Here is a 55,220-nt window from a genome sequence, read left to right on the forward strand (position 1 = left end):
GACGGACCGCAAAGGAGCCTTGCAGGCGCTGCAGCGCTGCCGACCTGCGCTGGGCAGGGTGCGAAGCCTGCTGTGCGACAGCGGCTACGTGGGCAAGCCGTTCGCCCTGGGCGTGCAAGAGATCCTGGGCGAGCACGTCACCGTTCAGATCGCCAAGCGAAGCGAGTTGCACGCGTTCAAGGTGATGCCTCAGCGCTGGGTGGTGGAGCGCAGCTTTGCCTGGTTGGACAAGAACAGGCGTTTATGGAAGAACTGCGAGAGGTCGCTCAACACCAGCTTGCAGTTCGTCCACTTGGCATTCTTGGCTTTGCTGTGTCGAAGATCGTAAACAGGTTCTTAGATCGTGAACACGTTCCTAGAACCCCAGCGCGTGCGGCAGCCAGGTGGAAATGGCCGGCACGAAGGTCAGCAGGATCAGCACCACCAGATGCGCGACGAGGAACGGCGGCAGCTCGCGCGTGAGCGCCGCCAGCGGCACCTTGGTGGCCACCGAGGTGACGAACAGCAGCCCGCCCACGGGCGGCGTGATCATGCCCAGCGTGAGGTTGACGATCACCACCATGGCGAAGTGGATCGGGTCGATGCCCAGCGCGGCCGAGATGGGCGCGAGGATGGGCACCAGGATCATCACGCCCGGCAGCGGCTCCATGAAGATGCCGAAGAGCAGCAGCAGGATGTTGACCGCGATGAGGAAGGTGATGGGCGAGAGGTTCCAGCCCACGATGGTTTCGGCCAGCTGCTGCGGCACGCCTTCCACCGTGAGCACCCAGGCGAAGGCGGCAGAGGCCGCCACCACCAGCAGCACCGAGGCGGTGAGCAGCGCCGAGCGCGCGGCGATGTGGGGCAGCGCCTTCCACTCCAGCGTGCGGTAGATCCACTTGCCGCAGACCAGGGCGTAGAACACGGCCACCACCGAGGCCTCGGTCGGCGTGAAGATGCCGAAGCGGATGCCCACCAGGATCAGCACCACCAGCATCAGGGCCGGAATGGCGCGGATGCTGTTGGCGAGCATCTCCCGGCCGCTCGGGCGCGGCTCGCGCGAGCGGTAGTCGCGCTGCACGCACACGCGCCAGTTGACGATAGCCATGGCCACGGCGATGAGGATGCCCGGCGCGAAGCCGGCGATGAAGAGCGCGCCGACCGAGACCTGCTCGTCCTGCAGCGCGTAGATGATCATGATGATCGAGGGCGGAATGATGGGCCCGACGATGGCCGTGCTGGCCGTGAGCGCGGCGGCGTAGGCGCGCGAATAGCCCGCCTTGTCCATCATCTTGACCATCATCGAGCCCGGGCCCGCCGCATCAGCCAGGGCCGAGCCCGAGATGCCCGAGAACAGCGTGAGCGACAGGATGTTGGCGTGCCCCAGGCCCCCGCGCAGGTGGCCCACGAACTGGGCGGCGAAGCGCAGCAGCACCACGGTGAGCGCGCCGCCCGACATGATCTCGGCCGCGAGGATGAAGAAGGGCACGGCCATCAGCGGAAAGCTGTCGATGCCCGTGAACATCTCCTTGAAGACGATCAGCTGCGGATAGCGCCCGCCCACGAAGACCGCGATGGCGGCCGACATGGCCAGCGCGAACGCGACGGGAAAGCCCAGCGCCATCAGCACGACGGCGGCGATGAAAAGGGTGATGGCCATGGCGTCAGTTCCTTGTGCGTGTTCTGCGGCGGGCCATCAGAGGGAGGCCGCCGATTCGGCGTCCATCTCGTCGGATTCGACGTAGCGGCCATCGCGGATGTAGCCGCGCGCCATGAAGAGCAGGTGCACGAAGAGCAGCACGAAGCCCGCCGGCATGGCCGCGTAGATCCAGGCGAAGGGGATGTCGGTGGCCGGAGTGGTCTGGAAGCGCGTGGCCCAGACGTACTGCACCGAGAACCAGGCCATCACCAGGAAGAAGGCGCCCAGCGCCAGCACGATGAAGCCGCGCAGCACGCGCGCGCCGCGCTCGCCCAGCAGCTGGTGCAGGTTGTCGATGGCCACATGGCCGCCGAAGCGCAGCACCAGTCCGGCGCCCAGGAAGGTGCACCAGATCATCAGGTGGCGCGCCACCTCTTCGGCCCAGACGATGGAGTCGCCCGTGGTGTAGCGCAGCACCACGTTGGCGAAGACGATGCAGGCCATGGCCAGCAGCAGGAGGATGAGCAGCCAGCGGTTGCCGGCGACCAGGGCGCGCTCGAAGCGTGAAAGCATGGTGGTGACGAGGGGTCTGGAAAAGACAAAGCCCGGACACGCCGGGCACAGGGGAACGGATCTGCGGCGCAGGCCGGCGGCCGACGCCGCCGCGGGCCCATCACTTCACGCTGGCGATCTGGTCCAGCGTCTTCTGGCCGAACTTGGTGGCGTACTGCTTGTAGGCCGGCTCCAGCGCCTTCTGGAAGGCGCCCTTGTCCACCGACTCCACGACCTGCATGCCGGCCGCCTTGACCTCGGCCAGGCCCTTCTGCTCCACGTCGTCCACGAACTTGCGCGAGGCCAGCGCGCCGGCCTTGGCGCCCTGCGTGAAGGCGGCCTTCTGCGCATCGGAGAGGCCCGCCCAGAAGTTGGGCGACACGATCAGGGCCATGGGCGCATAGACGTGGCCGGTGAGCGTGAGGTACTTCTGCACCTGCGGCAGCTTGGCCGAGACGATCACCGACATGGGGTTCTCCTGACCGTCGATCGTGCCCTGCTGCAGCGCGCCGATCACCTCGGGCCAGGCCATGGGCGTGGGCGAGGCGCCCAGCGTGCGGAAGGCGGTGATGTGGACCGGGTTCTCGGTCACGCGGATCTTCAGGCCCTTCAGGTCGGCGGGCGTCTTCACCGGGTGCTTGTTGTTGGTCAGGTGGCGAAAGCCCTGCTCGCCCCAGGCCAGCGCGATCAGGCCGCGCTTCTGGAACTTGCCCAGCAGTTCCTGGCCGAAGGGGCCGTCGAGCACCGCGCGGGCATGGGCCGTGTCGCGAAAGAGGAAGGGGATGTCCACCACGCCCACGTCGGGCACGAAGTTGCTGAGGGCGCCGGTGGAGACGATCACGGCTTCGACCGTGCCCAGCTGCAGGCCCTCGATCAGCTCGCGCTCGCCGCCCAGGGCGCTGGAGGGGAAGTGCTTGAACTTCACCGCGCCGTTGGTGGCCTTCTCGACCGAATCCGACCAGGCCTGGGCCGCCGCGCCGTAGTGCGAATTGACGGCCAGCGCATAGCCGAGCTTGACCTCCTTGGCCTGCTGGGCGAAGGCGGAAACGGCGGGCAGGCCGGCCAGCGCGGCAGCGGAAACGGTGGCCAGGGCCAGGCGGCGGGAAACGGCAGTGCGCATGGAATCGATCCGATCGGAGAAAAGACGAAAAAAACGCCCCGTCACGGGGCGCGATGGCAGGAAAGGGATAGCCAAAAATTATCCCCCTAGCCCCGCGCTCTCCATGTACGGGAAACCACGCAGGCCGGGGCCGGGCTGCGGAATGCGGCAGAAGGCAGCGGAAGGCGGCGGATCGCCGCCTGGGAGTGCGGCAGGCCGCAGCGAGGAACGCGGGGCCGTGGGCCGTGGTCTGGCCCGGCCCCGATGCTGTCAGTCGAGCAGGCGGGACGACTTGGGAACGTGCGCCATCAGGAACTCCATCTGGTCCGCCAGGATGCGGCGGTTGCGCAGGATGAAGTCTTCCCACAGGCTGGGCACGTAGGGCGCATAGAGCAGGGGCATGTGGGCCTGCTCGGGCGTGCGCGGGCCCTTGCGGTGGTTGCAGGGGCGGCAGGCGGTGACCACGTTCATCCAGTGGTCCACGCCGTTGCGGGCGAAGGGCACGATGTGCTCGCGGGTCAGGTCTTCCTCGTGGAAGTGGCCGCCGCAGTAGGCGCAGACGTTGCGGTCGCGCGCGAAGAGCTTGCTGTTGGTGAGCGTGGGCTTGAGGTCGTACGGATTGATGGCCGGCACGCCCCGGGTGCCGATGATGCTGTTGACGGCGATCACCGACTGCTCGCCCGTGACGGCGTTGTGGCCGCCGCGGAACAGCGCGACCTGCGCGCCGGATTCCCAGCGCACCTCGCCGGCGGCGTAGTGGATCACCGCCTGCTCCAGCGAGATCCACGACTGGGGCAGCCCCTGGGCCGACAACTTCAAGACCTTCACAACACGCCTCCTGCTGAAATTCACAAGAATCGGAACGCTGATGTCTCGCGGTGGCCTGCCAAGCCACCCGGGGAGGCCGCAGAACGAAGCGCCGCAGCGTCATTCATCCAGCACATCCCTGGCGCACAATATACTCCTTTCATGACAAATTGGCGTCCAGCGCTTGTTGCGCCTGCGCTTAACGCTATCAAAAACAGAGCAAACGGATGAAGATCTTCCGCGGCTTCCAACACCCCGGCATCGCGCCGGCCTGCGCGCTCACCATCGGCAACTTCGATGGCGTGCATCGCGGCCATCAGGCCATGCTGGCGCTGCTCAACAGCGAGGCCGCGCACCGGGGCGTTCCCAGCTGCGTGCTCACCTTCGAGCCCCACCCGCGCGACTACTTCGCCGCCGCCCTGCAGCGGCCCGAGCTGGCCCCGGCCCGCATCGGCACGCTGCGCGACAAGCTGGCCGAGCTCGCCGCCTGCGGCGTGCAGCAGACGGTGGTGCTGCCCTTCAACGAAAGCCTGGCCCGCCAGCCCGCGCAGGGCTTCATCGACGAGGTGCTGGTGGGCGGCCTGGGCGCGCGCTACGTGCTGGTGGGCGACGACTTCCGCTTCGGCGCCCAGCGCGCGGGCGACTACGCCCTGCTGGACAAGGCCGGCCGCGAGCGCGGCTTCGACGTGGCGCGCATGAACAGCTACGAGGTGCACGGTCTGCGCGTATCCAGCTCGGCCGTGCGCGATGCGCTCGCGCGCGGCGACATGGAAGCCGCCGCCGCCTTGCTGGGCCGGCCCTACGCCATCAGCGGCCACGTGGTGCACGGCCGCAAGCTCGGGCGCGACCTGGGCGCCAGCCGCGCGGGCGCGGGCGACGGGTTCCGCACGCTGAACCTGCGCTTTTCGCACTGGAAACCCGCCGCCAGCGGCATCTTCGCGGTGCGCGTGCACGGCCTGGGCGACGCGCCCCTGCCCGGCGTGGCGAACCTGGGCGTGCGCCCCTCGCTCGACGCCAACGACGTCAACGGCGGCCGCGTGCTGCTGGAGACGCACTGCCTGCAGTGGCCCGCCCACCTGGGCCCGGAAGGGGCCTACGGTAAAATCGTCCGCGTGGAACTCCTGCTCAAACTGCACGACGAGCTGAAATACGACAGCTTCGACGCCCTGACCGCCGGCATCGCCAAGGACTGCGACGACGCGCGGGCGTTCTTCGCCGGCAGCACCCACGCCGAAACCCACCGCCAGACCACGCGCGACCGAATTTGACGATCGCCCACCGCCGCGGCCCGCGCTGCGGCGGCGCTGCCGAACGGCACACTGCCCCGCCCCTCTTCCCCCGCCTTCCGGGCAGCCGCCACGGAAAGCTCCCCAGGTCTTGCCATGTCCGAACAGAACCCCACCGCCTCCACCCCCGCCAACGGCACGGATTACCGCGCCACGCTGAACCTGCCCGACACCCCCTTCCCCATGCGCGGCGACCTGCCCAAGCGCGAGCCGGGCTGGGTGAAGGAATGGGATGAAAAAGGCATCTACAAGCGCCTGCGCGACGCCCGCCGGGGGGCTCCGAAGTTCATCCTGCACGACGGCCCGCCCTACGCCAACGGCCAGATCCACATCGGCCACGCGGTGAACAAGATCCTCAAGGACATGATCACCAAGGCGCGCCAGCTGGAAGGCTTCGACGCGCTCTACGCCCCGGGCTGGGACTGCCACGGCCTGCCGATCGAGAACGCCATCGAGAAGCTGCACGGCCGCAACCTGCCGCGCGACGAGATGCAGGCCAAGGGCCGCGCCTTCGCCACCGAGCAGATCGCCCAGCAGCTGGTGGACTTCCAGCGCCTGGGCGTGCTGGGCGAATGGGACCACCCCTACAAGACCATGAACTTCGCGAGCGAGGCCGGCGAGCTGCGCGCGCTCAAGAAGGTGATGGAACGCGGCTTCGTCTATCGCGGCCTGAAACCCGTCTATTGGTGCTTCGACTGCGGCTCCTCGCTGGCCGAGTTCGAGATCGAATACCAGGACAAGAAGAGCACCACGCTGGACGTGGCCTTCAAGGCGCACGACAACGCGAAGCTGGCCGCCGCCTTCGGCCTGCCCGCGCTGGAGAAAGACGCCTTCGTCGTCATCTGGACCACCACCGCCTGGACCATCCCCGCCAACCAGGCGCTGAACCTGAATCCCGAGATCAGCTACGCGCTGGTGGACACGGGCGAGCGCATCCTGCTCGTGGCCGAGCCGCTGGTGGCCGCCTGCCTGGAACGCTACGGCCTCGCCGGCAGCGTGATCGCCACCGCCCCGGGCAAGCAGCTCGCCGGGATGGAGTTCGAGCACCCGCTCTACGACGTGGCCAGCGATGACGGCAGCTACGGCTACCGGCGCCTCTCGCCCGTCTATCTGGCCGACTACGCCACGGCCGACGACGGCACCGGCATCGTGCATTCCTCGCCCGCCTACGGCCTGGACGACTTCAACTCCTGCGTGGCCCACGGCATGGCGCTGGACGAGATCCTCAACCCCGTGCAGGGCAACGGCACCTACGCGGCCGACTTCCCCCTCCTCGGCGGCCTGCACATCTGGAAGGCCGTGCCGGTCGTCATCGAGGCGCTGAAGAACGCCGGCCGCCTGATGGCCACCAAGGACATCACGCACAGCTACCCGCACTGCTGGCGCCACAAGACGCCGGTGATCTACCGCGCCGCCGCCCAGTGGTTCATCCGCATGGACGAAGGCGAAGGCGTGTTCACCGACCCGGCCCAGAAGCCCGCGCAGACCCTGCGCCAGATCGCGCTGGCCGCCATCGAGGAAACGAAGTTCTACCCCGAGAACGGCAAGTCCCGCCTGCGCGACATGATCGCCGGCCGGCCCGACTGGTGCATCTCGCGCCAGCGCAGCTGGGGCGTGCCCATCCCGTTCTTTTTGCACAAGGATTCGGGCGAGCTGCACCCGCGCACCATGGAGATCATGGACCAGGCCGCCGCCATCGTCGAAGCCGGCGGCATCGAGGCCTGGAGCCGCGTGACGGCCGAGGAGATCCTGGGCGCCGAAGATGCGGCCCACTACACCAAGAGCACCGACATCCTCGAAGTGTGGTTCGACTCCGGCTCCACCTTCTGGCACGTGCTGCGCGGCACGCACGCCGGCATGCACCACGACAGCGGCCCCGAGGCCGACCTGTACCTGGAAGGCCACGACCAGCACCGCGGCTGGTTCCATTCCTCGCTGCTGCTGGCCAGCGCCATCTTCGGCCGCGCGCCCTACCGCGGCCTGCTCACGCACGGCTTCACGGTGGACGGCCAGGGCAAGAAGATGAGCAAGTCGCTGGGCAACACCGTCTCGCCCCAGCAGGTGAGCGGCAAGCTGGGCGCCGAGATCATCCGCCTGTGGGTGGCCTCCACCGACTATTCGGGCGACCTGGGCATCGACGACAAGATCCTGGCCCGCGTGGTGGACGCCTACCGCCGCATCCGCAACACGCTGCGCTTCCTGCTGGCCAACGTGAGCGACTTCGACCCGGCGCAGGACGCCGTTCCGTTCGACCAGATGCTGGAGATCGACCGCTACGCGCTGACGCGCGCGGCCGAGTTCCAGGCCGACCTGCTGGCGCACTACCAGGTCTATGAGTTCCACCCCGTGGTCGCCAAGCTGCAGCTCTACTGCTCGGAAGACCTGGGCGGCTTCTACCTCGACGTGCTCAAGGACCGCCTCTACACCACGGCCCCCAAGAGCCTGGCGCGCCGCAGCGCCCAGACCGCGCTGCACCAGATCACGCACGCCATGCTGCGCTGGATGGCGCCCTTCCTCTCCTTCACGGCCGAAGAGGCCTGGAAGACCTTCGGCAGCTCCGAATCGATCTTCCTGGAGACCTACCGCCCCATCGCCGGCGCCGACGAAGGCCTGGCCGCCAAGTGGACGCGCATCCGCGCCATCCGCGACGTGGTGAACAAGGAGATCGAGGCGCTGCGCGCCACCGGCCAGGTGGGCTCGTCGCTGCAGACCAACCTGACGCTCACCGCCGCGCCGGAAGACCATGCGCTGCTGGCCAGCCTGGGCGACGACCTGAAGTTCGTGTTCATCACCTCCGCTATCGAACTGGTAGCAGGCGACGCGCTCTCCATCGGCGTCAAGGCCTCCTCCGACGCCAAGTGCGAGCGCTGCTGGCACTACCGCGCCGACGTGGGCCAGGACCCGGCCCACCCCACCATCTGCGGCCGTTGCGTGAGCAACCTCTACGGCAGCGGCGAACACCGGGAGCACGCATAAATGGCCCGCGCACCTTCCGCTTCCGCCGTCTCCGCCAAGGGCGGCTCGGTCTGGCCCTGGCTCGCCTGGGCCGTGCTGCTGCTGGTGGCCGACCAGTTCACCAAGACGCTGATCCTGGGCTACTACCGGCTGGGCGACGCCACCTACGTCACCAGCTTCTTCAACATCGTGCGGGCGCACAACACCGGCGCGGCGTTCTCGTTCCTGGCGGATGCGGGCGGCTGGCAGCGCTGGGCGTTCACCGGCATCGGCGTGGCGGCGGCGCTCTTCATCGTCTGGCAGCTGCGCGCCCATCCGGGGCAGAAGCTGTTCTGCTTCGCGCTCTCCAGCATCCTGGGCGGCGCCATCGGCAACGTGGTGGACCGCATGATGCATGGCTACGTGGTGGACTTCCTCGATGTGCACGCGCGCGGCTGGCACTTCCCGGCTTTCAACCTGGCCGATGCGGCCATCACGGTGGGGGCGATCTGCCTCATCGCCGATGAGCTGCTGCGGGTCAAGCGGTCGCGCTGACGCCGCCGCAAGGCCCCCAACCCCTGCTCCCCAGGCCCGCCGATCGCGGGCCTTTTTTTCGTCCGCGCCCCGGGCGGGGCCGCCCGCCATGTCATGAGGGCGTCACAGCGCTGCGCTTCAATGTAAACGTTTACATCACCCCGCAGACGAGGCATAGCCCCATGAGCATCCAGGAAGTGGCACGGCAGGCCGGCGTTTCGGTCGCCACCGTTTCACGCGTCTTCAACCTGCCCGACAAGGTCACGCCCGCCACCCGCGACCAGGTGCGCGAGGTGGCGCGCCAGCTCGGCTACTTGCCCAATGCCAGCGCCCGCACGCTGCGCACCCAGCGCAGCCGCGTGATCGGCGTGGTGCTGCCCACCCTGCTCAACCCGGTGTTCGCCGAAGCCTTCAGCGGCATCGCGCGCGCCGCGGCCCAGGCCGGCTACGCCATCCTGCCCTGCACCACCGACTACCGCGTGGCGCAGGAAGACCAGGCCGTGCAGCAGCTGCTGGCCGCCAATGTCGAAGGCATGGTGCTGGTGGTTTCCAGCCCCGAGACCTCCACCGCGCTGCAGCGGCTGGCCGAAGCCGGCCTGCCCTACGTGCTGGCCTACAACCGCCATGCGGCCCACCCCTGCGTGTCGGTGGACAGCGAGCAGGCCGTGGCCGATCTGGTGGCGCGCCTGGCAGGCCTGGGCCACCGGCGCATCGCCATGGTGAGCGGGCAGCTGGCCGCCTCCGACCGGGCGCAGCAGCGCTGCCGGGGCTTCCAGCGCGGCATGGCCGCCGCCGGTCTGGGCCTGGGCACGGTGCTGGAAGTGCCCTTCGTCGAGACCGCCGTCAGCGAGATCGCCGCTCGGCTGCAGGCGCCCGGGCGGCCCACGGCACTGGTCTGCTCCAACGACCTGCTGGCCATCCGCAGCCTGCGCGCGGCGCACCTGGCGGGCCTGGCCGTGCCTGCGCAGATCAGCATCACCGGCTTCGACGGCATCGCGCTGGGGCAGGACCTCACGCCCACGCTCAGCACCATCGCCCAGCCCAATGCCGACATCGGCCAGCGCAGCGTGGAGCTGCTGGTGCAGGCGCTGCAGCCCGGCGCCGAGCCGCTGCGGCCCGCAGCCAGCCTGACGCTGCCGCACCACTTCCGCGAAGGCGAATCCTGCGCCGCCGCGATGGCGGGCAGCTAGCGCCTTGCGCCGCCCTCTTTTTCCGCTTTGTCCCCCTCTCCCGTTCCTTCCCTTTCAGGAGTCTTTCCATGCAACACCGTTTGATGCGTATCGCCCGCCACACGGCCCTGGCCCTGGGCCTGGCCGCCAGCGCTGCCGCCGCCCTGGCACAGACCGCCATCTGCTACAACTGCCCGCCCGAATGGGCCGACTGGGGCACGCAGCTCAAGGCCATCAAGGCCAAGACGGGCGTCACGGTGCCGCCCGACAACAAGAACTCCGGCCAGTCGCTGGCGCAGCTCTCTGCCGAGCGGGCCAGCCCCGTGGCCGACGTGACCTACCTGGGCGTCACCTTCGCCATCCAGGCGCAGAAGGACGGCCTGCTGGGCACCTACCAGCCCGCCCACTGGCAGGACATTCCCGACGGCATGAAGGACCCGGCCGGCCACTGGTTCACCATCCACTCGGGCACGCTGGGCTTCATGGTCAACGTCGATGCGCTCAAGGGCAAGCCGGTCCCGAAGTCGTGGGCCGACCTGCTCAAGCCCGAATACAAGGGCCTGATCGGCTACCTGGACCCGGCCTCGGCCTTCGTGGGCTATGTGGGCGCGGTGGCGGCCAACCAGGCGCGCGGCGGCACGCTGGATAACTTCGGCCCCGGCATCGACTACTTCAAGGCGCTGCAGAAGAACGACCCCATCGTGCCCAAGCAGACCGCCTACGCCCGCGTGCTCTCGGGCGAGATCGCCATCCTGCTGGACTACGACTTCAACGCCTACCGCGCCAAGTACAAGGACGGCGCCAACGTGCAGTTCGTGATCCCCGCCGAAGGCACGGTGGCCGTGCCCTACGTGATGGGCCTGGTCGCCAAGGCGCCCCATGCCGCCGACGCCAAGAAGGTGCTGGACTTCGTGCTCTCCGACGAAGGCCAGGCCATCTGGGCCAAGGCCTATCTGCGCCCGGTGCGCGCCGCCGCCATGCCCGCCGACGTGCAGGCCCGCTTCCTGCCCGCCAGCGAATACGCCCGCGCCAGGACGGTGGACTACGGCCGCATGGCCGCCGTGCAGAAGGCGTTCTCCGACCGCTACCTGCAGGAAGTGAAATGAGCGCAGGCCACGGCGGTTTCGCCCCCTCGCGCGCCCTGCTGGCTGCGTGCGCTGCGCCGGCCGTGGCGTTCTTCGCGGCCTTCTGGCTGCTGCCCACGGCCCTGCTGCTGGCGCTGCCGGCGCGCCAGGGCTGGGCGACGTATTTCGCGGTGCTGACCAACGGCCGCTACCTGCAGAGCCTGCTGCAGACGCTGGGCCTGTCGCTCGCCGTCACGCTGGCCACGCTGGTGCTGGGCGCGCTGGTGGGCATCACGCTGGCGCGCCAGCGCTTTCCCGGCCGGCAGCTGCTGCTGTCGCTGCTGACGCTGCCGCTCTCGTTCCCCGGCGTGATCGTGGGCTTCTTCATGATCCTGCTGGGCGGGCGCCAGGGCACGCTGGCGGGGCTCACCGATGCGCTGGGCCTGGGCCGCATCACCTTCGCCTACGGCCTGCTGGGCCTGTTCCTGGCCTACCTCTACTTCTCGCTGCCGCGCGCCATCGCCACCTACACGGCGGCGGCCGGCGCCATGGAGGCGCAGCTCGAAGAGGCCGCCCGCTCGCTCGGCGCCTCGCGCTGGCGCGTGGCGCGCGACGTGTGGATGCCTGCGCTCGCGCCCACCACGCTGGCCTGCGGCGCCATCGTGTTCGCCACCGCCATGGGCGCCTTCGGCACGGCCTTCACGCTGTCGGCCAAGTTCGAGGTGCTGCCCATCACCATCTACGACGAATTCACCAACTACGCCAACTTCGCGCTGGCGGCCAGCCTGTCGATCGCGCTGGGGCTCATCACCTGGCTGGTGCTCTGGCTCTCGCGCCGCTGGGCCGGCACGTCCGCCTTCTGAGAGAGAGCCACGATGAGAAACGCAAGACAGGCGCCCTGGGCGCTGGTGGCCCTCACCGCGCTGGTGGCCCTCTTCATGGCCGCGCCCATCGCCCTTTCGGTGATGGCCGGGCTGGTCAACAACTACAGCGTGGGCCTGCAAAGCGGCTTCACGCTGCGCTGGCTGGGCGAGGTGTGGGAGAACTACGGCAGCACCGTGACCTGGTCGCTCACCCTCGCGCTGCTGTGCGTGGCGGGCAACCTGCTGCTGGGCGTGCCCTGCGCCTATGCGCTGGCGCGCAGCCGCTCGCGCTGGGCGCGGCTCTTCGAGGAGCTGCTGACCCTGCCCGTGGCGGTGCCGGGCCTGGCCAGCGCGCTGGCGCTGATCCTGGCCTACGGGCAGCTGTCGAGCTTCCGCCAGAGCTTCGCCTTCATCCTGGTCGGGCACATGATCTTCACCCTGCCCTTCATGGTGCGCACCGTGGGCTCGGCCTTCCAGAAGGACGAGCTGCGCTCGCTCGAAGAGGCCGCGCGCTCGCTGGGCGCGGGCTTTGCGCAGCGCTTCCTGGGCGTGCTGGTGCCGGCGGTGCTGCCGGCCATCGTGGCGGGCAGCCTGATGGTGTTCACGCTCTCGGTGGGCGAATTCAACCTCACATGGATGCTGCACACCCCGCTCACCCGCACCCTGCCCGTGGGGCTGGCCGACAGCTACGCCTCCATGCGCATCGAGGTCGGCTCGGCCTACACCCTCGTCTTCCTGCTCGTCATCCTGCCCGTGCTCTGGGGCCTGCAGGCCGTCGGCAACTTCATCGAAAAACACCATGGCACTTGAACTCGAACGCACGCGCGTGGACATCGTCCAGTGCGCCAAGACCTATGCCGGCGGCGCGCGCGGCCTGCATCCCACCGACCTGGCCGTGGAGCCCGGCGAGGTGCTGGCCCTGCTGGGCCCCTCGGGCTGCGGCAAGACCACGCTGCTGCGCCTGATCGCCGGGCTGGAGGCGCCCGACGCCGGCAGCCGCATCGCCTTCGGCGGCACCGACGTGACGCAGCTGCCCATCGAGCGGCGCGGCGTGGGCATGGTGTTCCAGCACTACGCGCTGTTTCCGCAGATGACGGTGGAGGGCAACATCGGCTATGGCCTGAAGATCCGCGGCGTGCCCGAGGCCGAGCGCCGCCGCACGGTGGGCGAACTGATCGACTTGGTGCGCCTCACCGGCCTGGAGAAGCGCCGCCCGGCGGAGCTTTCCGGCGGCCAGCGCCAGCGCGTGGCCCTGGCCCGCGCCGTGGCCGTGCGCCCGCGCGTGCTGCTGCTGGACGAGCCCCTCACGGCGCTGGACGCCAAGCTCAAGGAGTCGCTGCGCGATGAACTCGCCGAGCTGCTGCGCCGCCTGCACATCACCGCCATCCACGTCACGCACGACCAGCAGGAGGCCCTCGCCATCGCCGACCGCCTGGCCGTGATGCAGGCCGGCCGCATCGTGCAGGTGGGCGACGGCGAGACGCTCTACCGCACGCCCGCCCACCCCTTCGTGGCCTCGTTCCTGGGCCGGGTGAACCGGCTCGCGCGGCCCACCGCGGGGCGGCACAGCTGCATCGACCTGGGCGGGCTGGAACTGCCCGTGCCGCCCGGCCCGGCCTGCAGCGCCTGGCTGGTGCGCCCGGAAGACGTGGAGGTCGAACCCACCGTGCTCGGCCAGCCCGGCTGGGGCCATGCCGACGTGACGCACCGCAGCTTTCTGGGCGACCGCGTGCAGCTCACGCTGGAAGTGCCCGGCCAGGCCCCGCTGCGCGCCGACGTGGCCCGCGACCATGCCGCCCGGGCCGGCGACACGGTCGCCATCCGCATCGCCCCGCACCGCCTCATGCCCCTGAACGACGAAGCCCACGCCGCTGCCTGACCCATGACCGCACCCGCACCCCACACCCTCCTGCTGCAGCTTTCCGACCTGCACATCCGCGAACCCGGCCGCCTGGCCTATGGCCGCATCGACACCGCGCCCTATCTGCGCGAGGCCGTGGCCAGCATCGGCCGCCTGCCGCAGCGGCCCGATGCCGTGGTCATCACCGGCGACCTGACCGACTTCGGCCGCGCCGCCGAATACGACCACCTGCGCGCGCTGCTGGCACCGCTCGCGCCCCTGCCCATCTACCTGCTGCCCGGCAACCACGACGAGCGCCAGCAGCTGCGCGCGAGCTTTCCCGAGCACGCCTGGCTGGGCACCGAAGGCTTCGTGCAGTACAGCGTGCCGGTGGGCGCGATGCAGCTCATCGCGCTCGACACCGTGGTGCCCGGCGCGAGCGAAGGCAGCCTCTGCGCCGAACGGCTGGAGTGGCTGGCCGCGCAGCTCGATGCGCACCGCGACCGCCCGGTGGTCATCGCCATGCACCACCCGCCCTTTCGCACGCTGATCGGCCACATGGACGAGATCGGCCTGCTGCAGGGCGCGGACGAGCTCGAAGCCCTGGTGGCCCGCCACCCCAACGTGGAGCGCGTGATCTGCGGCCACCTGCACCGCAGCATCCAGGTGCGCTTCGGCGGCAGCCTGGCGCTCACCGTGCCCTCGCCCGCCCACCAGGTCTGCCTGGACCTGGCGCCCGACGCGCCCTCGGCCTGGACGCTGGAGCCGCCCGGCTACGCCGTGCATGCGCTGCCGGCCGGCGGGCGGCTGGTCTCGCACCTGGCGGCCAGCGGGCGCTACGAAGGGCCGTATCCGTTCCACGACGGCGGGCAGCTGATCGACTGAAGTGGCGGCGGCGCCGTGGATACGCTCATCTTTTAATAGCATAAGGCGCTTAATTCACCTGGGCTGCAGGCACTTTCAGCCCCAGAAAAGCCCGGCGCCCCGCCACACCGGCCACGCGCACGGCCGGGCTTCATCGGCGCAGGACTACGCCGCCGCGCCCGCATCGGGCGCATCATTCCGCCCCCGGCCCGTGCCTGGCCGCCATCGCCGCACCGGGCGCCAGCCCGCCCCGCAGGCGGGGGGTGCGCTATCGAATCAGGAGTATGCTGCACCCATGGCGCGGCCCCCCTTTTTCAGGGCATGGCCGTGCGTCGCATTCTCCGGTGGAGGGTTGGTAGCTTGGCGGGTCCGTTCTTTCGTCCATGAAGCATCTGTTGAATCTGCTGGCAGCCGTGGCGCTGCTCGTCTGGGGTACGCACCTGGTGCGTACCGGCGTGCTGCGCGTGTTCGGCGCCAACCTGCGCAGCATGCTGGCGCGCAGCATGGGCAACCGCTTCTCGGCCGCGCTCTCGGGCATGGGCGTGACGGCGCTGGTGCAGTCCAGCACCGCCACCTCGCTGATGACCTCGTCTTTCGTGGGCCAGGGCCTCATCACCCTGCCGGCCGCGCTGGCCGTGATGCGCGGGGCCGACGTGGGCACCGCGCTCATGTCGGTGCTGTTCTCGTTCGACCTGTCGTGGCTGTCGCCGCTCTTCATCTTCGTGGGCGTGGTGCTGTTCATCACGCGCCAGGCCAGCACCGCCGGCCGCGTGGGCCGCGTGCTCATCGGCCTGGGCCTGATGCTGCTGGCGCTGGAGATGGTGGTGCAGGCCAGCGGCCCCATGCTGGCCTCGCCCATCATCCGCGCCATGCTGGGCTCGCTCAACAGCGACATCGTGCTCGAAGTCTTCATGGGCGCGCTGCTGGCGGTGCTGGCCTATTCCAGCCTCGCCATCGTGCTGCTGATCGCGGCCATGGCCGCCTCCAGCGTGGTGCCGCTGGACGTGGCGCTGGGCCTGGTGCTGGGCGCCAACCTGGGCAGCGGCCTGCTGGCGGTGCTGACCACGGCCAAGTCGGCGGTCGAGGTGCGCCAGGTCACCGTGGGCAACCTGGCCTTCAAGCTCATGGGCGTGCTGCTGGTGGCGCCCTTCACCGGGCTCTGGATACGCCACGTCCACCCGCTGCTGCCCGGCATGGCGCAGGGCGTGGTGCTGTTCCACCTGGCCTTCAACGTGGTCATCAGCCTGGGCTTCATCGCCTTCACGCAATGGGTGGCGCACTGGGTCACGCGGCTGCTGCCCAAGCCGGCCGGCGCGCAGAGCCTGCGCCCGCAGCACCTGGACCCGTCCGCGCTCAGCACCCCGTCGCTGGCCATCGCCTGCGCCACGCGCGAGGCGCTCTACCAGGCCGACGTGGTCGAGACCATGCTGGCCGGCGTGATGGACGTGATCCGCCGCAACGACCTGCAGCAGGCCGAGCGCCTGCGCAAGATGGACGACGAGGTGGACGAGCTGTATTCGTCCATCAAGTACTACCTGACCAAGATCTCCCGCGAGGCGCTGGGCGAGGAAGAAAGCCGGCGCTGGACCGACATCATCAGCTTCACCATCAACATGGAGCAGGTGGGCGACGTGATCGAGCGCGTGCTGATCGACATCGAGGACAAGAAGATCAAGAAGGGCCGCCAGTTCTCCGAAGCCGGCATGGCCGAGATCACCGAGCTGCACCAGCGCCTGGTGGGCAACCTGCGCCTTGGCATGAGCGTGTTCCTCAACGGCAACGTGCGCGACGCGCAGAAGCTGCTGGAAGAGAAAGCCCGCTTCCGCGACCTGGAGCGCGCCTACGCCGCCACCCATCTGGTGCGCCTGGCGGACAAGACCGTCCACAGCATGGAGACCAGTTCGCTGCACATCGACCTCATCAGCGAACTGAAGCGCATCAACTCGCACATCTGCTCCATCGCCTATCCCATCCTGGATTCGGCGGGTGCCCTGGCGCCGAGCCGGCTGCGCACGGCCGGCGCACCGCAGGATGCCGGGCCCGCGGGCTGAAAACCGCGCCTCCCGCCTACCCCGGCGGGTGCCGGGATGGGTGCAAGGTAAGGCTTCTTTCCAAGCCGTCCCCCTTGCCCCAGGAGCCGCCATGTCCAGCACCCCGCCCACCTCACCCGCCCACGACGAACCGGAAATCACCCAGGAGCGCGACGTGCCGCTCGATGGCACCGACGCCGACGGCGAGAAGCTGATGAAGGAGGTCCGCAATGACCGCCTCGAGGTGCCGCCCGGCGAGGAAGAGGCGCACGAGCAGCGCAACGAAGTGCCGCCGCAGAAGTAGGCGGCAGGCCGCAGCCCCGGGCCGCATCGGCCTGGCCGCATAACACAGGGTGCCGCCCCCGGTGCGGGGCCCCGCCGCAGAGCCCGCAGGCCGCCGGAGGTCGATGCCCCGGCGCCCTGCGCCCGCGCCCCCCATCCGCTAACGTGGCGCCCCAATCCACAACAAGATTTCCACATTCCCCCCATGAGCCACTCCGTCCTCGCCTACGGCGCACAGTCCGCCACCACGCCGCTCGCCCCGCGCACCATCGAGCGGCGCACGCCCGGCGACCGCGACGTCGCCATCGACATCCTCTTTTGCGGCGTCTGCCATTCCGACCTGCACACCGTGCGCGGCGAGTGGGCCGGCACCCAGTTCCCCAGCGTGCCCGGCCACGAGATCGTGGGCCGCGTCACGGCCGTCGGCCCGAAGGTGGCGAAGTTCAGCGTCGGCGACATCGTCGGCGTGGGCTGCATGGTGGACAGCTGCCAGCACTGCGCCCCCTGCGAGCAGGGCCTGGAGCAGTACTGCGACAACGGCTTCACCGGCACCTACAACGGCCCCGAGCAGGGCACGGGCGCCAACACCTTCGGCGGCTATTCGGCGCACATCGTGGTGCGCGAGAGCTTCGTGCTGCGCATCACCCACCCCGAGGCGCAGCTGGCCGAAGTGGCGCCGCTGCTGTGCGCGGGCATCACCACCTATTCGCCGCTGCGCCAGTGGAACGCCGGCCCGGGCAAGAAGGTCGGCATCGTGGGCCTGGGCGGCCTGGGCCACATGGGCGTGAAGATCGCCGCCGCGATGGGCGCGCACGTGGTGCTGTTCACCACCTCGGACTCCAAGCGCGAGGACGCCAAGCGGCTCGGCGCGCATGAAGTCGTGGTCTCGAAGAACGCAGACGAGATGGCCGCGCATGCCAACAGCTTCGACCTGATCGTGAACACCGTCGCCGCGCCGCACGGCTTGGACGCCTTCCTCGCGCTGCTCAAGCTCGACGGCACCATGTCGCTGGTGGGCGCACCGGCCAGCCCCCATCCCTCGCCCAACGTGTTCAGCCTGATCATGAAGCGCCGGCGCCTGGCGGGCTCGCTGATCGGCGGCATCCGCGAAACCCAGGAGATGCTGGACTTCTGCGCCCAGCACGGCATCGTGGCCGATATCGAATCCATCCGCATGGACGAGATCGAGACCGCCTACGAACGCATGCTCACGAGCGACGTGCGCTACCGCTTCGTGATCGACATGGAGACGTTGCGCGAAGCAGCCTGAGGAACGCCCGGGGCCTGCGCGCAACAGGCCGCTGGCGGCTGGCAGTCTCCGGGCTTTCCGCTGCCGAGGCGGCCTGACGACTGCGCAGAACCACGGCCATCACGGCGCCCTAGCCGAAATCCTCCTGCAGCAGCTGCCGCGCACGCTGCACGAACTCGGATTCGCCCGCGCGTGGAGGCAGCAGCACGAAGCGGACCTGAGGCAGCGCAGGCAGCTTGCAGCCCGAAGGCAGCGCCTGCACCCCTTCGCACGAAGCCGACGCATTCAAGCAGGCCACCCCCAGGCCAGCGGCCAGCGCCGACTGCAGGCCCGCCACACCGGAAGCCTCCAGGGCCACGACGAAAGGCACACCGCGCCGCCGAAGCAGGGCCACGGTGAACTGATGCAGCGAACACGTGTCGGGCAGCGCCAGCAGGCGCAGTGGCTCGTTCGCTCCGTGCCATGGGCGATCCCCTGCGTGCGCCGCCCCCATCCACTGCAGCGGCTCGCGCCGCAGCACCAGGCCCCCGGAGCCGGCAGCTCCCGCCGCGCCGGGCAGGCGCATGGTGAGGCCCACGTCGAAATCGCCCCGCGCATAACCGGCCTCGATGCTGCCGCTCTTTTGCACCGAAACCTGCAGCCGCACGCCGGGGTGGCGCATCTGCAGACGCGCCAGCAGCGCGGCCAGTTCGGCAGGGCGGAAGTAATCCGTCACGCCCAGCCGCAGACTGCCCCGCAGGGCAGCGTCCCGCAGGTCCAGCCAGGCCGCCTCGCTCATCGCCAGCAGCTGCCGCGCATGGGCCAGCAGCCGCTGGCCCGCCGGAGTGGGCACCACGCCGGACCTGGAACGCACGAGCAGCGGCTGCCCCGCATGCTCTTCGAGCTTGCGCAGTTGCTCGCTCACGGCGGACTGCGAGAGGAACACGCGGGGCGCCCCGGCCGTGAGGCTTCCGGCATCGGCCACAGCGACGAAGGATCTGAGCTGATCGAGGGAGAAAAGATGCATGGTGCGGGGATCATCCAACGGCTTTATCGATGGCTTCCATCGGATCATCCCGCTTTTCCGATGGATGGCACAAGCCCAGAATCCGTCTCAGCCCCCACCGGGCTCGTTTCTTATCACTGACAGGAGTTGCCATGCCCCATATCGTCATCCACCTCAGCGGCGAACCGGATGCCGCGCTCGCACGGCGCGCCGCAGCTGCGGTCGCCGAAGTCACTCAGCGCGTGCTGAGCAAGCAGCTGCCGGTCATCGCAACCTCGGTGCAGTTCATTCCCGCAGCGCACTGGTTCGTGGGCGGCACCTCGCTGGCTGAGCTGGGTCAGAGCGCCTTCCATCTGGACATCAGCATCACCGACGAAACCAACACCAAGTCCGAAAAGGCGCTCTACCTGCGCGACATCCACGCGGCATTCGCCGCGCTGCTGCCGCGCCTGCACGAAGTGAGCTACGTCCACCTCATCGACGCGCGGGCCGCCGCCTACGGCTATGGCGGCCGCACGCAGGAATGGCGGCACCAGCAGGCAGGCGTGTAGCCGGCAGGCGGACCGGTCAGCCGCGGGGCGCGGCCGATGCGGCGGCAGGCACTTGCGCCGGTGCCTGGGCCTCGGGCCGGCGCGCATAGCGCTGGGCCAGCACCGCGCAGAGCATCAGCTGCATCTGGTGGAACAGCATCAGCGGCAGCACCATGGCGCCCACTGCCTGGGGTGCGAACAGCACGTTGGCCATGGGCACGCCGCTCGCCAGGCTCTTCTTGGAGCCGCAGAAGACGATGGTGATCTCGTCTTCCTTCGAGAAGCCCAGCCGGCGCGCCAGCAGGGTGGACGAGGTGATGGCCAGCGCCAGGATCACGCCGCACACGAGGAAGAGGCCCAGCAGCGCCGTCAGCGGAATCTGCTGCCACAGGCCTTCGATCACGGCCGCGCTGAAGGCGGTATAGACCACCAGCAGGATGGAGCCCTGGTCCACCAGCTTGAGCACCGAGGCGCGGCGCTTGACGAAGCCGCCGATCCAGGGGCGCAGCAGGTGGCCCGCGACGAAGGGCGCCAGCAGCTGCAGCATGATGCGGCCGATGCCGGCGAGCGCATCGGGGTGCTGGCCGCCGCCCGCGCCCACCACCATCTGCGGCATCAGCAGGTTGACCAGGATGGGCGTGATGAAGATGCCCAGCAGCGTGGAGGCCGATGCGCTGCAGATGGCCGCCGGCATGTTGCCCCGCGCCATGGCGGTGAAGGCGATGGCCGACTGCACCGTGGCCGGCAGCACGCAGAGGTAGATCACGCCGGCATAGAGCTCGGGCGTGACCAGCGGCTCCAGCACCGGCCGCAGCGCCCAGCCCAGCAGCGGGAACAGCACGAAGGTGCAGGCGATCACCAGCAGGTGCAGCCGCCAGTGCGACAGGCCCGCCACGATGGCCTCGCGCGAGAGCTTGGCGCCGTGCAGGAAGAAGAGCAGCGCGATGGCGGCGATGGTCAGGTTCTCGAACACGTGCGCGGCCATGCCGGAGGCCGGCAGCACGCTGGCCAGCGCAACGGTGGAAAGCAGCGCCAGCACGTAGTTGTCGGGCAGGAAGCGGGGGCGGGCCATGGCGGATCTCACATCGGAAAGAATGGGAATGCGCCGATTGGAACCCATCGCCATCTAGAAGTGAAATGGATTCTTGTGATGGTTCTATGATCGCAGCGCATGAATGTCACCCTGCGCCAGCTGCATGTCTTCCAGGCCGTGGCCGCCACCCGCAACTTCAGCCGCGCGGGCGATGCGGTGGGGCTGACGCAGCCTGCCGTGAGCCGCTCCATCACCGAGCTGGAAGCCCAGCTGGGCCTGAAGCTGCTGCACCGCACCACGCGCGAGGTCGAGCTGACCGAGGCCGGCCGCAGCCTGGCCGCCCGCCTGCCGCGCCTGCTCGACGAGCTCGAAGGCATGCTGCTGGACGTGCGCGGCATGGGCAGCGCGCGCCGCAGCCGCGTGCGCGTGGCCAGCAGCCCCACGCTGTCGGCCCACCTCATGCCCGAATGCATCGCCCGCTGCCGCGAAGCGCTGCCGGGCGTGGAGCTGCTGCTGCTCGACCGCATCCAGAACGACGTGCTGGCCAGCGTGCTCTCGGGCGAGGTGGATTTCGGCGTGGTCATCGACCCCAGCGACCGGGATGCCCTGCACTGCGAGCCCATCCTGACCGACCCGTTCTGCCTGGCCTGCCCGCCCGGCCACCGGCTGGCGGCCAAGGCCCGCGTGCGCTGGGCAGACCTCGCCGGCGAATCGCTGGTGCTGCTGGACCATGCCTCCGGCAGCCGCCGCCTGATCGACCAGGCCCTGGCTGCGCAGGCCGTGCCGCACGCCGTGGCGCAGGAGGTGGGCCATGCCACCACCATCTTCCGCATGCTCGATGCGGGACTGGGCATCTCCGTGATCCCCACCCTGGCCGTGCCGCCCGAAGGCCTACCGCGCCTGGCCGTGCGCCCGCTCGTGCCGCGCGTGGACCGCGAGATCGTGCTGGCCCGGCGCCGGCACCGCGAATTGGCGCCCATGGCCCAGGCCGTGTGGGAGCTGGTGGGCCAGGTGGCGCGGCAGCGCAAGGGCCTATCGGCCGGCTGAGCACCTCGCCCCGGCGATACTTCCGGCTCCCTGCCCACCCCAACACTCGCCATGCCTGAAACCCGCGCGCTCTACCCCGCCATCGAACCCTACGAGACCGGCCTGCTCGACGTGGGCGACGGCCACCGCGTGTACTACGAGCGAGTGGGGACGCCCGGAGCCAAGCCGGCCGTGTTCCTGCACGGCGGCCCAGGCGGCGGCATCTCGCCAGAGCACCGGCGCCTGTTCGACCCGGCCCGCTACGACCTGCTGCTGTTCGACCAGCGCGGCTGCGGCCGCTCGACACCGCACGCGGGGCTGGAGGCCAACACCACCTGGCATCTGGTCGATGACATCGAGGCCCTGCGCCAGCTGCGCCCCGGCACCGAGCGCTGGCTGGTGTTCGGGGGCTCCTGGGGCTCGACCCTGGCACTGGCCTACGCACAGAAGCACCCGCAACGCGTGAGCGAACTGGTGCTGCGCGGGGTCTATACCGTGACCCAGGCCGAGCTGGACTGGTACTACCAGTACGGGGTGTCGGAGATGTTTCCCGAAAAGTGGGCGCGCTTCCAGGCACCTGTGCCGCAGGCCGAGCGCGGCCACATGATGGCGGCCTACCACCGGCTGCTGACGGGCCCGGACCTGGCGCGCCGACAAGAAGCGGCCCTGGCCTGGAGCCTGTGGGAGGGCGAGACCATCACGCTGCTGCCCAGCGCCGCCAATCACGACCAGCATGCCGACGCCCACTTCGCCCTGGCCTTCGCCCGGCTGGAGAACCACTATTTCATGCATGGCGCCTGGCTGAAAGACGGCCAGCTGCTGCGCGAGGCCCATCGCCTGTCCGGCATTCCGGGCGTCATCGTGCATGGCCGCTACGACATGCCCTGCCCGGCGCGTTATGCGCACGCCCTGCACCAGGCCTGGCCAGGTTCGGAGTTCCACCTGGTCGAGGGCGCCGGCCATGCCTGGACCGAACCCGGCATCCTGGGCCGCCTGCTGGACGCGACGGACCGCTTCGCTGCACTCTAGCGTGCTGCGGCCCCGCAGATAACGGCCCATGGAATGGCGTCTTGCCCCGGGACGCGATCCATCCATTTCATTTGTGGGAGCTGCCTGCGGGCGAGCGCACTGGCAGCGGCAGGCCTGCAGACCTGAGAACGTGCTCGCGGTCCCGCAGGGGATCGCGTAGCAGCGCCATGGGAATGAGGGAGTCCTCGGGTGCGCCGCATGGGCCGGGCTCGATGCGCATGCACGGCCTTAGCCTTTCACCGCCCCGATTCGCGCCATCCAGCGACGGGCCGCGAGCGCCCGCCGGAACCGTCTCCTTCGCCCTTTCATGCCGGTACGCCCGCCCCATCGGCCAGATACCGCTGCAGGCCCGCCACCAGCGCATCGAAGGTGGCGCGGCAGCGCGGGCTGTGGCGCAGGTCTTCGTGCATCACCACCCAGGTCTCCAGGCCCCAGGCGAAATCTCCGGGCAGCACGCGCACCAGGGCCGGCGCGCGCAGCGCCAGCCCGGTCTGGCAGATGCCCAGCCCCAGGCCCGCGCGGATGCAGGCGAGCTGCGCCAGGTCGCTGTCGCTGCGCAGGCTGAAGCGCTCGCGCTGCCACGCGGGAAAGCGCTGGCGCGCCGAGCGGATGAAGGGCGTCTCCGCATCGAAGCCGATCAGCCGGTGCCCCTCGAGATCGGCCAGCGACTGCGGCGTGCCCTGGCGCCGCAGGTAGTCGGGGTGGGCATGGAGGCCCAGATCGACGGCCCCCACGCGGCGCGCCACCAGCGCCTCCTGGCGAGGCTCGGCCATGCGGATGGCGATGTCGGCCTCGCGCTGCAGCAGGTCGTGCATGCGGTCGCTCAGCGCCAGTTCCACGGTCAGCTCCGGGTGTTCGGCCTGCAGGCGCGCCAGCACGGGCGGCAGCACCTCGGTGCCGATGACGTGGCTGGCGCTCACGCGCACCGTGCCGCGCACGCCGCCGCCCTGCGCATGGGCGGCGCGCACCAGGGCCGCCGCCGCATGGCCCATGGCCTCGGCGTGGGACTGCAGCGCGAGCGCCGCCTCGGTGGGCAGCAGGCCCTGCTGCGAGCGGGTGAAGAGCACCAGGCCCAGCGCCTCTTCCAGCGCCGCGATGTGGCGGCCGATGGTGGGCTGGGTCAGGCCCAGGGCGCGGGCCGCCGCGGAGAGCGAGCCCTCGCGCAGCACGGCGAGACAGGAGCGGTACAGCTCCCAGCCGATGTCGTGGGTACGGGGCGAATCCATACGCCAATGTATAGCCACCCCACTTTTTTAGGCAATTTCCTTTTGACAGCTGCAGACCCAGACTGGCGCCATTCCTTCATCGATTCATTCCTTCCAGGAGCACGGACATGGCAGACGACACGGCAGACGGCACGACGGTTCTGGTTTTGGGGGCCACGGGCGGCATCGGCGGCGAGGTGGCGCGCCAGCTGCGCGAGCGGGGCTGGCAGGTGCGCGCGCTGCGCCGCAGCCTGCCGCCAGAAGCACCGGCCGGCGCCGCCCGCTGGCAGAGCGAGGGCATCACCTGGCTGCGCGGCGATGCGATGCAGCGCGGCGACGTGCTGGCCGCCGCGCGCGGCTGCGCGGTGATCGTGCATGCGGTGAACCCGCCCGGCTACCGCCGCTGGAACGAGCTGGTGCTGCCCATGGTGGACAACACCATCGCCGCCGCGCAGGCCGAAGGCGCCACCGTGGTGCTGCCGGGCACGGTCTACAACTACGGGCCCGGCGCCTTCGGCGCGCTGCACGAAGATGCGCCGCAGCAGCCCCTGACGCGCAAGGGCGCGCTCCGCGTGGAGCTGGAACGCCGACTGCGCCAGGCCACGGTGGAACACCCGCTGCAGCGCAGTTGCCGCGTGATCGTCGTGCGCGCGGGCGACTTCTTCGGGCCCCGGGCCGGCAACAACTGGTTCGCGCAGGGTCTGGTGCGGCCCGGCAGGCCGGTGGCGGTGGTGCGCAACCCCGCTGCGCCCGGCACGGGCCACCAGTGGGCCTACCTGCCCGACGTGGCGCGCACCATGGCGCTGCTGCTGGAGCGGCGCGCCGGCCTGCCGCCCTTCGCCGCCTTCCACATGGCCGGCCACTGGGATGCCGACGGCACGCAGATGGCCGCCGCCATCCAGCGCGTGGCGGCGCAGCACGCGGGCGGCGCGGCGCCCCCGGTCCGGCCGTTTCCGTGGTGGCTGGTGGCGCTGGCCTCGCCCTTCGTCGCCACGCTGCGGGAGATGCGCGAGATGCGCTACCTCTGGCGCCAGCCGGTGCGCCTGCTGGGCGGGCGGCTGCGCGCCGTGCTGGGCGAGGAGCCGCACACGCCGCTGGACGAGGCCGTGCGCGCCACGCTGCAGGGGCTGGGCTGCCTGCCGTCTGCTCATGGCCTCCCGCAGAAGCCAGGCCTCAAGGCATGACCCGGGCGCGCTATCCTTGCCGGCACCGCTGTGCAGGCCGCATGCGCCTGCTGACCTGCGGGACTGCACGATGAGGATGAAGACCGGAGATCCGCCATGGGAAACCTGCTCAGTTGGTCCACCGACAGCCTGCACGAACCCCTGCGGCTGCCCGGCTGGCGCGATGCCCTGCATGACGCCGTGCTGGAGATGGACGCGGTGCCGCTGCAGCGCGAGGGCTTCCACGCGCGCATCGAGCGCTGCGCCCTGCGGCGCATCCTGCCGCACCAGGCCCGGGGCGCGCCGCAGACCGTGGTGCGATCGGAGCGCGACATCGCCCAGGGGCGGCACAACGCCTACTACCTGATCTCCCAGCCCCGGCAGCCGTGGCGCGCGACCCAGGCCGGCATCGCCAGCCGGCTGCAGCCGGGCGACTCCATCCTCATCGATTCCCGGCAGCCCTATGTCTTCGACTTCGGCGCGGGGCTCGACGACCTGTCGATCGAGCTGCCCATCGATTGGGTGGAGCACTGGGTGCCGGATGCGTCCCGGCTGATCGGCCGCGCCTTGCCGTGCAGCGCCGGATACGGCCTGGCGCTGCGCGGCATCAAGGAAATGCTGGTGCCCCGCGCGCTGGCCGAGCGCGCAAGCCATGCGCAGGACGAGCTGATCGAGGCGCAGATCGGCGGCCTGCTCTCCCTCCTGGCCGATGGCCCGGGCGATGGTGCGCCCCTGGAACGCACGCCCTCCCTGCAGCCCGTGCACGAGCGCGCCATGGCGTCGCTGCGCGCCCGCTTCATGCAGCCCGGGCTGACCGCGGCCGAAGTGGCCGCCGATGCCGGCGTTTCGCTGCGCACCCTGCATCGCGCGATGGCGGCCGGCGGCCCGGGCTATCTGGCCACGCTGATGGCGCTGCGCGTGGAAGCCGCCGCCGGCCTGCTGGCGCAGCAGCGCTGGCGGGGCCTCTCGGTGGCCGAGATCGGCCGACGCTGCGGCTTTTCGGATGCCGCGCACTTCACCCGCCAGTTCTCCCGGCACCGGCACATGACGCCCTCGGCCTTTCGCGCCCAGGCGCTGCGCTGAAAGCCCCTGCGCCCTGGCGCGCAGAGACCAGCCGGCGGGCCCGATACGGCCAGCCGGCAGGCATCTGCGTTCCTAGACTGTCCTCGCGCCTGATGGCGGGCGGCCCCACGCCCCCGCCGCACACGCAGGCGCTTTCGCCAGCAGACAGTCCACAGGCTCAAGCCCATTCAAGGAGACATACATGAACATGCAAAGCACACTCGACGCGATCCTGGCCGACGGCGTCGCGCGCGGCGCCGCCCCCGGCGTGACGGCCCTGGTCGCCGACGGCGACGGCCTTCTGTACGAAGGCAGCGCAGGCGAGCGCCTGATGGGCAGCGGCGTCGCCATGACGACCGACACCGTGATCTGGATCGCCTCCATGACCAAGGCCCTGACCTCGGTGGCGGCCGTCCAGTGCGTGGAGCGCGGCCTGCTGGACCTGGACGCGCCCGCGGCCCAGGTGCTGCCGGAGATCGGCCGCCTGGGCGTGCTGACCGGCTTCGACGCGGACGGCCGCCCGCTCACCCGGGCGCCAAGGCGGCCCATCACGCTGCGGCACCTGCTCTCGCACAGCTCGGGCTGCAGCTACGAGATCTGGAACCCGGAGATGCAGCAGGTGCAGGCGGCCCTGGGCATTCCCGGCATCATCGGCTGCCAGCTCAAGGCGCTGGAGCTGCCCCTGGCATCGGACCCGGGCGAGCGCTGGGAATACGGCGTGGGCATCGACTGGGCCGGCCGCATGGTCGAGGCCGTGAGCGGGCTCTCGCTGGAGGCCTACATGCGCCTGCACCTGTGGCAGCCCCTGGGCATGCACCACACGGGCTTTCACATCACGCCGGAAATGCGCCAGCGCCTGGCGGGCGTGCACCTGCGCGGCGAGGACGGCGCCTTCGCGCCCTTCCCCTTCGAGATCACGCAGGAGCCCGAATTCCACATGGGCGGCGGCGCGCTCTACAGCACCATCGGCGACTACGCGCGCTTCATGCGCATGGTGCTCAACCTGGGGCAGCTCGACGGCGAGCGCGTGCTCAAGCCCGAGACGGTCGCCACCCATCTGATGCTCAACCAGCTGGGCAACGCCCGCGTGCGCCCGCTGCGCGCCGCCATTCCGCTCACGGCGGACGCGGAGTTCTTCCCCGGCCTGCGCAAGAGCTGGAGCCTGGCCTTCCAGATCAACGAGGAAGTGGCGCCCACGGGCCGGGCGGCGGGCAGCCTCTCCTGGGCGGGTCTGGCCAACAGCTTCTTCTGGATCGACCCGCACACCCACATCGCCGGCCTGCTGGCGACGCAGACCTTTCCGTTCGCCGATGCGCGGGTGATGGGCCTGCTGCACGACTACGAGAAAGCCGTGTACGCAGCGCTGGCGGGCTAGCCGCACGGGCCCCAGTTGCGCCCGCTGCCCGGGCTACCAGCCGAAGAACGCCGCCAGCACCAGCGCCGCCTCGGGCGTGAAGGCGCCGGCGGCGAGCCGCGCCTGCAGCTCGGCCAGGGCCAGCGCCTCGAAGCGTTCGACCTCGCCGTCCTGGTTGGCGGGCACGAGGCCGTGCGGCACGGTGGCGCGGAACCAGTCGATGCGCTCGACCATGTAGCCGGTGCCGGCCGCCTCGGCGCCCGCGCCGCCATCGCCGCCGGCCTCGCAGGGGCGGGCGAAGTCCACATGGCCGCCGTGCTCGACGGCCTGCAGCTCGGCGATGGCGAGGCCCGCCTCTTCCCAGGTCTCGCGGGCCAGGGCCTCGTCGAGCGTGTCGGCGGCGGAGACCATGCCACCCATGAGCGTGTCCCACTGGCCCGGGTGCGTGGCCTTGCCGAAGGAGCGCTGCTGCACCCACATCGCGCCCTCGGGCGTGCAGGCCACCAGGTGGACGGCGCGCGTGGCGATGCCCAGCGGCCGCACCGCGCCGCGTTCCACCGTGCCGACGCGCCGGCCGGCCGCATCGGCCACGGCGAGCTGCTCGTCGCGCCAGGGGCCACAGCGGCCGGCGGCGCGCAGGACACGGGCCAGGGCATTGAGCGCGGCGGTGGCATCGCAGGGGCCGGCATCGGCCCGGCGCAACTGCCAGGCGGCCGCTCCGTTTTGCTCATCTTTCGATAGCGAAAGACCCTCGCCAATCAAGGGCTGCAGGCCGATTCCATCGAAAAGATCGGCAGCCACCGAGCCCACCACCTGCCCCGCCACGGCGAAGGGCAGCCGCGGCCGCACGGGCGGGCGCTGGGCGGCGGCGCGGGCGGGCGCGACCCAGGCCGGGCGCGGCAGGGAGGCCAGCGCGCTCACGGCAGCGTGAGGATGGTGCAGCCGGTGGTCTTGCGCGCCTCCAGGTCGCGGTGCGCCTGCTGCACGTCGGCCAGCCGGTAGCGCTGGTCGATATGGATCTTGACCGCGCCGCTTTCCACCACCTCGAAGAGGTCGTCCGCCATGGCCTGGGTGGCCTCGCGGCTGGAGATGTGGGTGAACAGCGTCTGGCGCGTGACGTAGAGCGAGCCCTTGGCGCCCAGGCTGCCGGGCGCGAACGGCGGCACCGGGCCGGAGGCGTTGCCGAAGCTGGCCATGAGGCCGAAGGGGCGCAGGCAGTCGAGCGACTTCTCCCAGGTGTCCTTGCCCACCGAGTCATAGACCACCTTCACGCCTTTGCCGCCGGTGATCTCCTTGACCCGCGCGGCGAAGTCTTCCGTGGCGTAGTTGATGGCGTGCGCCGCGCCGTTGTCCAGCGCCAGCCGGCATTTGGCGTCCGAGCCGGCCGTGCCGATGAGCTGCAGGCCCAGCGCCTTCGCCCACTGGCAGGCGATCAGGCCCACGCCGCCGGCAGCGGCATGGAACAGCACGAAGTCGCCCGGCACCAGGCCTTCGACGGGCAGCGTCTTCTTGAGCAGGTATTGCGCGGTGAGGCCCTTGAGCATCATGGCCGCGCCGGTCTCGAAGTCGATGCCGTCCGGCAGGCGGCAGACGTTCTGCGCGGGCATCACGCGCACCTCGCAGTAGCTGCCGGGCGGGTTGGCGGCATAGGCGGCGCGGTCGCCCACGCGCAGGTGGGTGACGCCCTCGCCCACGGCCTCGACCACGCCGGCGCCTTCCATGCCGATGCCGGCGGGCATCTGCAGCGGGTAGAGGCCGGTGCGGTGATAGACGTCGATGAAGTTCAGCCCCACGGCGTGGTGGCGGATGCGGATCTGGCCCGGGCCGGGCTGGCCGACTTCGACGTCGGCCACATGCAGCTCTTCGGGGCCGCCATGCTGGCGGATCTGGACGGCGAGGCTCATGGGGAAGGTTCTCCGGAAGGAAGCGAGGGAAGAGGAAGGACGGGGGATGGCGCGCGCCGCATCCTGCCATGTTTCCCGGCGCCCTGCAGGGCGGGCGGCCCGGTCCAGCGGCTACAGTTGCGGCCCATGACGCAACGACTTTCGCCCTCCACGGTGGGCATGCTGACCGCCGCGCCGCTCCTGTGGGCCGGCAATGCGGTCGTGGGCCGGCTGGTGCACACCATGGTGCCGCCGCTCACCCTGAATTTCATCCGCTGGGTGCTGGCCTTCGCCATCCTGCTGCCCCTGGCCTGGCGCGTGCTGCGGCCGGACAGCCCGCTCTGGCCGCACTGGCGGCGCTACGCGCTGCTGGGCCTTCTGGGCATCGGCTGCTACAACGCGCTGCAATACCTGGCGCTGCAGACCTCCACGCCGCTGAACGTGACGCTGGTCGGCTCGGGCCTGCCGGTGTGGATGCTGGTGATCGGCGCCCTCTTCTTCGGCGCGCCGGTGACGCGCCGGCATGTGATGGGCGCGCTGCTGTCCATCGCCGGGGTGCTGGTGGTGCTGAGCCGGGGCGAATGGGGGCAGCTGCTGGCGCTGCGCCTGGTGCCGGGCGATCTCTTCATGGTGCTGGCCACCGTGTGCTGGGGCTTCTACAGCTGGCTGCTGGCACGCACCAGCGAACCCGCCTCGGTGCGCACGGACTGGGCCGCCTTCCTGCTCGCGCAGATGGTGTTCGGTCTGGCCTGGTCGGGCGCCTTCACGGGGGCCGAATGGGCGCTGGCGCCGCGGCACATCGCCTGGGGCTGGCCGCTGGCGGCCGCGCTGGCCTTCATCGCCGTGGGCCCGGCCGTGCTGGCCTACCGCTGGTGGGGCGTGGGCGTGCAGCGCGCGGGCCCGGCGGTGGCGAGCTTCTTCATCAACCTGACGCCGCTCTTCGCGGCAGTGCTCTCGGCCGCCTTCCTGGGCGAAGTGCCGCACCTCTATCACGCGGCGGCCTTCCTGCTCATCGTTGCGGGCATCGTGGCGTCTTCGCGGCGCTGACCGCGCCGGCGTACCAGCCTCCGGATAGCCCCAGGCGCTTACCGGGCCTGCATCGCTTGCTACTTAATCGATAGCGCCGGGCGCCGCCTTGGCCGCCGCTTCCGCCTGCGCCTGCTCCCGCGACCGCTCCAGGGCCAGCGCACGCAGCTGGGCGGCGGGCATGGGGCGGCCCAGCAGGTAGCCCTGGTACAGGTGGCAGCCGAAGCTGGCGAGGAAGTCGCGCTGCGCCTCGGTCTCCACGCCTTCGGCGATCACTTCGAGCTCCAGGTTGCGCGCCATGCCGATGATGGTCTGCACGATCACGCTGTCGGTGTGGCGCAGGCCCAGGTTGCGCACGAACGACTGGTCGATCTTGAGCTGGTGCAGCGGCAGCTGCGTGAGGTAGGCCAGCGACGAGTAGCCGGTGCCGAAATCGTCCACCGAGAAGCGCACGCCCTTGGTGCGCAGCAGGTGCATCTTGGCGACGGATTCCTCCACGTTGTCCAGCACCAGCGACTCGGTCAGCTCCAGCTCCAGCAGGTGGGGCCGGATGCCGGTCTTCTGGATGACCTGGATCAGCTGGGGCACGAAGTCGGCCTGGTGGAACTGCCGCGCGCTCACGTTCACGGCCAGGTGCAGGTGGCGCAGCAGCGGGTCGTGCTCCCACAGAGCGAGCTGTTCGCAGGCGGTGCGCAGCACCCACTGGCCCAGCGGCACGATGAATTCGCTGTCTTCGGCCACGCCGATGAACTGGCCCGGCATCACCAGGCCGCGCTGCGGGTGCTGCCAGCGGATCAGCGCCTCGACGCCCACCAGCCGCCCCGAGAGCGTGCACTGCGGCTGGTAGTGCAGCACGAACTGCCCGAAGGTCAGCGCCTCGCGCATGTCGGCCTCCAGCTTGGCGCGCGCGCTGATGGCTTCCTGCATGGCCGGATCGAAGAAGCACAGCCCGTTGCCGCGCTGCGCCTTGACCTGGTACATGGCGATGTCGGCCTGCTTGAGCAGCTCGGCCGCCGACTGCGACTTGTGGCCGAACAGGGTCGCGCCGATGCTGCAGGTGTGCTGGTGCGCATAGGCGCCCAGCTGGTAGGGCTGGTTCAGGTGGTGCAGGATCTTCTCGCCGATGCGGCGGGTGGTGGCCGCGGCCTCCTCGCTGTCGCTGGAGAGGTCGCGCAGCATGACCACGAACTCGTCCCCGCCCAGCCGGGCCACGGTGTCGGTGGCGCGCACCGCGCCCGACAGCCGCCGCGCCACCTGCTGCAGCAGCTGGTCGCCCACCTCGTGGCCCAGCGTGTCGTTGAGGGTCTTGAACTCGTCCAGGTCGAGGAACAGCAACGCGCCGCGCTCGCCCGAGCGTTCGGCGGCCGACTCGGCCTGGTTCAGCCGGTCCAGCAGCAGCCGGCGGTTGGGCAGGCCGGTCAGCGGGTCGTAGAAGGCCAGGCTCTCGATCTCGGCCGAGGCGCGGCGCATGTCGGTCACGTCGTTGTACGAGATGACCATGCCGCCGTCGGGCGTGGCGCGCTCGGTGATCTGGATGCAGTGGCCGTTGGGCAGCTCCTGCTCGTGCGTGCCGCGCGGAAAGCGCTGCTGCAGCATGCGCTGCCCCACCCACTCGCGGCGGGCGGCGGTGTCGTCGGTGGACAGCAGGTGGCGGGCGGACTCCTCCAGCAGTTCCTGGAACGGCATGCCCACGCGCACCACCGGCGCCAGCCAGGGGTAGATCTCCACGAAGCGCGGGTTCCACTGCAGCACGCGGTGCATGGAGTCGAGCAGCAGAAAGCCGGTGATGAGCGAGGTCAGCGCCTGCTGCAGCGTGGCCTGCGATTGCTTCATGGCGCGGCGCGCCCGGTTCATGCGGTTGAGATAGGCCACCGAGAAGCCCGCCGCCGCCAGCAGCGTGATGCCGAACATCAGCGTGACCAGCACGATGGCATTGCGCTCCGAGCGCCAGTTCGCCAGCGCGGCCTGCACCGGCAGGCTGGCGGAGATCCACAGGTCCGGATAGAGGATGGGCCGGGCCACCACCAGCGCCGGCACGCCGGACAGGCGCGCGGACAGGTTCCAGCGCGCCAGGCCGCTGCTCACGGCCAGCGAGGCATCCGGATCGCTGGAATTGCCCGAGTCGCCGGCGGCGGGCTTGCCCTCGCGGCGGGGGGTGCCGGCGACATCCGTGCCGGCCATCAGCACCAGGTCGGCCAGCGGCATCACCGTGGCCGAGCGGCGCATCTCGCCCCGGCCGGACACGCCCAGCAGCACGTCGCCCGCGCCGTGCTCCATCGTCACTTCGAGCGCGGGAATGTCGGCCCCCTGCATGAGCACCGACACCAGCATGTTGACCGGCACCTGGGCCAGCGCCAGCAGCCGCCGCTCCCGGCTCACCTGCAGCGTGCGGGCGAAGAAGATCACCCGCTCCGAACTGGAGAAGCTGACCGTGGGCGGGCTGGCCACCAGCACCGGCACGGGCTGGCTGATGGCCTCGTCGAAGAAGCCCGGCGGCAGATCGCGCGCCGCGTTCAGGCCCGACAGGTCCGACGCGGCCACGACCTTGCCGCTTTCGTCCATCACCGCCACGTAGCGCACCATGAGGTTCTGGCGGGCCGCGCTGCGCAGCAGCTGCCGCGCGCCCTGCCCGGAGAGCTCCTCGTCGACGCTGCCGGGCAGGTCGAGCAGTTCGCCCGTGCTGGCCAGCAGCACGTCGAACGACAGCAGCGAGCGGTTCATCGCCGCCTCGGCGCCCGAGATGAAGCGCACCACCTGGGCCTCGCTCTCGGACAGGGCCGTGTTGCGCACGTTCCAGATCAGCAACGCGGTCGCCAGCACCAGGGCCGTCAGCAGGCAGCCCGCCGCCGCCCACACGGCGATACGGGTATTGGTGGAACTGGGCTCGAAGTGCTTCATGGTCCGACGAAGATATCCGCACCGCGGCCCGTGGTACCGATGGTGCGGGCCCAGATCTGGTCGCAGCGCACGGCGCAGCGGCGCAGCCAGCGGGGCAGCACGGTGGTGCGGAAGATTTCAACACGCAGGCGCTCGTCCGCCTCGGACACGGGCACCAGCGTCATGGCGCCCCGCCGGCCCGTGCGGCAGTCGGAGCGGCCCAGATTGCAGGCCACGCCCTCGGAGGTCTCGCGCTCGGCGCTGTCCCAGATCGCGGCTTCCAGGCGGGCGAGTTCGGTGCGCAGCAGCTGGCGGTCCTCGGGCGGCAGGGCGTTCCAGGCCGCACGGTTGGCCCCGAACACCGCCATGCCCCAGTTGAGCGGCAGCGGATGCAGATAGCGCGTGAGCGTATCCACCCCCAGCGTGTTGCCGGCCATGCCGCCGGTCACCGCGCATTCGGTGTCGCCCGACTCCAGGCTGTTGCGCTGCTGCGTGAAGCTGGTCACCACGGGCTCGGCGCCCACGGCGGCGATGAAGTCCGCCTGCGCCGGGGAAGACACGCGCACGCGCCGGCCCCGCAGGTCGCTCAGGCCTTTGAGCGGGTGCTTGCAGAACGTGATCTGCGCGGGGTAGATGTAGAGCGCCAGCAGCTCCACGCCCTGCTCCTGCCGCAGCGCCTGCTCCAGATAGGGGCGGAACGCCGCGGTGGCCGCGCGCAGGCTGGCGACGTCGCCGCTCAGGCCCGGCAGATCGACGGCGGTGTATTGCGGATAGATCGATGAGAAGGAACTCATCAGCGCCGTGCCGAAGGGCACCACGCCCAGCTGCAGCAGGCGCAGCATCTCGACGCCGGGAATGCCGGCCCGGTCGAACGGCACGATGTCGGCCGAGAGGCGGCCGCCGCTCAGGCGCGGCAGCTCGGCGGTCCAGAACGGATGCTCGAAACGGGTGTACTGGCTGATGCCGCCCAGCCCGCCCACCACCCGCAGGCGGATGGGCGCGCCGGCCTGCTTGGCCGCTCGCGGCTGCGCGCCCGGGGCACTGGCCGACGCCGCAGCCGATGCGGGCGCGGCGGGGGCTGCTGGCGCCAGCTGCGGGGCCGCCGGGGCCGATGCGGCCGAAGCACACGCGCACAGGCATGCCGCCAGCCGCCTAGGGCCGGAGCGAACGAGCAGCGAAAGCGGTGAGAGCGACGAGAACGGCATCCGCGACATGGCATGACCCCTTGAATCGGGCGCAGCATCGGCAGACGCGTCCCGGCCCGTATGGCCGCCATTTTGCGTGGCGGCGGTGCCGGGAGGTGGAATGGGCCTGACTGCCGCCGAATGCATCATGACGGCGGCCGCCCAGCCCCGGGCTGCCGCCCGCGCCTCAGAAGGTGCCGCCGTAGGCACCTCCGTCCGCCAGCACGTTCTGGCCGGTCATGTAGCCGGCCTGCACGCTGCAGAGGAAGGCGCAGATGGCGCCGAATTCCTGCGGCGTGCCATAGCGCCCGGCGGGAATGGCGGCCTGCTGCGCGCGGCGCACGTCGTCCACGCTCTTGCCGGACTTGGAGGACGCGGCCTTCACCGTGGCCGCGAGCCGGTCGGTGTCGAACTTTCCGGGCAGCAGGTTGTTGATGGTCACGCCCCGCGCAGCGATGCCGCTGCGCGCCGTGCCGGCCACGAAGCCGGTGAGCCCGCTGCGCGCGCCGTTGGACAGGCCCAGGATGTCGATGGGCGCCTTCACCGCGCTGGAGGTGATGTTGACGATGCGGCCGAAGCCGCGCCCGGCCATGCCGTCCACCGTGGCCTTGATGAGCTCGATGGGCGTGAGCATGTTGGCGTCCACCGCCTTGATCCAGGCCTCGCGGTCCCAGTCGCGGAAGTCGCCCGTGGGCGGGCCGCCCGCATTGGTGACCACGATGTCGAACGCCGTGCCCGGGCCGCCCGGCACCGCGAACGCGGCGGCTCGGCCTTCGGTCGTGGTGATGTCGGCCGCCACGGAGAGCACCACGGGCTGCGGCCCCTTCATGCCGCCCGCCCGCGTGGCGTCGTCGGAGGCCGCGACCAGATGCGCGGCCGCCTGGGCCAGCGCCTCGGCATTGCGCGCATTGATGACGACGTTGACGCCCTCGCGCACCAGTGCCTCGGCGCAGCCCAGCCCCAGGCCCTTGCTGGCGCCGCACACCAGCGCCCACTTACCGGCGATACCCAGATCCATAAATCAAACGCTCCTGTGGCGGCCTTGGGGCCGCTATATCGGTTCGCCGGAATCATAGTGGCGAACAACGAAACGACCGCGCTGCGGTGGCTATCGCAGCGCCCTGCCGATTGCCTTCGCCTCAGAACGTGAACACGTTCTCAGCCCCCGCGCGGCCGGGCCATGCGCGTGAACACGAAGATGCCCGCCATCACCAGCACCGTGCCCACCGCCACGGCCGGAGTGAAGGGCTCGCCCAGCAGCCACACGCCCAGCAGGATGGTGGACAGCGGGCCGATCATGCCGGTCTGCGCCGTCAGGTCCGCCCCGATGCGCTCGATGGCCAGCATCACCAGCAGCACCGGCACCGCCGTGCAGAGCGTGGCGTTGAGCAGCGACAGCCAGATCACCTCCGGCGCCACCCACGCGGCCGACAGCGGCCGCAGCACCGCGAACTGCAGCAGGCAGAAGAGGCACGCCACCGTGGTGGCCAGCCCCACCAGCCGCAGCGCGCCCAGGCGCCGCACCATCTCGCCGCTGTAGACGAGGTACACCGCATAGCTCACCGCCGAGAGGAACACCAGCAGCACGCCCCAGGCCACGTGCGCGCCCTGCAGGCGCACCTCGGTGCCGAACACCAGCAGCACGCCGCAGTAGCTGATGGCCATGCCCAGCAGCTGCCCCCAGCGCACGCGGCGTCCGTAGAGCACCCAGCCCAGCAGCACGACCAGCGTGGGGTTGAGATAGAGGATCAGCCGCTCCAGGCTGGCGCTGATGTAGGCCAGCCCCGCGAAGTCGAGAAAGCTCGCCAGGTAGTAGCCCGTGAAGCCCAGCCAGGCCACGCCCGCCCAGTCGCGCCGCGTGAGCGGCGCACGGCCCCGGCTGGACCACCACGCCATGGCCGCGAAGATCGGCAGCGCGAACAGCATGCGGTACATGATGAGCGTGACCGCATCCACCCCGTGCCGGTAGGCCAGCTTGACGATGATGGCCTTGGCGCTGAAGGCGATGGCGCCGAAGAAGGCCAGCACGAGGCCGAGGGACAGCGCGGGCCTGCGCTGCGGCGGCGACGGCGGAGCTGGTGGAGGTGGGGAGGATGGATCGAGCGACATGAAGGCGGGAATGGCAGGAACGGAGCGGCGCCGTGGCGAAGGCGCGACGCCAAGGGCAGCCCCCAATTGTCGCGGCGTGCCGGCGGCCCCAATGCAAACGGCACCCGAAGGTGCCGTCTCGTTGCAGCAGGCCAGGCACCGCCAGTCGCGGCGCCGGCCCGGGGGCGGTTTCGTCAGTCCTCGACGAAGGCCTCTTCGCGCTTGTTCTTCACGGCCGGCAGCAGCACGATGATGAGCAGCAGCACGGCGGCGGCCAGCAGGCCCGCGGAGATGGGGCGCGTGACGAACACGCTCCAGTCGCCGCGCGAGAGCAGCAGCGCCCGGCGCAGGTTCTCTTCCATCATCGGGCCCAGGATGAAGCCCAGCAGCAGCGGCGCGGGTTCGGTGCCCAGCTTGTAGAAAACATAGCCGATGAAACCGAAGATGCCCACCAGCCACACGTCGAAGGTGTTGTTGTTGGTGCCGTAAACGCCCACCGCGCAGAAGAGCACGATGGAGGGGAACAGCCAGCGGTAGGGCACGGTCAGCAGCTTGATCCACATGCCGATCAGCGGCAGGTTCAGGATGATGAGCATGGCGTTGCCCAGCCACATCGAGGCGATCAGGCCCCAGAACAGCTCGGGGTTGCTGGTCATCACCTGCGGGCCCGGCTGGATGTTGTGGATGGTCATGGCACCCACCATCAGCGCCATCACGGCGTTGGGCGGAATGCCCAGCGTGAGCAGCGGGATGAAGGAGGTCTGCGCACCGGCGTTGTTGGCCGATTCGGGAGCCGCCACACCGCGGATGTTGCCCTTGCCGAAAGGCACTTCGCCCGGTTTCAGCTTGGTCTTCTTCTCGATGGTGTAGGCCGCGAAGGCCGCCAGCAGCGCGCCGCCGCCGGGCAGGATGCCCAGGGCAGAGCCCAGGGCCGTGCCGCGCAGCACGGCGGGAATCATGCGCTTGAAGTCTTCCTTGGTGGGGAACAGGCCCTGCACCTTGGCCGTGAACACCTCGCGGTCCTCCTCGGGCTTGGAGAGGTTGGCGATGATCTCGCCGTAGCCGAACACGCCCATGGCGATCACGACGAAGTTGATGCCGTCGGTCAGCTCTGGGATGTCGAAGCTGTAGCGGGCCACGCCCGAGTTCACATCGGTGCCCACCAGGCCCATCAGCAGGCCCAGCACGATCATGGCCACGGCCTTGAGCAGCGAGCCCGAAGCCAGCACCACGGCGCCGATCAGGCCCAGCACCATCAGCGAGAAGTATTCTGCCGGGCCGAACTTGAAGGCGACCTCCGTCAGCGGCGGCGCGAAGGCGGCCAGGATCAACGTGCCCACGCAGCCGGCGAAGAACGAGCCCAGGCCGGCGGCGGCGAGCGCCGGGCCCGCACGGCCCTTGCGCGCCATCTGGTAGCCGTCGATCACGGTGACCACCGAGGATGATTCTCCCGGCAGGTTCACCAGGATGGCGGTGGTCGATCCGCCGTACTGCGCGCCGTAGTAGATGCCGGCCAGCATGATGAGCGCGGCCACAGGCGGCAGCGCGTAGGTGGCGGGCAGCAGCATGGCGATGGTCGCCACGGGCCCGATGCCGGGCAGCACGCCGATCAGCGTCCCCAGGATACAGCCGATCAGGCAGTAGATGAGGTTCTGGAAGGTGAAGGCGACGCCGAAGCCGGTCGCCAGGTTGTCAAACAATTCCATGGTTTTCGATGCTCCCGCTCAACCCGAAATGAAACTGGGCCAGACGGGGAACTGGAGTTTCAGCGCCCAGACGAAAGCCACGTAGCTGCCCGCAGCCAGCACGGTTGCCAGCAGGAACGTTTCCTTGTAATTGACCTTCTCGCCGGCATGCGCGGCGATGAACACCAGGCCGTAGATGGCCACCATCAGGCCCATGGCCGGCACGCCGAAGCTCGGCAGGCCCGCCAGCAGGATGCCGAAGGCGAAGTTGGACGCCAGGATGAAGAAGATCTGCTTCCAGGCCCACTTGCCGATCTTGTCGCCGTCGGCGCTTTCCACCACGGTGGAATAGAACACGATGGCGCCACCCAGGATGGCCAGCAGGATGCCCAGGATCAGCGGGAAGTAGCCCGGGCCCATGCGCGCGCCGGAGCCCACGCTGTAGGTCGTGGCGCCCACGGCGAACGCGACCCCCACGCCCATGAACATGAGCCCTGAAAAGAAGTCTTTCTGACTCTTGATTTTCACGAAAACATCTCCTTACGGGAAATTGACAGGCGATTGTGCAGCCCGGCCTTGACCGTATCGTTGTGGATACCACCTACCGCGCGCCTAGGGAAAACCGCAGGGCGCGAACGGCCCCGAAGGCGCACGCGCGCCAGGGCATCCGGGGCCCGCGCAGGGCCCGCGGGGCTCACTCCATCGGCGGGGTGGAGGCGATGACTTCGTCGAGCGTGGTCAGGCCCTCGGCCACGCGCAGCGCGCCTGCGAGGCGCAGCGGGCGCATGCCGTCCTGCACGGCCTGGCGGCGCAGCTGGTCGATGGAGGGCGTCTGGTGGATGCGCTCCTTGAGCGCCTCGCTCACGGTGAGCAGCTCGTAGAGGCCCATGCGGCCGCGGAAGCCGGTCATGCGGCAGTCCACGCAGCCCACCGGGCGGTAGGGCTGGTAGCTGCCGGTGAGCTTCCAGGGCTTGACGACCTCGGCCAGCGCCTCGGGCCGGGCCTCGGTATCGCGCACGCGGCACTGGCGGCAGAGCGTGCGCACCAGCCGCTGCGCCAGCACGCCCAGCAGCGTGGCGTTGATGAGATAGGGCGGCACGCCCAGCTCCATGAGCCGGGTCACGGCGCTGGGCGCGTCGTTGGTGTGCAGCGTGCTGAAGACGAGGTGGCCGGTGAGCGCCGCCTGCACCGCCATGTCGGCCGTGGCCAGGTCGCGGATCTCGCCCACCATGAGCACGTCCGGGTCCTGGCGCATCAGCGCGCGCAGGCCTTCGGCGAAATTGAAGTCCAGCTGCGGCTGCACCTGCGTCTGGTTGAAGCTGGGCTCGATCATCTCGATCGGGTCCTCCACCGTGCTCACGTTGACCTCTTCGGTCGCCACGCGCTTGAGCGTGGAATAGAGCGTGGTGGTCTTGCCCGAGCCGGTGGGCCCGGTCACCAGGATGATGCCGTGCGGGCGCTTGACAAGCTGCTCCCAGCGCTGCGCGTCGTGCTGCGAGAAGCCCAGCGCGTCCAGGTCCTTGACGGCGTTGTCGGGGTCGAAGATGCGCATCACCATCTTCTCGCCGAAGGCGGTGGGCAGGGTCGAGAGGCGCATTTCCACCTCTTCGCCGCGCGGGTTGCGGGTCTTGATGCGGCCGTCCTGCGGGCGGCGGCGCTCGACCACGTCCATGCGGCCCAGCAGCTTCACGCGCGCCACCATGGCGTTGAGCACGCCCATGGGCATCTGATAGACCGGGTGCAGCACGCCGTCGATGCGGAAGCGGATCACGCCCTGCTCGCGGCGCGGCTCCAGGTGGATGTCGCTGGCGCGCTGGTCGAAGGCGTACTGCCAGAGCCAGTCCACCACGCGGACCACGCCTTGGTCGTTGGCGTCGAGCTGCTTGTTGCTCTGGTTCAGCTCCACCAGTTGCTCGAAGCTGCCGGCGCCGCTGTTGCCGCCGGATTTCTGCGCCGCGCGTACCGACTTGGCCAGCGCGAAGAATTCGGCCGTGTAGCGCTGGATGTCCAGCGGGTTGGCGACCACGCGGCGCACGCGGCGGCGCGACTGGCGCTCCACCTCGGCCACCCAGTCGTCGATGAAGGGCTCGGCCGTGGCCACCACCACTTCCTGCGGCGTCACCTGCACGGGCAGCACCTTGTGGCGCTCGGCGTAGCTCGCGCTCATGGCGTCGGCCACGCGGCCCACGTCCACCTTCAGCGGATCGATGCGCAGATAGGTCAGGCCGCTGCGGTTGGCCACGTACTGCGTGAGCATCTCCACGTCCAGCGGCTTGCCGTCGGCCGCGCGCGCCATAGCCACATTGGCCAGCCGCACCAGCGGGTGCTGGCGGCTCTCGGCCTGGGCGCAGCGGGCGATGGTTCGGTCGGCCTCCTCGCCGGCGATGACGCCGTCGGCGCGCAGCCATTCGACGATGCGCCGCCAGTCGAGCGGGCCGGCGGGGGTGGCGGAAGCGGCAGCAGCGGTGGCGGGGGCATCCATGGCGGGTCTTCCGGTGTCAGCCCACGGGCTTGAAGACGCGCGGCCACTTGGCAGCCGGCAGGTCCCAGCGGGCCTGCACGGCCTCCGCGCGGGCCAGCAGATCGGCGCGCTTGGGCGCCGTGGGCGTGCGCTGGGCCAGCACCACGGTGTTGCCCTCGCGCGTGGGCTTGAAGGCCCAGAGCGCGTCGGCGCCGAAGGCCTCGGCCATCTTGCCCAGGCTGCGTTCGTAGCTGGAAGAGCGGCCGAAGAGGTTGACGGTCATGGCGCCGTCGTCGGTCAGCAGGGCGCGGCAGTCGGCATAGAACTCGGCGCTGTCGAGCACGGGCGCGGCGGCCTCGTGGTCGTACAGATCGACCGCCAGCGCATCGACCGTGCCCAGCCATTCGGGCTTGCGGATCTCGCGGGCGGCATCGGCCAGCACCACGCGCAGCTTGGCGCCGTCGGGCGGCAGCTTGAACCAGCTGCGGCAGACGGCCAGCACCTGCGGGTTGAGCTCGATGGCGGTGCAGCACATGCGCAGCTTCTTGTGGCAGAACTTGGTGATGGCGCCCGCGCCCAGGCCCAGCTGCATGGCGTGGCGCTTGCCCACGCTGGCCGGCTCCACGAAGAGCAGCCAGGCCATCATGCGCTGCACGTATTCCAGCTCGATATCGAAGGGATCGGCCACGCGCATGGAGCCCTGGATCCAGGGCGTGCCCAGATGCAGGTGGCGCACGTCGCCGTCTTCGGAGACGCTGACTTCGGGCAGTTCGGCCGCGGATTTCTTGCGGGCCGGCGCACGCGCGGCGGAGGGTTGGGGGGCGGTCGTCGAATCAGTCACATCAAAAATCAGGTCAGATCAGGTCAGGTCAGGTCAGGTCAGGTCAGTCAGTCGCATCAATCCGGCAGGCCGAAAGGGGCCAGGGCCTCCGCCCAGGCCGCGCATTTGCGCTCGAAGCTCCAGGAAGCGTTCGCCGGGCTGGTCGATGGCAGCCTCAAGGAGGCGATGGCGCCCTCGCCGCCCGCGTCCTGAGGCGGCAGCCCCAGGCTGGCGCGCACGGCACGGGCATGGCGGAAGCTTTCCCCGCCATTGTGGGCGATGGCGGCCAGCGCCGGCACGGTGGCGCGCAAGGCCGCGAAATCGTTGACCACGGCGTTGCGGATGTCCGCGTCCAGGCTGCCTTCGCGCTCGCAGGCGGCATAGACGTCCCACAGGCCCAGCCCCCGCGCCAGCAGCCAGGCGCAGCGGCCGGCGTAGTCGCCGGGCCCGGGCTGCGGCTGGCCCGGCCAGAGCGCCTGCAGGATGCGCCAGAACTGGTTCTGCGGATGGCCGTAGTACTGCCCTGCCCGAAGCGAGGCCACGCCCGGAAAGCTGCCCAGGATGAGCACGCGCGTGCCCGCCGCCACCACGGGCGGCAGGCCGGTGAGCGGCGGTGCGGCGAGAGGGGTAGGCATGGCGGGCACGGGGCTGGGAATCATCTGGTCTTTGCTACCAAAAATATAGCTCATCGCCCAGGATGGACCTGGGCTGGCGGCCCAAAACGCTCAGATATCCGGGCACAGGGCACGCAGGCGCGGCAGCGCCTCGATGGCGTTGGCGCTGCTGGCGCGGGCCAGCTCGGCCACCGGCATGCCGCGCAGCGCGGCGATCGCCTCGGCGATGCGCGGCAGCTCGCCCGGCGCATTGCGCGCCGCGGGCACGCCGGCCGCGCGCTGGGCGGCCGTCACGTAGAGCCAGTGCGGCGGGATGTCGGGCGCATCGGTTTCCAGCACCAGCGATGCGAGCGGCAGCTCGGCCGCCAGCCGGCGCAGCTGCAGCGCCCGGTCGTAGGTGACGGCACCACCGAAGCCCAGCTTGAAGCCCAGGCCGATGAAGGCCTCGGCCTGCTGCCGGCTGCCGTTGAAGGCGTGGGCGATGCCGCCCGTCACGGGAATGTCGCGCAGGCCCTTGAGCACCTTGTCCACCGAACGGCGCGTGTGCAGGATCACCGGCAGGCCGAAGCGCTGCGCCAGCCGCAGCTGGGCGCGGAAGATCGCTTCCTGCCGCGCGGCATCCAGGCCGGGCACGAAGAAATCCAGGCCGATCTCACCCACGGCCACCAGGTGCGGGTCGGCCTGGTGGGCGGCCAGCGCATCCTCCAGCGCGGGCAGGTCGCCGTCCTGCGCGCCGGGGGTGAAGAGCGGGTGGATGCCCAGCGCATAGCTGTCGCCATGGCGGTGGGCGAGCTGGCGCACGGCGTCCCAGTTGGCCCGCTCCACCGCCGGCAGCACGCAGTGGGCCACGCCGCGTCCGGCGGCCTCGTGGCGCGTGGCGTCGGCATGCGCCTGGCCGCCGTGGGCGACGAATTCGTCGAGGTGTACGTGGGTGTCTATCCATGCGGCCATGCGCCGATGATGCCAGCCGCACCATGCCCGGGCTGAAGTGCGCCCAGGAAACACGCAGACACAAATTGGGGCGCTCGTTCCGTGCTACCGTCAGCGCAGCAATCTTTCCCGGGCCGCGAGCGTTCCGGCGTGCAGCGCCAGCCCCCCGGCACCTGCTCGCCTGGGCGACACTGGCCCCTTTCTTTGGTTATGAGGTGACAGACAGCATGCCCCGGTTCGGCCGCTTGCGCTCATCACAGTCGGCCGGGCAGCAGGGCCTCGGCACCGCCCGCACTCCCGCATCCGGCCCCGCCGCGCCCGCAGGCCACCCCCATGCGATCTGGTACGGCAGCGCCATCGGCGTGCTCGGCACTCTGCTGGCCGTCAGCGTCTGGTGGGGCCTGCAGCGCGTGCCGGCACCCACCGCCGCCTCCACCCCCCAGCCGCCGGCGCCCGCGCCCGCGTCCGCGTCCACGGCAACGACCTTCAGCCAGCACGAGATCGACGAGGCCGTGCGGCGCTCGCTGGAAAGCCGCCCCCTGCCATCGCCCGCCACCCGCGCCGCCGCGGCGGTGGCGCCCTCGGTCGTGCGCGTGGTGGGCTACGGGCGCACGCGCAAGGGCCGGGAGTTCGAGCGCGGCATCGGCACCGGCGTGGTGGTGGTGGAACGCGGCGTCATCCTCACCAACCTGCACGTCGTCAAGGGCGCCTACCGCATCAACGTGACCTTCGCCGACGGCTCCGATTCGCAGGCCAAGGTGACCGGCATGCAGCCGCAGAACGACATCGCCGTGCTGCAGGCCCAGCGCGTGCCCGACCACCTGCAGGCCGCGCCGCTGCGCTCCACCCAACACCTGCGGCCCGGCGACCAGGTGGTGGCGCTGGGCTTTCCGTTCGGCATCGGGCCGTCGGTGTCGGCGGGCGTGGTCTCGGGCCTGCATCGCGAATTCGAATCGCCCGACGGCGGCCAGGAGATCAGCAACCTGATCCAGTTCGACGCCGCCGCCAACCCCGGCAACTCCGGCGGCCCGCTGGTCACCATGGACGGCGAGGTGGTCGGCATCGTCACCGCCATCCTCAACCCCACGACGGCGCGCACCTTCATCGGCATCGGCTTCGCCGTGCCCATCGAGAACGCGACCGCCGCCATCGGCAGGCAGGTGCGCTGAATCCCGCTCCGCCGGGCAGCCCAGCGACAAATAAAAAAGCCATGCACCTCCGAAGAGATGCATGGCTTTCAGCCACTGCGCGGCTTGGGGCTCAGGGCGCCTTGGCCACCGCAGGCGCGGGAGCCGTGCCCGTGACAGGAGCGCCTTCCTTTTCCGCGGAACGATCGAACACCAGGGTCTGACCGAACACCAGTTGGACCCAGGTGGGGTAGGTGTAGGCGGTGCCCTTGTTGTGATCGATGATGGCGCCGATACCGCCGCCGAAGATGATGTTGCCCGCCAGGCCCGCATTCGCGCGGGAGATGCCACGGCCTACGGCGTCGGGCTGCTGCGGGTCCTTGCAGACGATGTCCAGATCCTTGCCGGAGCGGCGCACCAGCGTGGTCACGCCCGACTTGGCCTGGGTGGTGCCGTAGTCATTGGTCAGGCTGCATTCGGCACCCGCCACCATCTCGCCCTGGCTGTTCTTGGTTTCGATCTTGATCGGCTGCGTGGTGTCGTTGACGATCGATGCGCAGCCCGTCAGCGCCACAGTGGCGGCCACGATGGCGCCAGAAATCATGCGTTGCATATCCATCCCTCTCTTCGCTTGTCGCTTTGTTGTGAACTCGGCGGATTGTATGGCCCTGTAACAGGGACTTTTGGGCAAACGGCACTGGTACTTGCCCGCACAATCCGGGGCTTTTCCCTCATTCTCTGATCGCCCATGTCCGGAACCACCGACACCACCGCAGCGCAACGCCCCGAACTCCCCGACCATCTCTCCATCGACCCGCGCAGCGCCTTCCATGTGCCCGCCGTGTTCGAGCACGACATCGGCATCCGCCTCAACGGCAAGGAACGGTTCGACGTGGAGGAATACTGCGTGAGCGAAGGCTGGGTCAAAGTGCCCGCCGGCAAGACGCTGGACCGCAAGGGCCGGCCGCTGCTGATCAAGCTCAAGGGCACGGTCGAAGCGTTCTACAAGTAAGCGCGGCCCGCGCGCTGCGATGCAGGCGAGGCATCGCAGCGCAGGCGGCGGCAGCCACGGCCCCTTGCGGCCGATAGGTGGCCGATATGCGGCCAGCCAACGGCGGACAACGCCGCGCCACGCTCCGGCGGGATTGTGGCTGATAACGATTTTCATTTAGAATTTTCGGCTGATCCGCCCGACTGACCCGCGGCCCGGCCCCTGGGCTGCGGGCCCGGTCTTCTTTCTGGCGGCCCCCGGCTGCCCCGCAGCCGGCCGGGGCCCTCGTTGACCACGCCTTGCCGCCGCCCATGACCGCAGATACTCCCCGCCCTCTTTCCGGCGCGCCACGCCTTCGCCTGAGCGATGCCGCGCGCCATCGCTGGGCCGTCGTCTTCCGCGCCATCGCCGCCATCGCCGGCGGCTATGTGCTGGCGGCGCTGTGCTCGACGGCGCTGGCGCTGTGGCTGCCGCTGGCGCGCGCCGAGGCCGTCACCACCGGCGCCCTGGCCTCGTTCGCGGTGTATGCAGGCGCGGTGATGTGGGCCTTCGCGGCGCGCACCGCCGGGCGCGCCTGGGCCGGCATCGCCTGGCCGTGCGCCGTGCTGGGCACGGCGGTGTGGCTCACGCTGCGCGGCGCGGGGAGCGCGGCATGAAGGGCGGCTTCCGCCAGTCGATGGCCTGGCTGCACACCTGGTCGGGCCTGCTGGTCGGCTGGGTGCTGTTCATGGTGTTCGCCTCGGGCACCTCGGCCTATTTCCGGGAAGAGATCAGCTTCTGGATGAAGCCCGAGCTGCACCGCACGCCCGCCGAGCCGGCCGCAGAGCAGGCCCAGGCGGTGGACCAGGCCCTGCGCCTGCTGGAGCGCGAGGGCGCCGGCAGCCCGCGCTGGACCATCGGCCTGCCGGACGCGCGCGACCCCTCCGTGCAGGTGTCGTGGCTGCAGCCCAAGCCCCCCGCAGGCGGCGGCGCCCGCCCGCGCCCCCTGACCGTGAACCTGGACCCGGCCACGGGCGAGCGCCTGGCCGACACCCGCGCCACGCGCGGCGGCGACTTCCTCTACCGCCTGCATTTCGACCTGCACTACATGCCCGCCATGTGGGCGCGCTGGATCATCGGCTTTTGCGCCATGTCCATGCTGGTGGCCATCGTCAGCGGCGTCGTCACGCACCGGCGCATCTTCAGCGACTTCTTCACCTTCCGCCCCCGCAAGGGCCCGCGTTCCTGGCTGGACGCGCACAACGCCGCCGCCGTGCTGGCGCTGCCCTTCCACCTGATGATCACCTACACCGGGCTGGTCACGCTGATGTTCATGTACATGCCCTGGGGCGCGCAGGCGGTCTACAAGGGCGACGAGAAGACCTTCACCGCGGAAGCCTTCCCCAACGCCCGCGCCAACGTGCCGCAGAAGGCCGCCGGCCGCCCCACCCCGCTGGTGCCGATCGCCCCGCTGCTGGAGCAAAGCCGCGCGCACTGGCAGGGCCGTGCCGCGGCGCGCGTGGTGGTCACGCTGCCGGGCGATGCGAACGCCGCCATCACCATCTACCGCGACGACTCCGCGAACCTGTCGGCCAACTACGCCTCCATGGTGTTCGACGGCACGACCGGCCGGCTGATCGAGACGCGGGGCGAGAACATCCCCCCGGCCTCCGAGACGCGCGGCGTCTTCGTGGGCCTGCACATGGCGCATTTCGCCGGGCCGCTGCTGCGCGGGCTGTTCTTTCTCTCGGGCCTGGCCGGCTGCCTGATGGTGGCGACCGGCCTGCTGATGTGGGCCGTGAAGGAACGGCCCAAGCACGCCAAGGCGCTGGCGCGCGGCGGGCGCATCGGCTTCGGGCTGCGGCTGGTGGACGGGCTCAACATCGGCGCCATCGCGGGCCTGCCGCTCGCCATCGCGGCGTACTTCTGGGCCAACCGGCTGATTCCGGTGGGCATCGCCGGCCGCCCGGACCGGGAGATCGCCGCCTTCTTCACCGTGTGGGGCGTGGCCGCGCTGGCGGGCATCCTCTGGCCGTCACGGCGCATGTGGCAGGTGCAGCTCACGGTGGGCGGCATGCTCTTCGCGCTGGTGCCCCTGCTCAACCCGCTGACCGGCGGCTCCGGCCTCTTCACGGCCGCATCCAGCGGCCACTGGAATCTGGTGGGCGTCGATACCGTCTGCCTGCTGCTGGGCGCGGGCCTGCTGAGCAGCGCCTGGTGGCTGGCACGCCGGCAGGCCTCGGCGCGCGGCGCGGGCACGCAGGCACCGCGCCGTGCGGCCAGCAACACCACCGCTGCAGCTGCTGCCGCCCCGCTGCAGCCCGAGCCGTCCCTGGCGCCTGCGCGCCATGCGCTCGGCGCCGCGGAGTCCGCATCGCCATGAGCGCGCCGCACTGCCTTCTGGCTCTCGCGGCCTGCGTGGCCGCGTTCGCCGCGCTGGGCCTGGCCATGGACCGCCACTATGCCGATGCCTATGGCCGCGGCTGCGAACCCAGCCCCGGCCAGCGGCGCAGCCTGCGCCTGGCCGGCGCGGGCGGGCTGCTGCTGTCGCTCTGGGCCTGCCTGGCCGGCGCAGGCACCGCGCATGGCTGGGTGCTCTGGTTCGGGTTGATGACGCTGTCGGCGCAGGCCGTGACGCTGCTGCTGAGCTATGCGCCGCGCCGGGCCCGGCACGCGCTGCAGGGGCTGGGCCTGCTGGCCCTGGCCAGCGCGGCCTGGGCCATCTTGAGCGCTTGAAGCTCCCGGGCGTACCGGCACCGCGGTGCGCCCCACCCCCTTTCGCCTAGAAGCGCGCGTGGATGATGCCGCCGCCCTGCAGCTGGCATTCCCCATCGCCGCCGCCGGCCATGCCGCGCGCGGGGTCGGCCATGTGCAGGCGGCAGCGCATGTGCTGGCCGCCGGGGGTGCGCAGGTTGGCCAGCACCTTGCCGGAGTAGCGGATGGTGAAATCGCGCCAGACATAGGTGTCTGCGCCGCCCCAGCCCCAGTAGGGCCAGTCGGTCCAGCCTTCCGTCCAGCCGTCCCACAGCGGGGCGACGCCTTCGCGCTCGGTCTGCTGGGTGATCTGGAAGAAGTGGCCCTGGTAGGTGGCCTTGGGCAGCGTCGCGGTCATGCTGCCGCTGATGCCCCCGTTCTGGCTGGTCCAGGAGATCAGCACGGGCTCGGCTGCCTTGCCGTGGCGGACCAAGTCGCCGCCGCCCATGCCGGACGACACGGTGCTGCAGGCGCTCAGGCAGGCCAGCACGGCGCAGGCCGCCAGGCCCACTGCGGCGCGGGATTGCGTGGAAGTTTTCATGGTGAAAGACCTCGGTGCGTTGGAGTCTCAGAGAGAAGCCGTGCAGGCCGCTGAGGCGCGCTCAGCTGCCGCTCTTGGCCGCAGGCGCAGCCGACGATGCGGTGGGCGAGGCAGCAGTAGCCGCCGCCGCGCTGCCGCCGCCGGCATGCTCCAGCCGCGCCAGTCCGTTCCTGATGGCATCGAAGCCGTGGGTCAGCTCATGCTGCGTCCAGCGGGCGCCGCTCAGCAGCTTGTCACCCACATCGCGGGCATCGTGGGCGGCGGAGCCGGCAGCGCCGCGGGCTTCGTCCCCGCTCCAGGTCGCGGCGTTCTCCAGGCCCTGCGCTGCCGCCTTGAGTTCGTAGCCGGCGTCGTGATAGGCCTTGTGCGCCAGCGATTCGGTGGCCTTGGCGTGGTAGGCCAGCGCCAGGGCATGGTCCGCCCGGGCGAAGACGGTGGTGAGGTCGCGCTCGGTCTTGACCTTGCCGCGGCTCAGGGCCGTGGCCGTCTTGTCCAGCTGCGCCTCGGCCCCCTGCAGGGCCTTGCGGGCATCGCCATGGGCGCGGGTCGCCTCCAGGCGCAGCAGGGCCGAGGCCTGCCGCACGTCCAGCGCCGCGGACTGGTAGTCCTTCTTGGCGAATTCCGCCAGCGCGGCGGTGAAGTGGCGCTGCGGCTCCTGCGTGACCGGGTACCAGCTCTCCACGTCCGTCAGCACCCAGCGGCGGTCCAGGTCGGCGCGCTGGGCGCGGGTCAGGGTGCGGTCGAGCCCGGCCGTGTCGTGGATCTTGCCGGCGCGCACCTGGTCGGCCGTGTGGTCGATCTGCTTGACCAGGGCGGCCATGCGGGCCTGCACGTCGCGCGCCTGCCTCGCATCGGTGGCGGCCTGTGCCTTGTCGGCCTTGGCGGCCTGCTCGGCCTGGGCATGCAGGGCGCGGGCCGCGGCCTGCAGCGATTCGGCGGCCTTGGCGTTGTCCTTGGCGGCCAGCGCGGTGCGGGCCGCAGCCAGCGAACGGCTCACGTCATCGACCACCGGGGTCAGGCTCAGGTCGTCGTACTGGATCCAGTCGCTGGCCGCAGCGGGTGCTGCGGCCGACGCCGGCTGGGAGGCTGCGGCGGAGGGCGCGGCGGCCGGGGTCTGGGCCATGGAGGCCACGGGGAACTGCGCGAACAGCGCCAGGACAGCGATGGCGGCGGAATGGCGGCGAAGGGACGGCATGGTGATTTTCCTCAGGGGCGTGGCAATGGAATGGGGATCGGTCGGGGTGCCTGGCAAGCAAGCCTCTTCAGGCGTTGATGACGGCATCGTGGGTCTGCACGTCGTTGCTGCTGGCGGCCAGCACTTCGTGCGCGCGGCGGACCTGGTCGGCATCGCCATGCACCAGCACCAGGAACTTGCTGGCCTTCAGGGCGGTTTCGTAGCGCAGCACGGAATCCTTGGGCACGCCCAGCGCCGTGAGGGCCCCCACCAGCGCGCTGAAGCCGCCGCCCAGCACGGCGCCCTGCAGGCCGCCGGCGATGGTGGCGGCCAGCGGGCCCAGCACCACGATGTGGCCCACGACCGGCACGAACATCAGCGCCGAGCCGAACAGGATGCCGGCCAGCCCGCCCCAGAAGGCGCCGAGCTTGCCGAAGAACTTGGCCCGCTCGCCGGCATTGAAGTAGCCCACCACGTTCTCTTCGGTGTGGTAGTCCTTGCCGATGATGGAGATGGACTTCATGTCGAAGCCGGCGTGCGAGAGCTTGCGGATGGCCTCCTCGGCCACCGGGTGCGAGTCGTACACCGCGACGACGATGCTGTGGTCGGGGTTGTGGCTGGAAGGGGTGACGGCATTCATGGCATGGCTCCTCTTGGTGGTTGACCCCGGCAGCAACCCGCTGCCGATGTGTCTTCACTGTAGGAAACGCTGCCGCACGCGCACAGTGCGCGTCGTCACGGCCTGGGCGTGCCGAAGGTCACCTCGAAGTCATGGCTTCAACCGGCCGCAGGGGCCCCGCGCCCCAGGAAACCTGCGGATGGCGCGGCTCATCAAAAGCAAAATCAAAAGTGGCGAAGAGCCTGCCGCCGAATCGCCCCGCCGCGGCTACAGCACGGTCGGATTCGGCACATCCCCATAGACCGCCTGCGGATCGAAGGTCTTGCCGCTCTCGGTGAACTGGAGGCCCGCGCCCGCCTGCCGCTGCGCGCCCACCGGCACCCGGCGGTAGAAGCAGGAGCGGTAGCCCACGTGGCAGCTCGCGCCCGAGCCGGCCACGCGCACGCGCAGCCAGACGGCGTCCTGGTCGTCGTCGATGCGCATCTCCTCGACCACCTGCACCAGGCCGCTGGTCGCGCCCTTGTGCCAGAGCGTCTTCCGCGACCGGCTCCAGTAGTGCGCCTCGCCGGTCTGGATGGTCCTCTCCAGGGCCTCGCGGTTCATGTAGCCGAGCATCAGCACCTGGCCGCTGGCGGCTTCGGTGGTGATGCAGGCGATCAGACCGTCGGCGTCGAACCTGGGTGCGAGTTCCTGGCCTTCCTCCACCTGCTCGATCGAGAGGCGGCGGCCGAACTGCACCGGCGTTTCGGTGCCCTGGGGTGCGGGGGAAGGGGTCTCAGGTAGGGTCATGGGAGGCTCTTTGAGGAGGCGTTGGTGGGCGGTGCTCGCAATCGGCCCGGGTGCAGCGGGCGTACAGCACATGCGAGTGCTCGATCAGCTCGAAGCCCTGCTGGCGGGCCAGGACCTGCTGGCGCTGCTCGATGGTGTCGTCGTGGAATTCCTGCACCCGCCCGCAGTCCGTGCAGACCAGGTGGTCGTGATGGTCGCCGTCGTCCAGCTCATAGACCGCGCGGTCCGCCTCGAAGCGGGACTGCTTGAGCAGCCCCGCCTGATGCATCTGCGTGAGCACCCGATAGACCGTGGCCAGGCCGATGTCGTGGCCCTTCTGGAACAGCTGCCGGTACACGTCTTCGGCCGTCATGTGCCGGGGCTGGGCCTGCTGGAACAGCTCCAGGATCTGCAGCCTGGGCAGCGTGACCTTCAGGCCATGGCTTCTGAGTTCGCGGGAATCAGTCATGCGGTGCTCCCTGGGCGGGGCTGCTGTCGAGGAAGGCGATCGGCCGGCCCATGGGCGGGCCTGCCAGCGCCTCGTCGCGCACCACGCAGCAGCCGCGCACGACGGTGTGGATGGGCCAGCCGGTGACGGCGAGGCCGTCGTAGGGCGTCCAGCCGCTGACGCTGGCGATCCATTCGTTGCGGATGGTGCGCCGGGCTTTCAAGTCCACGATGCTGAAGTCCGCGTCATGGCCCACGGCGATGCGCCCCTTGCCCGCGATGCCGAAGATGCGCGCAGGCCCGGCGCTGGTCAGATCGACCAGGCGCTGCAGGCTCAGGCGCCCCGCGTGCAGGTGGTCCAGCATCAGCGGCAGCAGCGTCTGCACGCCGGTCATGCCGCTGGGCGACTGCGGATAGGGCCGGGCCTTCTCCTGCAGCGTGTGCGGTGCGTGGTCGCTGCCGACCACATCGACCACGCCGTCGCGGATGGCCTGCCAGAGCGCGTCCTGGTGGCGCTGGCTGCGCACCGGCGGATTCATCTGCGCTAGGCTGCCCAGGCGCTCGTAGCAATCGGGGGCGCTCAGGCTCAGGTGGTGGGGCGTCACCTCCACCGTCACGCGGTGCCTGTGGCCGGCCAGAAAGGCCATCTCTTCGGCCGTGGAGACGTGCAGCACATGCAGGCGCCGGCCGGCTTCGGCCGCCAGCGCCAAGATGCGCCGGGTGGCCCGCAGCGCGCTCTCCACATCGCGCCACTCGGGGTGCTGGCGCACGTCGCCGCAGGCCTCCACGAGGGCCTTGCGCTCGCGCAGGCGGGCCTCGTCTTCGGCATGCACGGCCAGGCGCCGCCGGCCGTGGCGCAGGATGCGCCGCAGCACCTCGTCCTCATCGGCCAGCAGGTCGCCGAAGGAGCTGCCCATGAAGACCTTGACGCCCGCGCAGCCGGGCAGGTTTTCCAGCGCGGCGAGCTGCTCGGCGTTCACGGCCGAGCCGCCGATGTAGAAGGCGTGGTCGCACCAGGCGCGACCCCGGGCGGCGTCGAGCTTGGCCTGCAGGTCGGCCGCGCTCAGCGTCAGCGGCTGGGTGTTGGGCATCTCGAAGACGGCCGTCACCCCACCCAGCACGGCGCCGCGCGTGCCGGCCTCCAGGTTCTCCTTGTGCACCAGGCCCGGTTCCCGGAAGTGCACCTGGCTGTCGATGGCGCCCGGCAGCACGTGCAGGCCGCAGGCATCGAGCACGGTGCCGGCGCTCCAGGAGCCGGCCAGATCGCCCAGCGCCACGATGCGGCCGCCGCTGCAGGCCACGTCGATGCGCTCGGCGCCGCCGGGCGTCACCACGGTGCCGCCGCGCAGCAGCAGGTCGGCATGGCGGGGCGTGGTCATGCCGCGGCCCCCTCCCCCGCCAAGGCGGCTGCGCGAAGGCTTCGCTGGACGGCCATGGTCACAGCGTTCCGACCACGCTGGGCGTGAGGCGCATGAAGCCCTCGGCGTATTCGATGTTGCGCGCCGCCGTGATGCCGATGTTGCGCTTGGCCTGCACGCCGCGCTGCTGCGCCACACGGGTGTAGTAGTGCCACAGGTGTTCCTGGCCGGCCATGCATTCGATGGCGCGGCGCTTGGTCTCCCACACGTCGGTGATGTCCAGGAAGGTGTTGGGCTCCCAGTGGCACTGCTCGGGCTGGTGCGGCTCGAAGGCATAGACGGGCGGCGCGCCCAGGATCTTCTGGCCGGGGTTGTGGCCCTCGGCCTGGGCGATGACGCGCGCCTCCTGCGCCACGTGCATGGCGAGCGGGTGGTCGAAGTTGTACGGGTCCTGCACCGAGTGGCTGAGCACGAAGGCCGGCTGCAGGCTGCGGTAGAGATCGACCAGGCGGAACAGGGTCTCGTCGTTCACCCGCATCGGGTAGTCGCCGATGTCCCAGAACTCGACCTCGCCGCCCAGGATGTCGGCGGCGCGCTGCGCCTCGTCACGGCGCGCGGCCTTCACCTTCTCCAGCGTCATGCCGGACTGGCGCCACAGCTTGGCCGATTCGCCGCGCTCGCCGTAGGACAGGCAGACGATGCGGACATGCCAGCCCTGCCGGACATGGCTGGCGATGGCGCCGCCGGCGCGCCAGACGAAATCGGCCGAATGGGCGCTGACGACGAGCGCGGTGGGTGTGGTTGTCATGGAATGCTCCTCAGGATGGTGTGAGAAAGTGGGTGGGGCTGCCGGCGTGAGCAGCGCAACGCCGAAGAAGGCGCTGCTCCGACCGCTCAAGGGGTTGCCGTCCGCCTAGAACTCGTTCTGGATGGCCTTGTAGCCGCGCACCAGTTCGTTGTTGGTGCGGGCCACGTCTTCCGAGAATTCGCTGGCGGACGCGGGCACCTGCGGCAGCGCGGCCAGGTCGGTGTCGGGGCCGATGCGCTCGGTGGAACGCACGTAGAAGCCCGGCGGCAGATGCACCCCATCGACCACGGCGTTGTAGCGGACCACGCAGCCGTCGGACACGGTGCAGTTGAACAGCACGCTGTTGAAGCCGATGAACACGCCGCTGCCCACCGTGCAGGGCCCGTGCACGATGGCCCGGTGGGCGATGGAAGTGCGCTGGCCGATGGTGACCTGCGCGCCGGACTTGGAGTGGATGACCACGCCGTCCTGGATGTTGGAGTGGGCGCCGATCACGATGGGATCGATGTGGCCGTTGGCATCCATCTCGTCGGCGCGGATCACCGCGTAGGGGCCGATGAAGACGTTCTCCTCGACGACGACGAGGCCGCAGAGGATGGCGGTGGGATCGACGAAGGCGGTGGGGTGGATTCGCGGCAGGTCGCCGCGCGGGTTCTTGCGGATCATGTGGGGGTGGGATCTCGTTGGGTGGAGCGGGCCGGCGGCACCGGGTCGTGGCCGCCGGGATGAAAGGGGTGGCAGCGGCCGATGCGCCGCAGCGCCAGCCAGCCGCCCCGGAGCGCGCCGTGCGTGCGCAGCGCCTCGATGGCGTACCGGGAGCAGCTCGGCTGGAAGCGGCAGTTCGATCCCAGCGCCGGACTGATGAAGAGCTGGTAGCCGCGCACCAGCAGCACCAGGAACCGGGCAGGCCCGCGCGTCATGCCGGCTCCTTGCGGGCGCGGCGCACGGCCATGCCTTCGGCGGTGTCTTCTACGGCGAAGCCCGCCGCCGCCAGCTCGGCGCGCAGCGCATCGGCACGCGCGAAGTCGCGGCGGCTGCGCGCCAGCTCCCGTTCGGCCAGCAGTGCGCGAACCGCGCCCTCGCTCAGCGACGGCGCCGCGGCCGATGGCGCCAGTGCCTCCAGAGCAGCCGCGGGGGCCTGCTGCAGAAAGCCGAGCAGGCCGGCCGATGCCAGCAGGCACGACCGGGCCTCGGCCCGCGCCGCATCGGTCGCCGGCTCGTCGAGCTGGCTGCGCAGCACATGCAGGCGCGCCAGCGCTCCGGGCACGTTCAGGTCGTTCCTCAGCGCTGCGAGCACCTCCGGGTCAGGGCTGGCGTCAGGCGCTGCGGCGATGTGCGCCACCTTCGCCAGGCTGGCGTAGAAGCGCAGCAGGGTCTGCCGCGCATCGGCCAGGCGCTGGGCGCTCCAGTCCAGCGGCCGGCGGTAGTGGGTGCCCAGCAGCGCCAGGCGGATGGCCTCGCCCGGCGCCTGGGCCAGCAGGTCGCGGACCAGCAGCACGTTGCCGAGC

Annotated in this window: 55 protein-coding genes (1 of these 55 running past the window's edge); 25 read left to right on the forward strand and 30 right to left on the reverse strand. The window is 70.4% G+C overall.

Annotated features, from left to right (window positions below):
* A partial coding sequence (locus BM070_RS04970; protein ID WP_139222768.1) for a transposase occupies positions 1-328 on the forward strand: 328 nt, incomplete at its 5' end.
* Positions 329-355: 27 nt separating this feature from the next.
* Here BM070_RS04970 and BM070_RS04975 read toward each other — a convergent pair.
* The 4 genes from BM070_RS04975 to BM070_RS04990 all read right to left on the reverse strand — a co-directional run bounded on the left by BM070_RS04975 (position 356) and on the right by BM070_RS04990 (position 4,097).
* The gene (locus BM070_RS04975; RefSeq protein WP_092938173.1) at positions 356-1,639 is read right to left on the reverse strand and encodes a TRAP transporter large permease; all 1,284 of its coding nucleotides are present in this window, start codon (positions 1,637-1,639) and stop codon (positions 356-358) included.
* 36 nt (positions 1,640-1,675) lie between these two features.
* Entirely contained in the window at positions 1,676-2,191 is a 516-nt protein-coding gene (locus tag BM070_RS04980) for a TRAP transporter small permease (protein WP_092938175.1), read from the reverse strand.
* Positions 2,192-2,291: 100 nt separating this feature from the next.
* Entirely contained in the window at positions 2,292-3,290 is a 999-nt protein-coding gene (locus BM070_RS04985) for a TRAP transporter substrate-binding protein (RefSeq protein WP_092938177.1), read from the reverse strand.
* Between the two features lie 249 nt (positions 3,291-3,539).
* Entirely contained in the window at positions 3,540-4,097 is a 558-nt protein-coding gene (locus BM070_RS04990; RefSeq protein ID WP_092938179.1) for an HNH endonuclease, read from the reverse strand.
* Between the two features lie 206 nt (positions 4,098-4,303).
* Here BM070_RS04990 and BM070_RS04995 point away from each other — a divergent pair, with 206 nt between their 5' ends.
* The 12 genes from BM070_RS04995 (at position 4,304) to BM070_RS05050 (ending at position 18,212) form a co-directional block, all read left to right on the forward strand.
* Positions 4,304-5,344, forward strand: a complete 1,041-nt coding sequence (locus BM070_RS04995) for a bifunctional riboflavin kinase/FAD synthetase (protein ID WP_092938181.1) — start codon at positions 4,304-4,306, stop codon at positions 5,342-5,344.
* A gap of 114 nt (positions 5,345-5,458) precedes the next feature.
* Positions 5,459-8,338, forward strand: coding sequence for an isoleucine--tRNA ligase (gene ileS / locus BM070_RS05000; protein WP_092938183.1), 2,880 nt, complete (start codon positions 5,459-5,461; stop codon positions 8,336-8,338).
* Entirely contained in the window at positions 8,339-8,851 is a 513-nt protein-coding gene (gene lspA / locus BM070_RS05005) for a signal peptidase II (protein ID WP_092938185.1), read from the forward strand.
* A gap of 161 nt (positions 8,852-9,012) precedes the next feature.
* On the forward strand, positions 9,013-10,020 hold the full coding sequence (locus BM070_RS05010; protein WP_092938187.1) for a LacI family DNA-binding transcriptional regulator: 1,008 nt from the start codon (positions 9,013-9,015) through the stop codon (positions 10,018-10,020).
* Positions 10,021-10,103: 83 nt separating this feature from the next.
* Positions 10,104-11,105, forward strand: coding sequence for an ABC transporter substrate-binding protein (locus BM070_RS05015; RefSeq protein ID WP_434803171.1), 1,002 nt, complete (start codon positions 10,104-10,106; stop codon positions 11,103-11,105).
* Positions 11,102-11,926 carry an ABC transporter permease gene (locus BM070_RS05020; protein ID WP_092938191.1) on the forward strand — a complete coding sequence of 275 codons (825 nt, stop codon included), beginning with the start codon at positions 11,102-11,104 and terminating at the stop codon, positions 11,924-11,926. The genes BM070_RS05015 and BM070_RS05020 overlap by 4 nt, the downstream gene beginning before the upstream one ends.
* A 12-nt stretch (positions 11,927-11,938) precedes the next feature.
* Positions 11,939-12,736, forward strand: coding sequence for an ABC transporter permease (locus BM070_RS05025; protein ID WP_092938193.1), 798 nt, complete (start codon positions 11,939-11,941; stop codon positions 12,734-12,736).
* Positions 12,726-13,805, forward strand: coding sequence for an ABC transporter ATP-binding protein (locus BM070_RS05030; protein WP_092938195.1), 1,080 nt, complete (start codon positions 12,726-12,728; stop codon positions 13,803-13,805). Before BM070_RS05025 ends, BM070_RS05030 begins: the two co-directional genes overlap by 11 nt.
* Positions 13,806-13,808: 3 nt before the next feature.
* Positions 13,809-14,651, forward strand: a complete 843-nt coding sequence (locus BM070_RS05035) for a phosphodiesterase (RefSeq protein WP_092938197.1) — start codon at positions 13,809-13,811, stop codon at positions 14,649-14,651.
* Between the two features lie 362 nt (positions 14,652-15,013).
* Positions 15,014-16,681, forward strand: coding sequence for a Na/Pi cotransporter family protein (locus BM070_RS05040; protein ID WP_092938199.1), 1,668 nt, complete (start codon positions 15,014-15,016; stop codon positions 16,679-16,681).
* Positions 16,682-16,772: 91 nt separating this feature from the next.
* The gene (locus BM070_RS05045; protein WP_092938201.1) at positions 16,773-16,964 is read left to right on the forward strand and encodes a hypothetical protein; all 192 of its coding nucleotides are present in this window, start codon (positions 16,773-16,775) and stop codon (positions 16,962-16,964) included.
* A gap of 183 nt (positions 16,965-17,147) precedes the next feature.
* Positions 17,148-18,212: an NAD(P)-dependent alcohol dehydrogenase gene (locus tag BM070_RS05050; RefSeq protein ID WP_092938203.1), complete on the forward strand. Its 1,065-nt coding sequence runs from the start codon at positions 17,148-17,150 to the stop codon at positions 18,210-18,212.
* Between the two features lie 109 nt (positions 18,213-18,321).
* Here the strand turns inward: BM070_RS05050 and BM070_RS05055 are convergent, their stop codons facing one another.
* Positions 18,322-19,197, reverse strand: coding sequence for a LysR family transcriptional regulator (locus tag BM070_RS05055; RefSeq protein ID WP_092938205.1), 876 nt, complete (start codon positions 19,195-19,197; stop codon positions 18,322-18,324).
* Positions 19,198-19,328: 131 nt separating this feature from the next.
* On the opposite strand from BM070_RS05055, the gene BM070_RS05060 reads away from it, so the two are divergent.
* Positions 19,329-19,727, forward strand: coding sequence for a 4-oxalocrotonate tautomerase (locus BM070_RS05060; protein WP_092938207.1), 399 nt, complete (start codon positions 19,329-19,331; stop codon positions 19,725-19,727).
* A gap of 16 nt (positions 19,728-19,743) precedes the next feature.
* Here the strand turns inward: BM070_RS05060 and BM070_RS05065 are convergent, their stop codons facing one another.
* Positions 19,744-20,778, reverse strand: a complete 1,035-nt coding sequence (locus BM070_RS05065) for a bile acid:sodium symporter family protein (protein WP_092938209.1) — start codon at positions 20,776-20,778, stop codon at positions 19,744-19,746.
* Positions 20,779-20,877: 99 nt separating this feature from the next.
* Between BM070_RS05065 and BM070_RS05070 the strand changes: the two genes are divergently transcribed.
* Entirely contained in the window at positions 20,878-21,786 is a 909-nt protein-coding gene (locus tag BM070_RS05070) for a LysR family transcriptional regulator (RefSeq protein ID WP_092938211.1), read from the forward strand.
* 51 nt (positions 21,787-21,837) lie between these two features.
* Positions 21,838-22,794: a prolyl aminopeptidase gene (pip, locus tag BM070_RS05075; RefSeq protein ID WP_092938213.1), complete on the forward strand. Its 957-nt coding sequence runs from the start codon at positions 21,838-21,840 to the stop codon at positions 22,792-22,794.
* A 305-nt stretch (positions 22,795-23,099) separates the two neighbouring features.
* Here pip and BM070_RS05080 read toward each other — a convergent pair whose 3' ends face one another.
* Positions 23,100-24,020 carry a LysR family transcriptional regulator gene (locus tag BM070_RS05080; RefSeq protein WP_092938215.1) on the reverse strand — a complete coding sequence of 307 codons (921 nt, stop codon included), beginning with the start codon at positions 24,018-24,020 and terminating at the stop codon, positions 23,100-23,102.
* A 107-nt stretch (positions 24,021-24,127) separates the two neighbouring features.
* Here BM070_RS05080 and BM070_RS05085 point away from each other — a divergent pair, with 107 nt between their 5' ends.
* From BM070_RS05085 to BM070_RS05095, 3 genes are all read left to right on the forward strand, one after another.
* Entirely contained in the window at positions 24,128-25,183 is a 1,056-nt protein-coding gene (locus BM070_RS05085; RefSeq protein WP_092938217.1) for an NAD(P)H-binding protein, read from the forward strand.
* Between the two features lie 96 nt (positions 25,184-25,279).
* Positions 25,280-26,245: a helix-turn-helix domain-containing protein gene (locus tag BM070_RS05090; protein WP_092938219.1), complete on the forward strand. Its 966-nt coding sequence runs from the start codon at positions 25,280-25,282 to the stop codon at positions 26,243-26,245.
* Positions 26,246-26,426: 181 nt separating this feature from the next.
* The gene (locus tag BM070_RS05095; RefSeq protein WP_092938221.1) at positions 26,427-27,599 is read left to right on the forward strand and encodes a serine hydrolase domain-containing protein; all 1,173 of its coding nucleotides are present in this window, start codon (positions 26,427-26,429) and stop codon (positions 27,597-27,599) included.
* 33 nt (positions 27,600-27,632) lie between these two features.
* Here the strand turns inward: BM070_RS05095 and BM070_RS05100 are convergent, their stop codons facing one another.
* Both BM070_RS05100 and BM070_RS05105 read right to left on the reverse strand, forming a co-directional pair.
* Positions 27,633-28,499, reverse strand: coding sequence for an NUDIX hydrolase (locus tag BM070_RS05100; RefSeq protein ID WP_434803164.1), 867 nt, complete (start codon positions 28,497-28,499; stop codon positions 27,633-27,635).
* Positions 28,496-29,482 (reverse strand): quinone oxidoreductase family protein, encoded by a 987-nt coding sequence (locus BM070_RS05105; protein WP_092938223.1) that lies wholly within the window; start codon positions 29,480-29,482, stop codon positions 28,496-28,498. Before BM070_RS05105 ends, BM070_RS05100 begins: the two co-directional genes overlap by 4 nt.
* Positions 29,483-29,608: 126 nt before the next feature.
* On the opposite strand from BM070_RS05105, the gene BM070_RS05110 reads away from it, so the two are divergent.
* Positions 29,609-30,508, forward strand: coding sequence for a DMT family transporter (locus BM070_RS05110; protein WP_092938225.1), 900 nt, complete (start codon positions 29,609-29,611; stop codon positions 30,506-30,508).
* 63 nt (positions 30,509-30,571) lie between these two features.
* Here the strand turns inward: BM070_RS05110 and BM070_RS05115 are convergent, their stop codons facing one another.
* The 10 genes from BM070_RS05115 to BM070_RS05160 all read right to left on the reverse strand — a co-directional run bounded on the left by BM070_RS05115 (position 30,572) and on the right by BM070_RS05160 (position 43,167).
* Positions 30,572-33,385, reverse strand: a complete 2,814-nt coding sequence (locus tag BM070_RS05115) for a bifunctional diguanylate cyclase/phosphodiesterase (protein WP_092938227.1) — start codon at positions 33,383-33,385, stop codon at positions 30,572-30,574.
* A complete protein-coding gene (locus BM070_RS05120) occupies positions 33,382-34,569 on the reverse strand; it encodes a TRAP transporter substrate-binding protein (RefSeq protein WP_092938229.1) in 1,188 nt (395 codons plus the stop codon). Before BM070_RS05120 ends, BM070_RS05115 begins: the two co-directional genes overlap by 4 nt.
* Positions 34,570-34,735: 166 nt before the next feature.
* Positions 34,736-35,566: an SDR family oxidoreductase gene (locus BM070_RS05125; protein WP_092938231.1), complete on the reverse strand. Its 831-nt coding sequence runs from the start codon at positions 35,564-35,566 to the stop codon at positions 34,736-34,738.
* A 140-nt stretch (positions 35,567-35,706) separates the two neighbouring features.
* Positions 35,707-36,657, reverse strand: coding sequence for a DMT family transporter (locus BM070_RS05130; protein ID WP_092938234.1), 951 nt, complete (start codon positions 36,655-36,657; stop codon positions 35,707-35,709).
* Positions 36,658-36,830: 173 nt separating this feature from the next.
* On the reverse strand, positions 36,831-38,342 hold the full coding sequence (locus BM070_RS05135) for a tripartite tricarboxylate transporter permease (protein ID WP_092938236.1): 1,512 nt from the start codon (positions 38,340-38,342) through the stop codon (positions 36,831-36,833).
* A gap of 18 nt (positions 38,343-38,360) precedes the next feature.
* Entirely contained in the window at positions 38,361-38,849 is a 489-nt protein-coding gene (locus BM070_RS05140; protein ID WP_092938238.1) for a tripartite tricarboxylate transporter TctB family protein, read from the reverse strand.
* 166 nt (positions 38,850-39,015) lie between these two features.
* A complete protein-coding gene (tfpB, locus tag BM070_RS05145) occupies positions 39,016-40,803 on the reverse strand; it encodes a type IV pilus assembly ATPase TfpB (protein ID WP_092938240.1) in 1,788 nt (595 codons plus the stop codon).
* Between the two features lie 16 nt (positions 40,804-40,819).
* Positions 40,820-41,623: a class I SAM-dependent methyltransferase gene (locus BM070_RS05150; RefSeq protein WP_092938242.1), complete on the reverse strand. Its 804-nt coding sequence runs from the start codon at positions 41,621-41,623 to the stop codon at positions 40,820-40,822.
* A gap of 56 nt (positions 41,624-41,679) precedes the next feature.
* Positions 41,680-42,237: a DNA-deoxyinosine glycosylase gene (locus BM070_RS05155; RefSeq protein WP_092938883.1), complete on the reverse strand. Its 558-nt coding sequence runs from the start codon at positions 42,235-42,237 to the stop codon at positions 41,680-41,682.
* Between the two features lie 90 nt (positions 42,238-42,327).
* The gene (locus tag BM070_RS05160; protein WP_092938244.1) at positions 42,328-43,167 is read right to left on the reverse strand and encodes a TatD family hydrolase; all 840 of its coding nucleotides are present in this window, start codon (positions 43,165-43,167) and stop codon (positions 42,328-42,330) included.
* A gap of 206 nt (positions 43,168-43,373) precedes the next feature.
* Between BM070_RS05160 and BM070_RS05165 the strand changes: the two genes are divergently transcribed.
* Positions 43,374-44,315 (forward strand): S1C family serine protease, encoded by a 942-nt coding sequence (locus BM070_RS05165; RefSeq protein WP_092938246.1) that lies wholly within the window; start codon positions 43,374-43,376, stop codon positions 44,313-44,315.
* A 91-nt stretch (positions 44,316-44,406) separates the two neighbouring features.
* On the opposite strand, the gene BM070_RS05170 is transcribed toward BM070_RS05165, so the two are convergent.
* Positions 44,407-44,886 carry a hypothetical protein gene (locus tag BM070_RS05170; protein ID WP_092938248.1) on the reverse strand — a complete coding sequence of 160 codons (480 nt, stop codon included), beginning with the start codon at positions 44,884-44,886 and terminating at the stop codon, positions 44,407-44,409.
* A 135-nt stretch (positions 44,887-45,021) separates the two neighbouring features.
* Here BM070_RS05170 and BM070_RS05175 point away from each other — a divergent pair, with 135 nt between their 5' ends.
* From BM070_RS05175 to BM070_RS05190, 4 genes are all read left to right on the forward strand, one after another.
* A complete protein-coding gene (locus tag BM070_RS05175) occupies positions 45,022-45,285 on the forward strand; it encodes a DUF3297 family protein (RefSeq protein WP_092938250.1) in 264 nt (87 codons plus the stop codon).
* A gap of 290 nt (positions 45,286-45,575) precedes the next feature.
* Positions 45,576-45,920: a DUF3649 domain-containing protein gene (locus BM070_RS05180; protein WP_139222769.1), complete on the forward strand. Its 345-nt coding sequence runs from the start codon at positions 45,576-45,578 to the stop codon at positions 45,918-45,920.
* Complete coding sequence (locus BM070_RS05185; RefSeq protein WP_092938252.1) at positions 45,917-47,626, forward strand: PepSY-associated TM helix domain-containing protein; 1,710 nt, start codon at positions 45,917-45,919, stop codon at positions 47,624-47,626. Before BM070_RS05180 ends, BM070_RS05185 begins: the two co-directional genes overlap by 4 nt.
* The gene (locus BM070_RS05190) at positions 47,623-47,979 is read left to right on the forward strand and encodes a DUF3325 domain-containing protein (RefSeq protein WP_092938254.1); all 357 of its coding nucleotides are present in this window, start codon (positions 47,623-47,625) and stop codon (positions 47,977-47,979) included. The genes BM070_RS05185 and BM070_RS05190 overlap by 4 nt, the downstream gene beginning before the upstream one ends.
* A gap of 46 nt (positions 47,980-48,025) precedes the next feature.
* Here BM070_RS05190 and BM070_RS05195 read toward each other — a convergent pair whose 3' ends face one another.
* The 10 genes from BM070_RS05195 to cysS all read right to left on the reverse strand — a co-directional run.
* Positions 48,026-48,538 (reverse strand): hypothetical protein, encoded by a 513-nt coding sequence (locus tag BM070_RS05195; RefSeq protein ID WP_217648931.1) that lies wholly within the window; start codon positions 48,536-48,538, stop codon positions 48,026-48,028.
* 61 nt (positions 48,539-48,599) lie between these two features.
* Positions 48,600-49,733, reverse strand: coding sequence for a hypothetical protein (locus BM070_RS05200; RefSeq protein ID WP_092938256.1), 1,134 nt, complete (start codon positions 49,731-49,733; stop codon positions 48,600-48,602).
* A gap of 67 nt (positions 49,734-49,800) precedes the next feature.
* Entirely contained in the window at positions 49,801-50,352 is a 552-nt protein-coding gene (locus BM070_RS05205; RefSeq protein ID WP_092938258.1) for a general stress protein, read from the reverse strand.
* Positions 50,353-50,598: 246 nt separating this feature from the next.
* Positions 50,599-51,120 carry a phosphoribosyl-AMP cyclohydrolase gene (gene hisI, locus BM070_RS05210; protein ID WP_092938261.1) on the reverse strand — a complete coding sequence of 174 codons (522 nt, stop codon included), beginning with the start codon at positions 51,118-51,120 and terminating at the stop codon, positions 50,599-50,601.
* Positions 51,107-51,568 (reverse strand): ferric iron uptake transcriptional regulator, encoded by a 462-nt coding sequence (gene fur / locus BM070_RS05215; RefSeq protein WP_092938263.1) that lies wholly within the window; start codon positions 51,566-51,568, stop codon positions 51,107-51,109. The genes hisI and fur overlap by 14 nt, the downstream gene beginning before the upstream one ends.
* Positions 51,561-52,925, reverse strand: a complete 1,365-nt coding sequence (locus tag BM070_RS05220; RefSeq protein WP_092938265.1) for a dihydroorotase — start codon at positions 52,923-52,925, stop codon at positions 51,561-51,563. The genes fur and BM070_RS05220 overlap by 8 nt, the downstream gene beginning before the upstream one ends.
* A gap of 58 nt (positions 52,926-52,983) precedes the next feature.
* Positions 52,984-53,712 carry a PIG-L deacetylase family protein gene (locus tag BM070_RS05225; protein WP_092938267.1) on the reverse strand — a complete coding sequence of 243 codons (729 nt, stop codon included), beginning with the start codon at positions 53,710-53,712 and terminating at the stop codon, positions 52,984-52,986.
* A gap of 105 nt (positions 53,713-53,817) precedes the next feature.
* A complete protein-coding gene (locus tag BM070_RS05230) occupies positions 53,818-54,378 on the reverse strand; it encodes a gamma carbonic anhydrase family protein (RefSeq protein ID WP_092938269.1) in 561 nt (186 codons plus the stop codon).
* Positions 54,375-54,632 (reverse strand): membrane protein insertion efficiency factor YidD, encoded by a 258-nt coding sequence (gene yidD, locus BM070_RS05235; RefSeq protein WP_092938271.1) that lies wholly within the window; start codon positions 54,630-54,632, stop codon positions 54,375-54,377. The genes BM070_RS05230 and yidD overlap by 4 nt, the downstream gene beginning before the upstream one ends.
* A protein-coding gene (gene cysS, locus BM070_RS05240; RefSeq protein WP_092938273.1) for a cysteine--tRNA ligase crosses the window boundary here: on the reverse strand, positions 54,629-55,220 show its final stretch. It continues 815 nt past the right edge of the window; 592 of the gene's 1,407 nt are visible here — the last part of the coding sequence; its start codon lies off the right edge, out of view; it ends in the stop codon at positions 54,629-54,631. Before cysS ends, yidD begins: the two co-directional genes overlap by 4 nt.

Source organism: Paracidovorax wautersii (assembly GCF_900113035.1).
GTDB classification, from domain to species: domain Bacteria; phylum Pseudomonadota; class Gammaproteobacteria; order Burkholderiales; family Burkholderiaceae_C; genus Paracidovorax; species Paracidovorax wautersii.

What these genes read in the sequence shown, in the direction of transcription:
- BM070_RS04975 (WP_092938173.1), bottom strand. Translation starts at nt 1,639, where the DNA reads ATGGCCATCACCCTTTTCATCGCCGCCGTCGTGCTGATGGCGCTGGGC.
- BM070_RS04980 (WP_092938175.1), bottom strand. Translation starts at nt 2,191, where the DNA reads ATGCTTTCACGCTTCGAGCGCGCCCTGGTCGCCGGCAACCGCTGGCTG.
- BM070_RS04985 (WP_092938177.1), bottom strand. Translation starts at nt 3,290, where the DNA reads ATGCGCACTGCCGTTTCCCGCCGCCTGGCCCTGGCCACCGTTTCCGCT.
- BM070_RS04995 (WP_092938181.1), top strand. Translation starts at nt 4,304, where the DNA reads ATGAAGATCTTCCGCGGCTTCCAACACCCCGGCATCGCGCCGGCCTGC.
- ileS (WP_092938183.1), top strand. Translation starts at nt 5,459, where the DNA reads ATGTCCGAACAGAACCCCACCGCCTCCACCCCCGCCAACGGCACGGAT.
- lspA (WP_092938185.1), top strand. Translation starts at nt 8,339, where the DNA reads ATGGCCCGCGCACCTTCCGCTTCCGCCGTCTCCGCCAAGGGCGGCTCG.
- BM070_RS05010 (WP_092938187.1), top strand. Translation starts at nt 9,013, where the DNA reads ATGAGCATCCAGGAAGTGGCACGGCAGGCCGGCGTTTCGGTCGCCACC.
- BM070_RS05015 (WP_434803171.1), top strand. Translation starts at nt 10,104, where the DNA reads ATGCGTATCGCCCGCCACACGGCCCTGGCCCTGGGCCTGGCCGCCAGC.
- BM070_RS05020 (WP_092938191.1), top strand. Translation starts at nt 11,102, where the DNA reads ATGAGCGCAGGCCACGGCGGTTTCGCCCCCTCGCGCGCCCTGCTGGCT.
- BM070_RS05025 (WP_092938193.1), top strand. Translation starts at nt 11,939, where the DNA reads ATGAGAAACGCAAGACAGGCGCCCTGGGCGCTGGTGGCCCTCACCGCG.
- BM070_RS05030 (WP_092938195.1), top strand. Translation starts at nt 12,726, where the DNA reads ATGGCACTTGAACTCGAACGCACGCGCGTGGACATCGTCCAGTGCGCC.
- BM070_RS05035 (WP_092938197.1), top strand. Translation starts at nt 13,809, where the DNA reads ATGACCGCACCCGCACCCCACACCCTCCTGCTGCAGCTTTCCGACCTG.
- BM070_RS05040 (WP_092938199.1), top strand. Translation starts at nt 15,014, where the DNA reads ATGAAGCATCTGTTGAATCTGCTGGCAGCCGTGGCGCTGCTCGTCTGG.
- BM070_RS05045 (WP_092938201.1), top strand. Translation starts at nt 16,773, where the DNA reads ATGTCCAGCACCCCGCCCACCTCACCCGCCCACGACGAACCGGAAATC.
- BM070_RS05050 (WP_092938203.1), top strand. Translation starts at nt 17,148, where the DNA reads ATGAGCCACTCCGTCCTCGCCTACGGCGCACAGTCCGCCACCACGCCG.
- BM070_RS05055 (WP_092938205.1), bottom strand. Translation starts at nt 19,197, where the DNA reads ATGCATCTTTTCTCCCTCGATCAGCTCAGATCCTTCGTCGCTGTGGCC.
- BM070_RS05060 (WP_092938207.1), top strand. Translation starts at nt 19,329, where the DNA reads ATGCCCCATATCGTCATCCACCTCAGCGGCGAACCGGATGCCGCGCTC.
- BM070_RS05065 (WP_092938209.1), bottom strand. Translation starts at nt 20,778, where the DNA reads ATGGCCCGCCCCCGCTTCCTGCCCGACAACTACGTGCTGGCGCTGCTT.
- BM070_RS05070 (WP_092938211.1), top strand. Translation starts at nt 20,878, where the DNA reads ATGAATGTCACCCTGCGCCAGCTGCATGTCTTCCAGGCCGTGGCCGCC.
- pip (WP_092938213.1), top strand. Translation starts at nt 21,838, where the DNA reads ATGCCTGAAACCCGCGCGCTCTACCCCGCCATCGAACCCTACGAGACC.
- BM070_RS05080 (WP_092938215.1), bottom strand. Translation starts at nt 24,020, where the DNA reads ATGGATTCGCCCCGTACCCACGACATCGGCTGGGAGCTGTACCGCTCC.
- BM070_RS05085 (WP_092938217.1), top strand. Translation starts at nt 24,128, where the DNA reads ATGGCAGACGACACGGCAGACGGCACGACGGTTCTGGTTTTGGGGGCC.
- BM070_RS05090 (WP_092938219.1), top strand. Translation starts at nt 25,280, where the DNA reads ATGGGAAACCTGCTCAGTTGGTCCACCGACAGCCTGCACGAACCCCTG.
- BM070_RS05095 (WP_092938221.1), top strand. Translation starts at nt 26,427, where the DNA reads ATGAACATGCAAAGCACACTCGACGCGATCCTGGCCGACGGCGTCGCG.
- BM070_RS05105 (WP_092938223.1), bottom strand. Translation starts at nt 29,482, where the DNA reads ATGAGCCTCGCCGTCCAGATCCGCCAGCATGGCGGCCCCGAAGAGCTG.
- BM070_RS05110 (WP_092938225.1), top strand. Translation starts at nt 29,609, where the DNA reads ATGACGCAACGACTTTCGCCCTCCACGGTGGGCATGCTGACCGCCGCG.
- BM070_RS05115 (WP_092938227.1), bottom strand. Translation starts at nt 33,385, where the DNA reads ATGAAGCACTTCGAGCCCAGTTCCACCAATACCCGTATCGCCGTGTGG.
- BM070_RS05120 (WP_092938229.1), bottom strand. Translation starts at nt 34,569, where the DNA reads ATGCCGTTCTCGTCGCTCTCACCGCTTTCGCTGCTCGTTCGCTCCGGC.
- BM070_RS05125 (WP_092938231.1), bottom strand. Translation starts at nt 35,566, where the DNA reads ATGGATCTGGGTATCGCCGGTAAGTGGGCGCTGGTGTGCGGCGCCAGC.
- BM070_RS05130 (WP_092938234.1), bottom strand. Translation starts at nt 36,657, where the DNA reads ATGTCGCTCGATCCATCCTCCCCACCTCCACCAGCTCCGCCGTCGCCG.
- BM070_RS05135 (WP_092938236.1), bottom strand. Translation starts at nt 38,342, where the DNA reads ATGGAATTGTTTGACAACCTGGCGACCGGCTTCGGCGTCGCCTTCACC.
- tfpB (WP_092938240.1), bottom strand. Translation starts at nt 40,803, where the DNA reads ATGGATGCCCCCGCCACCGCTGCTGCCGCTTCCGCCACCCCCGCCGGC.
- BM070_RS05155 (WP_092938883.1), bottom strand. Translation starts at nt 42,237, where the DNA reads ATGCCTACCCCTCTCGCCGCACCGCCGCTCACCGGCCTGCCGCCCGTG.
- BM070_RS05160 (WP_092938244.1), bottom strand. Translation starts at nt 43,167, where the DNA reads ATGGCCGCATGGATAGACACCCACGTACACCTCGACGAATTCGTCGCC.
- BM070_RS05165 (WP_092938246.1), top strand. Translation starts at nt 43,374, where the DNA reads ATGCCCCGGTTCGGCCGCTTGCGCTCATCACAGTCGGCCGGGCAGCAG.
- BM070_RS05170 (WP_092938248.1), bottom strand. Translation starts at nt 44,886, where the DNA reads ATGCAACGCATGATTTCTGGCGCCATCGTGGCCGCCACTGTGGCGCTG.
- BM070_RS05175 (WP_092938250.1), top strand. Translation starts at nt 45,022, where the DNA reads ATGTCCGGAACCACCGACACCACCGCAGCGCAACGCCCCGAACTCCCC.
- BM070_RS05180 (WP_139222769.1), top strand. Translation starts at nt 45,576, where the DNA reads ATGACCGCAGATACTCCCCGCCCTCTTTCCGGCGCGCCACGCCTTCGC.
- BM070_RS05185 (WP_092938252.1), top strand. Translation starts at nt 45,917, where the DNA reads ATGAAGGGCGGCTTCCGCCAGTCGATGGCCTGGCTGCACACCTGGTCG.
- BM070_RS05190 (WP_092938254.1), top strand. Translation starts at nt 47,623, where the DNA reads ATGAGCGCGCCGCACTGCCTTCTGGCTCTCGCGGCCTGCGTGGCCGCG.
- BM070_RS05195 (WP_217648931.1), bottom strand. Translation starts at nt 48,538, where the DNA reads ATGAAAACTTCCACGCAATCCCGCGCCGCAGTGGGCCTGGCGGCCTGC.
- BM070_RS05200 (WP_092938256.1), bottom strand. Translation starts at nt 49,733, where the DNA reads ATGCCGTCCCTTCGCCGCCATTCCGCCGCCATCGCTGTCCTGGCGCTG.
- BM070_RS05205 (WP_092938258.1), bottom strand. Translation starts at nt 50,352, where the DNA reads ATGAATGCCGTCACCCCTTCCAGCCACAACCCCGACCACAGCATCGTC.
- hisI (WP_092938261.1), bottom strand. Translation starts at nt 51,120, where the DNA reads ATGACCCTACCTGAGACCCCTTCCCCCGCACCCCAGGGCACCGAAACG.
- fur (WP_092938263.1), bottom strand. Translation starts at nt 51,568, where the DNA reads ATGACTGATTCCCGCGAACTCAGAAGCCATGGCCTGAAGGTCACGCTG.
- BM070_RS05220 (WP_092938265.1), bottom strand. Translation starts at nt 52,925, where the DNA reads ATGACCACGCCCCGCCATGCCGACCTGCTGCTGCGCGGCGGCACCGTG.
- BM070_RS05225 (WP_092938267.1), bottom strand. Translation starts at nt 53,712, where the DNA reads ATGACAACCACACCCACCGCGCTCGTCGTCAGCGCCCATTCGGCCGAT.
- BM070_RS05230 (WP_092938269.1), bottom strand. Translation starts at nt 54,378, where the DNA reads ATGATCCGCAAGAACCCGCGCGGCGACCTGCCGCGAATCCACCCCACC.
- yidD (WP_092938271.1), bottom strand. Translation starts at nt 54,632, where the DNA reads ATGACGCGCGGGCCTGCCCGGTTCCTGGTGCTGCTGGTGCGCGGCTAC.